Raw genomic sequence first — 57,671 nt, forward strand, 5'->3', positions numbered from 1 at the left:
TAAGGGGTTCACTTCATTTGTGAAGTGCGCCCTTTTTTATGGCAGCGAGCTATGCGCTAGCAGGTCATTCACTTTCGCCACGTTTTTGCCCTAAACCGTATTCGCGCAATTTGTTGGCTATCGCGGTATGCGAGACACCCAGGCGTTTTGCCAGTTTGCGCGTGCTGGGATAAGACAAATAGAGCCGCGTCAGCACCGAACGCTCGAAACGGCTGGTGATCTCATCCAGCGAACCTTCCATCGCTTCTTCGCCCAACGTCACATCTAATGCCTGCTCAGGCAGAATGATGTCCTGAGGACGTAACTCGTAGCCTTCCAGCTGCGTCAGTGCACGATACAGCGCATTCTTTAACTGTCGCACGTTACCCGGCCAGTTATAGCGCGTCAGGAACGGCGCGAGCTGCGGTGACAAACGCGGACGCGGCAGCCCCTGCTCATCGGCAAAGCGCGCCACAAACATCTCCGTCAGCGGCAGGATGTCCAGCGGACGCTCTCGCAACGGCGGCAAATTGAGCGTCAGTACATTAAGGCGGTAAAACAGGTCTTCACGGAACTCACCCCGTTGCACCAGCTCGATCAGGTTCTTCTGCGTGGCACAAATGACGCGCACATCCACATGCACTTCATGTTCTTCACCCACGCGACGGAAAGTGCCATCGTTGAGGAAGCGCAGCAGTTTTGTCTGCATGCGCGGTGACATCTCACCAATCTCATCCAGCAGCACCGAGCCGCCGTTGGCCTGTTCAAAGAAGCCTTTCTTGCCTTCCAGCGCGTTCGGATAAGCGCCCGCCGCGTGACCAAAAAGCTCGCTCTCAGCCACATCATCCGGCAGAGACGCACAATTAAGGGCCAGGAAGGGTTTTTTACCGCGTGCGCTGCGCAGATGGCAGGCGCGTGCCAGCATATCTTTGCCGGTGCCGGTATCGCCGACAATCAGCAGCGGCGCATCATGCATCGCCAGTTTACGTGCCTGATCGATCACCTGACGCATTTTCGGCGTCACTGCCACGATGTGGTCAAATTCCGACTCATCCGTCACGGTGAGATTTTGCAGCTGGCGGCCCATGCGGGCGGTGGATTTCAGCGTGATCATTGCGCCGACGGGCTGATCGCTCTGCCCCTCTTCTTCTGCCAGATAAATCGGTCGGGCTTCCATCAGGAAATCACGTCCCTGAATAACAACGTGATGTGCCTGGGCTTCCACACGCTCATTCTCGATCCAGCGCTGGAAATTGAAACCGGTGATCAGGGTTGCGGCGTTCTGATTACGCAGCTTCTGTTCATCGAGATTAAACAGGTTCTGCGCTGCCGGGTTGGCAAGTTCCACCTTGCATTTAAGGTCGATAGAGAACACCGGTTCCGGCATAGCAATCAGCAATGCACTCAACGCGCGATGTTCACGCTCAGAGGGCATGTAGCTTACGGTGCGCACATCTGTTACGCCCGGTGTACGACGGATTTCCGCCATCAGCGTACTAAAGGGTTCGAATTCAAGGGCAGAAAAGTTGAGATAGATGCGACCGAGTGGCGCAATTTCAATACCGCGCAGGTCGATGTTGCGCGCAACCAGCAGGTCGAGTAGCTCGCGCGCCAGACCGATGCGGTCCTGGCAGAAAACTTCCAAACGCATTGCGATGAGCCTTAGTCAGGTTTTGATTTTAGAGATAATACGCTAACTTGCAGCGCCTCAGAAGAGGCCTGTCATGAAAAGTTGACAGTTTGAGGCAGGTGACGCGGAGAAGTGTAGCGGAACAACCCACAATAATCCCGCCAAATATCACATTTAACAAAGATAATTTCACCTTCCACCTGATTGGCAGCGTGAAAGGTGAACAACAGGACATTATTTAGCAGCCTGCCCTGCTTTACCCCCACTCTTAGACAGGGATTCTTTTAGCTGAACCAATAGTTCCCGACGGAAATCTCCGAGACGCGGCTTATCATCTTCCAGCCATGGCAGCGGGCGGCACAGTTCCATGGCTTTGATACCCAGACGCGCGGTCAGCAAACCGGCGCCAATGCCCTGAGCGGCGCGGGCTGAGAGCCGTGCGGCGATGTCTTGCGACATCCAATCCATCCCCACTTCACGCACCAACTCGGAGGCGCCGGCAAAGGCCATATTCAGCAACACTAAACGAAACAGGTGGATGCGGCTGAAGTACCCCAACTCGATGCCATAAATAGCCGCAATGCGATTGACCAGCCGCAGGTTGCGCCAGGCGATAAATGCCATATCCACCAGCGCCAGTGGACTCACCGCAATCATCAACGTGGATTCCGCAGCGTGGCGGCTGATCTCACGATGCGCCTGACGATCCAGCACCGGTTGCACCAGTTGCGCGTAAAGCATCACGATTTCTCGGTCATTGTGGGTTTCATGCAGCGCCGCATGCCAGCGCTGCAGTGCCGGATGCGCCTGATCGAGCTGCGCCTGTTGAGCCAGCTTTTCGCAAAAAGCACGCCCTTTACCGATACCGTGGCTGTGTAGCAACTCTCGTCCGATATCCCTTTCTTCTGCTCGCTGGCGCAGCCGGTAAAGTCGACGCCATTCGCCGATCAATGCCCCGGCTCCGGCAACCACAATCAGACTTCCTGCTACACCGGTGCCGAGCGAAAACCAATCGTGCGTGATCCAGGCATCATGCATCCACTGAGCGCCCTGCGCGACCACGCTGATGCCAAAAATCCCCAGACCCGCACCTACCAACTTGCGCCATAAACTGCGTTTGGGGCGCAGCGCGGCCTCAACCACTTTTTCACCTTCGCCCTCTGCCAGCGGCTCCGACTCTTGGGTAGCAAGAAAAGCGCCCTCGCTTTCCTCACTGAAAGTGTGTGCCGCCCGCAGCGGTTGCTGCGCCTCCGCTTCGAGCGGTCGTGCAAAATCAATGCGCGGTTTTAAAGGGGTTTCGTCGCTCATCGCAATTTATCTCCAAGTAAAAATTCCAGCGCGGCATCCATGCGAATGTGCGGCAGCGGCCGATCGACATCCAACTGCTGCGGCCGGAACTGTTCAAACTGAAATCCTTGCTGTTGCCAGAACTGATGTCCGGGCAAACGTGGCGGCACTTCACCCGGATAGAAGGTCAGCGCTTCGCCGTCATGAAGACGATGACCGCGCAGCGCGGGCAGCTTTTCGCCACGATGATCCACCAGCCCACTTTCGGTGGCCTGCACCGACGCCAGTCCAAGACAATCCATGCTGATCCCTTCAAACGCCGCGTTTTGCCAGGCATCCTGAACCAACTGTTGTAACAGCGACACCATATTGGCGTGCTGATCGGCCGTGATATGGTCAGCTTTGGTGGCAGCAAACAAGAGTTTGTCGATGACCGGGGAAAACAGACGACGGAATAGCGTGCGCTGCCCGTAATGGAAGCTCTGCATCAATTGGGTCAGCGCCAGGCGCATATCATTGAACGCCTGCGGTCCGCTGTTTAACGGTTGCAGACAATCCACCAGCACAATCTGGCGGTCAAAACGCAGAAAATAATTTTTATAGAAACCTTTCACCACGTGCTGGCAGTAGTAGTTAAAACGTTGTTGCAGCACGGCAAAGTTACTGCCTGCAGGAGCCTGCAATAGCTTGCTGGCGTGAATCTCATCGACCTGTGGCCACGGGAAGAATTGCAGCGCCGGGGCGCCTGCCATATCGCCCGGCAGCACAAAGCGGCCTGGCTGGATAAAGTGCAATCCCTCGGTTTTGCACTGATGCAGATAATCAGTCCAGGCAGCAGCGATCTCCGCCAGACGATTTTCATCCGCGGGGGCAAAGGGATCGAGACCCTGTGACAAGCTGTGCCAGTGTGCCGCCCACTGCTGACGATCGCCCTGCAGCAACCCCATCATCTGTCGCGACCAGCTGAGATAATCCTGCGCCAGCATCGGCAGATCGAGCAACCATTCACCAGGGTAATCGACGATTTCCAGATACAGCGTGGCGGTATCTTTGAAATGGCGCAAAAGCGATTGTTCAGGCCGATAGCGCAGCGCCAGACGCATTTCGCTGACACCACGTGTCGGCGTTGGCCAGACGGGAGGCGTACCGTAGAGTTGCGCCAGACCTTCGTCATAGGTAAAACGCGGCGTGCCCAGTTCCCGCTGAGGCACACGTTTGACGCCGAGCAGGCGCTCTTCACGCACCACGGAAAACAGCGGCAAACGGGCGCCGCTGTGTACATTGAGAAGTTGGTTCACCAGCGAGGTGATAAACGCGGTTTTTCCGCTGCGGCTCAGACCGGTTACGGCAAGGCGTAAGTGGCGGTCAACACCGCGGTTCATCAACGCGGCCAGTTCATTTTGCAGTCTTTTCATCCATCTCCCTGACGAAACGTGCGGACAGGCGTTTGAATGCCTTACTCAGCAACGGTTCCAGGGCGGCCGCCAGAAGCAGGCGCAACGGGCGACGCGCCACCGATTTCACTGCCCAGCCAGCTAACCCGCCGGGACCATAGGTTACTGCACTGATGATGATGAATTTCCCCGCCGACTTCAACGCAGGTGTTGCGCGGCGGCGCAGAGCAGTCATACGCGGATTGTACATCTCCACTCCTTAAGAATATGCGATGAAGCGGACCCGCTGTGGGCCCGGCGGAAATAATCAGATTTGGCGGAAGCGACTGCGCACGCTGAAGGTCTCTGAAGTGACGTAACGCTCGATATCTCGCACGTTGCGCTCATCACTTTTCAACGATGTTTCCAGCTCATCCAGCAAATCACGTGCCGTTGGCGTGTGTTGATCCGGCGCATCCGCGGGCTTTTCATCCAGCACAAAGCCCAGGATGAAGTACGCCAGCACGGTAAACATAAACAGCCCGAAGAACAGTGACAGCACCACAATCACACGCAACAGGCGCACCGGAATATCGAGATACTCGGCCAGACCGGCGCAAACACCGCGAATTTTCCCCTGCTGCGGGATGCGCCACAATTTGCGGCCATTCATCATGGTTGCCTCCAGTTCGGATGTTCTGCATCCAGAATCGCTTCGAGTGCTTCCACGCGTTCACGCATGCGGCGCGCGTCCTGGGTCAACTGTTGCAGACGCTGCATATCGCCTGATGACAATTCCGCGCCACCGTTGCGTTTGTTGCTGTAGTGCAGCCATAACCAGATCGGCGCTACAAAGAGCACGAAGATCGTCAGGGGTATGGCGAGAAAAAGTGCGCTCATTGACTCTCCTTAATCATTAACACCCTGGTCACGGGGCTCAGCGTAGAGCCCCACGCCCATTTACTCGCTGCGGTTCATTTTGGCTTTCAGCGCCGCCAGCTGCTGGCTGATTTCGTCGTCAGCTTTCAGCTCGGCGAACTCCTGGTCAAGACCTTTTGGCTTACCAAAACGCTGGCTTTCCGCTTCCGCTTCCATGTGGTCAATGCGGCGTTCGAACGATTCGAAGCGCGCCATGGCTTCATCCAGCTTGCCGCTGTCCAACTGACGGCGCACATCGCGGGAAGAGGACGCTGCCTGATGACGCAGCATCAATGCCTGCTGGCGTGCGCGGGTTTCGCTGAGTTTTTTCTCCAGCTCACCGATCTCACCTTTCATGCGATCTAATGTTTCTTCAACCTGAATGGCTTCTTGCTTGAGTGCTGCAATCAGATCGGTCAGTTTCTGTTTTTCAATCAGCGCAGAGCGCGCCAAATCTTCTTTTTCTTTGCTGATGGCTAACTCGGCTTTTTCCTGCCATTCAGCCTGCTGAACTTCGGCCTGCTCAATTCGGCGCAGCAACTGTTTCCTTTCTGCCAGCGCGCGCGCTGACGTGGAGCGAACTTCCACCAGCGTGTCTTCCATTTCCTGAATCATCAGGCGTACCAGTTTCTGCGGATCTTCGGCGCGTTCCAGCAGGGAATTGATGTTAGCGTTCACGATGTCGGCGAAACGAGAAAAAATACCCATAATGATGTTCCTCTGATTGTCATGTGGTTGTGCGGTGCACGGTTTCTTAATACAAATGGCGTGCCAACTTTTAATTTATTGATTTTATAGAATTTGCATATTTTACATTCGAGTAAGCAACCATTAATATAGTGAAATTGATTAACCAGTGGCGAAATTCATCATGGCAAATGGCAGTGACAACCTGTTGGGCGAATCAAACAACTTCCTGGAGGTGCTGGAGCAGGTTTCGCGTCTCGCGCCGCTGGAAAAACCGGTATTGGTGATAGGCGAGCGAGGAACCGGCAAAGAGTTGATTGCCAGCCGCTTGCACTATCTCTCCGATCGCTGGCAAGGGCCCTTTGTGTCGCTTAACTGCGCGGCACTGAATGAAAACCTGCTGGATTCTGAACTGTTTGGCCACGAGGCCGGTGCGTTTACCGGCGCGCAAAAACGTCATCTTGGCCGCTTTGAGCGTGCTGACGCCGGCACTTTATTCCTCGATGAGCTGGCGACCGCGCCGATGCTGGTGCAGGAGAAATTGCTACGCGTCATCGAATACGGTCAGTTGGAGCGTGTGGGAGGCAATCAGTCCTTGCAGGTCAATGTGCGTCTGGTGTGTGCCACCAATGAAGATTTACCTGCACTGGCTGCGGCAGGAAAATTCCGCGCGGATCTACTCGATCGTCTCGCCTTTGATGTGGTGCAACTCCCACCGTTACGCGAACGTCGCAGCGATATTCTAGTGATGGCCGAGCATTTTGCTATCCAGATGTGCCGCGAACTCGGCCTGCCGCTGTTTCCCGGCTTCAGCGAGCGCGCTCAGCTCACGCTACTCACCCACAGTTGGCCCGGCAATGTACGTGAATTGAAGAATGTGGTGGAACGCTCGGTGTATCGCCATCACAGCGCAGAGCAGGAACTGGATAATATCATCATCAACCCGTTCGCGCCGCGCAGCGCCGCGCCTGAAAGCCCCCCCGAACCCAACACCAGCGGCTTACCCGCCCTGCCACTCGATCTGCGCCAGTGGCAAAACCAGCAGGAGCGCGATTTGGTCGAAGCCAGCTTGCAACAGGCAAAATACAACCAACGCCGCGCCGCCGAGTTACTGCGGGTCACCTACCATCAGTTACGCGCCATGATGAAAAAGCACGGCATCCAGGCACGGGATGAGGATTAAACAACAAGAACGCGCGCTGCAAACGCTGCGCCGCAGAGTTACTGTGGGTGATTTACCAACAATTACGATCAATGATGATAAGCACGATGTTCAGGTGCGTGATGAGGATTAACCATTGGGTAACGTTAGCCACATAAGCTGAATAAGCTCACCTGGTAGTTTCCTGGAATACAACGAGGTTTCACTGCAAGCAGAAAAATCCCCATATCATCATTAAGTCGGTTAAGAGATGTTTCAAAAACAGCTCAAGTGTGGGTCGGTTTTCCCTATAGCTTTTGTGCTGATGCAAGGCGGCAAGTGCGCTAATCCCCGGGAGCATACATCAGTATGTGGCCGGGGTTAGCGCGCGCAGCTAACGCAGCAGCAGCGCAAAAGATGACGGGAAAAACGACACACAAAAAAAAGCCCGCATTAGATGCGGGCAACTTAATACTGGAAGCAATGTGAGCAATGTCGTGCTCTTCTTCGGTAGAGCCACCGTCGAAGCGCAGAAGAATAATAATCATTCTTATTATCATCTGTAAAGCCCTAATTGAGAATTTTTCTCATTTCCACACTAACATTGTGATTACCTCCTCGCCAGATTGGCGAAAAACAACGCAGAACCATCATGAATTTGGGGAGTGCGTGACGTTTGCGATACACTCACGCTATTGCCTCAGAATCGTTGAGTTCTATGCCAAAATTATTCTCCTCGCTGCTGCTCGGTCTCAGCGTATTGAGTGCGTCTGCGCTGGCCGCGCCAACCAATAACATCCGTAATAGCGGTTTTGTTTATTGCGTCAATGGCACGGTCAATACCTTTAATCCACAAATGGTCAGCAGCGGCCTTGTGGTGGATACGCTGGCGGCACAGCTCTATGACCGCCTGCTGGATGTGGACCCCTACACTTATCGTCTGATTCCTGACCTGGCACAGAGCTGGGAAGTGCGCGATAACGGCGCCACTTACCGTTTTCATCTGCGCAAAGATGTCTCTTTCCAGCACACCAACTGGTTTAAACCCACACGCAAAATGAATGCCGATGACGTGGTGTTCAGCTTTGCGCGTATGTTTGATCGCCAGCATCCGTGGCATAACGTCAACGGTGGCAGCTATCCTTATTTCGATAGTTTGCAGTTCTCTGACTCGGTACAAAGCGTTAAAAAGCTGGACAACGACACGGTAGAAATCCGTCTCAACAGTCCGGACGCCTCTTTCCTCTGGCACATTGCTACGCATTACGCGCCGATACTGTCGCAGGAATACGCCGACACGCTGACGGCGAAAGGCCAGCAGGAGCGCCTGGATCGCGAGCCGGTGGGCACCGGGCCGTTTCAGCTGAGCGAGTACCGTACCGGGCAATATCTGCGCCTGGCGCGTAATCCGCAGTACTGGAAAGGTGTGCCGCGGCTGCAACAGGTGGTGATCGATCTTGGCGTGGGTGGAACAGGACGTCTTTCGAAGTTGCTCACAGGTGAATGTGATGTGCTGGCTTATCCGGCGGCCAGCCAGCTCTCGATTTTGCGTGATGACCCGCGTCTGCGCATGACGCTGCGTCCTGGCATGAACATCGCCTATTTAGCGTTCAATACGCGTAAACCGCCACTGGATCGCCCGGAAGTGCGTCACGCGCTGGCACTGGCCATTAATAACGAACGCCTGATGGAATCGATCTATTACGGCACCGCTGAAACCGCCGCCTCCATTTTACCGCGAGCGTCCTGGGCGTATGATAATGATGCGCGGGTCACCGAATACAATCCGACCAAAGCCCGTGAAGCGCTGAAAGCGCTCGGGCTGGAAGATCTGCACTTGCGACTGGTGGTGCCTACCACCTCACAATCCTGGAACCCCAGCCCACTGAAAACCGCTGAACTGCTGCAAGCCGACTTGGCTCAGGTTGGCGTGCGCGTCACCATCGCCCCGGTGGAGGGCCGTTTCCAGGAAGCGCAGTTGATGGCGATGAATCATGATCTGACGCTGACCGGCTGGGCGACAGACAGTAACGACCCGGATAGCTTCTTCCGGCCGCTGTTGAGCTGTGCAGCCATCCGCTCGCAAACCAACTTTGCGCACTGGTGTTCACCGGCCTTTGATGAATCATTGCAACGGGCGTTGTTGTCGCAGCAACTTTCGGCGCGCATCGACAGCTACGATCAGGCACAGCAAATTCTGGCGCGGGAATTACCGGTATTGCCGCTGGCGTCATCGTTGCGTTTACAGGCATATCGCCATGATATTAAAGGTCTGGTGCTCAGTCCGTTTGGGAATGCCTCGTTTGCCGGGGTTTACCGTGATGAGAGCAGCGAGGAATAAGCATGATCATCTATATACTGCGTCGCCTGCTGTTGCTGCTGATCACCCTGTTTTTATTGTCACTAGTGAGTTTCAGTCTGAGCTACTTTACGCCGAATGCGCCGCTGGAAGGTGCCTCGCTGTTCGATGCCTGGTGGTTCTGGTTTAGAGGCCTGCTGCAATTCGACTTCGGTGTTTCCAGCACCAACGGCCAGCTGATCGATCTGCAACTGCGCGAGGTGTTCCCCGCCACGCTGGAGCTTTGCATACTGGCCTTCATGCTGGCGCTGTTGGTGGGTATTCCGCTGGGAATTTGCGCGGGCGTGATGCGCAAAAAATGGCAGGATAAAGCCATCAGCGCACTGGCTCTGCTGGGCTTCTCGATGCCGGTGTTCTGGCTGGCACTGCTGTTCACCCTGTTCTTCTCCCTGACGCTGGGCTGGCTGCCGGTTTCCGGACGGTTTGATCTGCTCTACCCGGTACAAAACGTGACCGGCTTTGCACTGATTGATGCCTGGCTGAGCCCTTCACCGTGGCGCCATGAGATGTTGATGAGTGCCCTGACGCATATGATTTTGCCGGTGGTGGTACTGGCCGTCGCACCGACCACCGAGGTGATTCGTTTACTGCGCAGCAGCACCAGCGATGTGATGGATAAAAACTATGTGAAAGCGGCGGCCACGCGCGGATTATCTCGCTTCACCGTGATTCGCCGCCATGTGCTGCACAACGCGCTTCCGCCCGTGATCCCGCGTCTGGGTTTACAGTTTTCCACCATGCTGACGCTGGCGATGATTACGGAAGTGGTGTTCAACTGGCCGGGCATTGGCCGCTGGTTGATCAACGCCATTCGTCAGCAGGATTATGCGGCCATCTCTGCCGGTGTGATGGTGGTTGGCGGTCTGGTGATTCTGGTCAGCGTGCTGTCAGATATTCTAGGTGCGGCGCTTAATCCGTTGAAACACAAGGAATGGTATGCCCTTAGATAATATCTATGCAGAGACGAAGTTACCCAGCCCATTTCGTCTGTTCTGGCAGCGTTTTTATCGTGATACCAGCGGCATGATCGGATTGTACGGCTTTGGTACCCTACTATTCCTGTGCCTGTTTGGCGGCTTATTGTCGCCCTATGGCATCGATCAGCAGTTCCTCGGCTATCAGCTGTTGCCCCCTTCATGGTCGCGTTACGGGGATGTCTCCTTCTTCCTCGGTACCGATGATTTAGGCCGCGATGTATTGAGCCGCCTGCTGAGCGGCGTCGCGCCTACTGTCGGTTCGGCCATCATGGTGACGGTTTTAGCCGCGATTTGCGCCCTGATCCTGGGTGTGTTGGCCGGCGTTACCCACGGTTTGCGCTCTGCGGTCATGAACCACGTGCTGGATACCTTGCTCTCCATCCCTTCGCTGCTGCTGGCAATCATTGTGGTGGCCTTTTTAGGCCCACGCCTTGAACACGCCATGCTGGCGGTATTGCTGGCGATCATTCCGCGCCTGGTGCGGGAGATCTATACTGCGGTACATAACGAGATGGAAAAAGAGTATGTGGTGGCGCTGCGTCTGGATGGCGCGCGCAATCTGAATATTCTGTGGAACGCAGTGCTGCCCAATGTCCTGCCGCTGCTGGTCGGGGAATTTACGCGTTCACTCTCCATGGCCATTCTCGACATTGCCGCACTCGGTTTCCTCGATTTAGGGGCACAGCTGCCCTCACCTGAATGGGGAGCGATGCTGGGCGATGCGCTGGAGCTGATTTATGTCGCGCCCTGGACCGTGATGCTGCCCGGCGTCGCGCTGATGGTCAGTGTGTTGATCGTTAACCTGCTGGGCGATGGCATCCGTCGCGCCGTAGAAGCGGGAGCTGAATAATGCCGTTACTGGATATTCGTAATCTCACTATCGAGTTCATGACCTCAGAAGGTCCGGTGAAAGCCGTTGATCGCATTAACCTGACGCTCAGTGAAGGTGAAGTGCGTGGGCTGGTGGGTGAATCCGGCTCTGGCAAAAGCCTGATTGCGAAAGCGATTTGCGGCGTAACCAAAGATAACTGGCGCGTCACCGCCGATCGTATGGTGTTCGATGATATCGATTTGCTGCGTTTGACGCCGCGCGAACGACGCCGCATTGTCGGCCATAACGTGTCGATGATTTTCCAGGAACCGCAATCCTGTCTGGATCCCTCTGAAAGCATCGGCCGCCAGTTGATGCAGGCGATCCCACGCTGGACTTTTAAAGGGCGCTGGTATCAGCGTTTGTGGTTCTGGCGCAAAGCGCGTGCCATCGAGCTGTTGCACCGCGTGGGCATTAAAGACCACAAAGACATCATGCGCAGTTTCCCGTATGAATTGACGGAAGGTGAATGCCAGAAAGTGATGATCGCCATTGCGCTGGCCAATCAGCCGCGTCTGCTGATCGCCGATGAGCCGACCAATGCTATGGAACCGACCACGCAGGCACAAATATTCCGCTTGTTGAGCCGCCTCAACCAAAATAACAACACCACGATTTTGCTGATCAGTCATGACCTGCGCACCATGAGCCAGTGGGCGGATCGCATTAACGTGATGTACTGCGGACAGACCGTTGAAACCGCGCAGAGTGAAGATTTAATGGATACGCCGCATCATCCTTATACCCAGGCGCTGATCCGCGCAATGCCCGACTTTGGCAGTGCACTGCCGCATAAGAGCCGCCTGAACACACTGTCCGGTGCCATTCCTTCGCTTGAACATCTGCCGATTGGCTGTCGACTAGGGCCACGCTGTCCCTATGCGCAGCGTAAGTGTATTGAGACGCCGCGTCTCACCGGTACCAAATCGCATCTGTTTGCCTGTCACTTCCCGTTAAATGTGGAGGGGCAATGAGCATGGAAACCCTGCTGGAAGTGCGCAACCTGAGTAAAACCTATCGCTATCGCACCGGTCTGTTTCGCCGACAGCATGTTGAGGCGGTGAAAGGGGTAAGCTTCACCTTGCGCGAGAAGCAGACCTTAGCGGTTATTGGTGAGAACGGCTCAGGGAAATCCACGCTGGCGAAAATGTTGAGCGGCATGGTGGCCCCGACGGAAGGTGAGATGCTGATTGACGATCATCCGCTGGAGTATGGCGATTACGGTTATCGCAGTCAGCGTATTCGCATGATTTTTCAGGATCCATCGACCTCACTCAACCCGCGTCAGCGCGTCAGTCAGATTCTCGACTTTCCGCTGCGCCTGAATACCGATCTGGATGATGAAGCGCGGGAGAAGCGCATTATTGCCACGCTGCGTCAGGTGGGCTTGCTGCGCGATCACGCCGGTTACTATCCGCATATGCTGGCCCCCGGCCAGAAACAACGTCTGGCACTGGCTCGTGCACTCATCTTGCAACCGAAGGTCATTGTCGCGGATGAAGCGCTCGCCTCACTGGATATGACGATGCGCTCACAGCTGGTGAATCTGATGCTGGAACTGCAGGAGAAGCACGGCATCGCCTATATTTATGTGACGCAACATATCGGCATGATGAAGCACATTAGCGATCAGGTACTGGTGATGCATCAGGGTGAAGTGGTGGAACGCGGCGGCACGGCTGATGTGTTGGCCTCGCCACTGCATGACCTCACTAAACGGCTGATCACCAGCCATTTTGGCGAAGCCTTAACCGCCGAAGCCTGGCGCAAAGTTCGTTGATTGTTCATCACATCGCGAAAACGCGGTGCGATTTACCGCATTTGAGAGAGACGTGCTAGAATCCGCACGTCGATTAACGTCGGTCGCCTACTATTTAATCATTGCGACCGCCAACAACAATGACCATAAGGATTACAGCTATGGGTTTTCTTTCCGGTAAGCGCATTCTGATTACTGGCGTTGCCAGTAAACTCTCCATTGCCTACGGTATTGCACAGGCGATGCACAAACAGGGCGCAGAACTGGCTTTCACCTACCAGAACGACAAATTGAAAAGTCGTGTGGAAGAGTTCGCTAAAGATTTGGGTTCTGACATTGTTCTGCCTTGCGATGTGGCAGAAGACGAGAGCATCACTGCGCTGTTCACCGAACTGGCAAAAACCTGGCCAAAATTTGACGGCTTTGTTCACTCAATTGGTTTCGCACCTGGCGATCAGCTGGATGGTGACTACGTGAACGCCGTGACCCGTGAAGGCTTCAAAATCGCTCACGACATCTCTGCCTACAGCTTCGTTGCGATGGCGAAAGAGTGCCGTGCGATGCTGAACCCGAATTCAGCCCTGTTGACCCTGTCTTATCTGGGTGCAGAGCGCGCGATCCCGAACTACAACGTGATGGGTCTGGCTAAAGCGTCTCTGGAAGCCAACGTGCGTTACATGGCGAACGCGATGGGTCCTGAAGGTACGCGTGTTAACGCCGTATCCGCGGGTCCAATCCGTACCCTGGCAGCTTCAGGCATCAAAGATTTCCGTAAGATGCTGGCTCACTGTGAAGCCGTTACCCCGATTCGCCGTACTGTCACCATCGAAGACGTAGGTAACTCTGCGGCCTTCCTGTGCTCTGATCTGGCGGGTGGTATCACCGGTGAAGTGGTTCACGTTGATGGCGGCTTCAGCATTGCCGCGATGAACGAGCTGGAACTGAAATAAGTTCTGAAGGCGAGCCTGGTGCTCGCCTTTTTTCTTAGCGAAGTCTCGGCTGTCCTGACCGATTTTCGCCCTGTTCACTTTCGCCTGACTGCTCCCGCAAACTCACCTCTCCCTGCTCGCTACCGCTTGAAATTTCAGGCGTATAGATTCATTCGATCTTAATTATTCCCCTTCATTCTTTTGCCACAGCCAGTGCTTCAGCGACGATAAGCTAGCCTTTTGGTGGCGATGCGCTTTTCAGATTTGCCCGTCGCGTACCCAGACCGTTTTTTGCGCAAGGAATGACCATGGAACAACGCCGTTCTCCCGGCCATGACCACTGGTTTTATGAAAGCCAGACTCGCCCGCACACCCAGGCCACCGCGCCATTAGTGCCCGAAGCCGCCTATCTCGAAGATCGATTTTTATTAGGTCTGCAACAGGAAGCCACTGCTCTTCAGCCCCTGTTTACTCGCTTCCAGCCGGCGTTACTGGCCGCGCGCGATCTGAGCCAGATTTTGCTACCGGATACGCTGAGCAACTCGCTCACGCATACCTTAACGCTCTACGATCGTCTCAGTACCGCGTTAACGGTGGCGCAGGTTGCCGGTGTGCAGCGCCTGTGCAATCACTACTCCGCGCGCCTCAATCCGCTGCCGGGCCCGGATTCCTCCCGCGAGAGTAACAACCGCCTGACGCAAATCACCCAGTACGCGCGTCAATTGGCGATGCAACCGGCACTGATCAATGCCACGGGTATCAGCGCCCTGGATGCCGTCGGGCTCACAGAGCCAGATATCGTCACTCTTAATCAACTGGTGGGATTCGTCAGCTATCAGGCGCGAGTCGTCGCGGCACTGCAGGCCATGATGGGCTTGCCGGTACGCTGGATACCCGGCGTATCACCACCCGCGGATGCCGATCCGGCGCTTTTTGACCGAGACACCGCATGGCAGCACGCGCTCAAACCGGTTGAGTTGCGCTATGCCAGTGCCGATCAACTGGCGGCGATAACCTTTTGTCAGGGCATCGAAGGATTAGAGGACGCGATTTGGTTGCTGGTGCATGACGCGCAGGCGCTGTATGGCTGGGCGACTTTGCAACAGCGCATCGGCGAACATCATGACGAGCAATCCACATTGGCGCTGGCAACCAGCGCGCGCATTCTGGGTTGTCAGCGCCCGTTCACGCGCCATGCCGCTAGCCAGCGCGAAGCGTTGCTTGCAGATGTTGATAAAGCGGGAGAAGTGCAGCCGGTGATTGGCGTTAGCGCTCAGCTGGTTCGCATGCCAGAGCGCTTTAGCGCAGCGCACCTGCAGCCATTGCTGAATGCGGGATGGGGAACCGAGCGCATTTTTACGCTCTTGCAGACAGTGGCGTTTGCCAGCTGGCAGGATCGGTTATGGATGGCGCTGGGTGAAACTCGTTAATCCGGCAGATGGCGCCGCGCTTCGTCAAAGAAATGTTGAGCCAGCGGCGATGCTCTGCCCGGCTCAGCAATCACTAACGCGGCCTGGCGTCCCATGGGCGCCATCTCAATCGGCCTCCGCGCCAGATTTTGCAGCATCTCCGGCAGTAAATGTCCGCGCGGCGACACCATCACGCCTAATCCCACCTGCGCGCTCTGTAATAGCTGCATAATCGAGGCACTTTCCACAATCACTCGCGGTAACAAACCGGTTTCGCGTAGTTGGCTATCCACGTAACGACGGAAATAGCGCGTGGGTTCCGCAAGGCACAGCGGTTGCTGCGCCAGTTGCGAAAGTGAAACCGTTTCGTGTTGAAGTAAATCCGGGAAGTGCTGAGGATTAAAAATCGCCTCCACGCCGGGGTCTTTTAACAGCGCGGTCTGAAAGTGTAATTCTCGCAGAGCGGTGAGTTCGAAGAAGCCAATGCCACCGTCCACCGTATGGCTATTCAGTGCTTCCAGCAGTTGGTCGGCACTCATGGCGGAGACGCGATAATCCAGCTGCGGATAACGCGTTTCAACCGCTTTTAATAACGCCGGCAAGGCGACACTGCACTGTGGCATCACGCCCAGGCGCAGCGTGCCGTTAACGCCATGCTTCAGCGATTCGACTTCCAGCTTCAGGCCCGAGTAGACCGACACGATCTCACGCGCCCAGGTCAGCACGCGTTCCCCTTCTGGCGTAAAGCCGTCAAAGTTATTGCTGCGGTTAATTAGCGATAAACCCAGTTCACGCTCAAGGTTTTTTAACCGCATGGATAAGGTCGGCTGGCTGACAAAACTGGCCTCTGCCGCGCGGCCAAAATGGCGCTCACGCTCTAAATTACAGAGATATATCAATTGCTTGATGTCGATTTTGGCATCCACCTTAAAGTCACGATCGCGCTATGGTAGCAAACCCGCACCGCTTTATCCTGTTCACGGCGCAAAAAGCACGAAGGCCACCCTGCGGCAGCCTTCGATTGAAAGTTAATGCCCCACCCGGCGCTTATCTCCGGCACTCTTAATGGCTTAGCTCTTGAAGGGGCAAATCCATCTTCGCAAATTATGGCGAACTGGATTTAACATTGATTGCTCATTTTATTATTAGCCTGGTAACTAAATGTGTTACGCCACGCCTAATGCGCTTTTCACTTCGTTAGCAATTTTCTCCACCTGCGGACCATAAATCACCTGCACATCGTGCTCGCTGACACGGTTGATCCCGTTAGCGCCGGTGGTCAGCAGCGTTTGATCCACCACCTCTTTCATCTCTTTCACGCGCACCCGAAGGCGTGTGAAACAGCAATCGACGTCCTCTATATTGGCCTCGCCGCCCAACCCGCTGATGATCACCTGAGTGCGTTCATCCGCTGTCACCTGCGCGGTTTGCGGCTCCTCATCCGATTCTCGTCCAGGCGTTTCCACTCGCATGCGCGTGATGACAAAACGGAAGCCGTAGTAATAGATCGGTGCATAAATCACACCCAGTGCTACCGTCCACCACCATTGGGTTTTACTGCCGCCGAGAATACCGAACACCACCAGATCGATCGCGCCGCCCTGCACGTTGCCGATCATTAAATGCAGCATCGACATCAGCATAAATGACAGGCCGGTCAACAACGCATGCAGGATATAAAGCACCGGTGACACAAAGATAAAACAAAACTCCAGCGGTTCAGTGATGCCGGTGGTGAAGGAGGTCAACGCACCTGCCATCACTAGCGCTTTGACCCGCTGTTTATGCTCCGGGCGCGCGGTGTGGTAGATCGCCAGCGCAGCCGCAGGTAAGCCGAACATCATCACCGGGATTTTGCCCTGAGCCAGGAATTGGGTGGCGCTACGCACCGTCTCATCAGGTATAGCGCCCGGATTGGTGAGCGAAATGTTGAAGATATTCAGTGCACCGACAATGGTTTGCCCGTCCACCGTCGCCATGCCACCGATGGGGGTGAAACGCACCGTTTCATTGAGGATATGGTGCAAACCCGTGGGGATAAGCAGGCGTTCGCCGGTTCCCAGCAGAAACGCGCCGTACTGGCCGCTTTTCCCAATCATCTTGCCGACCCAGGCAATGCCTTCGCCGATCGTGGGCCAGATCAGCGCCAGCAGCACGCCAATCAGCGGCAAAACGATAACGGTGACGATGGGTACAAAGCGCCGCCCGCCGAAAAAGCTAATCGCCGTCGGCAATTGTTGCGTGTAAAAGCGATTATGCAGTGCCACGGTGACCAGCCCGGCAATCACGCCGCCAAGCACACTCATGTTGTAAGTAAAGATGCCCAGCATTTCGATGTACTCTGCCGAGGTCATCATCGCCGTGGTTTGATCCAGACCTGCTTGCTGCAAGGCCTCTGGGGTAGTGGTAGCCGCCGTCAGCCCTTTGGCCGCCAGCGTAGCACTGATGCCCACATTCATCACGACATAGCCAATGACTGCCGCAAAAGCCGCAGTAGGCTTCTCCGCTTTCGCCAGACCAATGGCGCTGGCAACGGCGAAGAACACGGGCAGATTGGCAAATAAGGCCGCCGCCACTTTGCGGATAAAGCCAATAATCAGTTGTGGTACCTGCAGATGGGCAAAGGCATCGCCGGTGACCGCGGGATTCTGCATCGCGGCAGCCAGGCCGAGAAAGATACCGGCAGCGGCAATAACGGAGATCGGCATCATTAATGCTTTACCGAAGGCATGAATTTGGCTGGCAAGATTCTTCATGGTGCGCGCCCTTTCATCGATGGAAAGAGCAATTATTAGCCAGTTATTGGATTCTCACGTCGCAGCCCGGTCCTGCCAGCGGGTAAAATTTGAACTGCATCACGCTTCTGCCAGCTTGAGCGCGATAAACGCCGCCTATCGCACCATTAAACCAATCAATTAGACAACTTTTGCTGTCAGTCGCACACTTTCCCACAACAGAAGTCATATTCTGATAACAATTCATAAACAATAAGCCTGCAACGACTATGAAATTTAAACGTAAAATTCAGCCTTATCGTGCCGCTGCTGGCGGCTGGGGCTCTTTGGAAGCCACCACCCGTTTCGTCCTTGATAGTAAAGCCGCGTTGAAAAACATGCGCAATTTGATGCGCATGAACAAAGCACGTGGCTTTGACTGCCCAGGTTGTGCGTGGGGTGATGACAATAAAAGTACCTTCAGCTTCTGTGAGAACGGCGCCAAAGCGGTGACCTGGGAAGCGACCCGCCGCGTAGTGGAGCCTGAATTCTTTGCCCAACACAGCGTGAGCACCCTGTATCAACAGAGCGACTATTTCCTGGAGTATCAGGGTCGCCTGACCCATCCGATGCGCTATAACAATGCCACCGATCACTATGAACCGATCAGTTGGGACGATGCGCTAGCGATGATTGCTCGTCATCTCAAGGCGATGGATCATCCCGACCAGATGGAGCTTTATACTTCCGGGCGCGCCAGTAACGAAGCCTCATGGCTCTATCAACTGTTTGGCCGTGTAATGGGCACCAATAACTTCCCTGACTGTTCCAACATGTGCCATGAAGCCAGCGGTACCGGCTTGAAGCGCAGTATCGGCGTCGGGAAAGGCACCATTCGTCTCGATGATTTTGACCACGCCAATGCGATTTTCGTTATCGGTCAAAATCCGGGAACTAACCATCCACGTATGCTGCACAGCCTGCGCCACGCGGCCGATCACGGTGCGAAAATCGTGACATTCAACACGCTGCGCGAGCGCGGGTTGGAACGTTTTGCCGATCCACAAAAACCGCTGGAAATCGTTACCTCTAAAGCAGGTACGATTAGCTCTGCCTATTACCAGCCTAATCTTGGCGGTGACATGGCGGCCATTCGCGGCATGGTGAAAACCCTGCTGGAAGTCCAGCGTGAGCGTCTGGCGGCCGGTGAACCGGGGATCTTCGACCAGGCGTTTATTGATGCCAATACCCATGGCATTGAGGGTTATCTGGCTGCCGTGGATAACACGCGCTGGGAAGATATCGTTCGTCAATCCGGACTGAGCGAAGCGCAGATTCGGGAAGCGGCAGCGATCTACCAAAGTGCTGAGCGCGTCATCATTACCTGGGCGATGGGTGTGACCCAGCATAAGCATTCTGTTGATACCGTACGTGAAATCACCAACCTGCAACTGCTGTTTGGCCAACTGGGTAAAAAAGGCGCCGGCCTGTGTCCGGTGCGCGGCCACAGTAACGTGCAGGGTAACCGCACCATGGGTATCGATGAGAAACCCAATAAGCCATTCCTCGATGCACTGGGCGCGCATTTCGGTTTTGAACCGCCGCGTGAACACGGCCATAACACCGTTGAAGCACTCAGCGCGATGTTGCGTGATGAAGTGAAAGTGCTGATCGCCCTGGGTGGCAATCTTGCTGCTGCTGCACCCGACTCACCGGTGACAGAGGAAGCATTGCAGCATTGCGGTCTGACCGTGCACATCAGCACCAAACTCAATCGCAGCCATTTAGTGCCGGGCCACGAGGGGTTGATTCTGCCAACGCTGGGCCGTACAGAGCGCGATCGTCAGGCCAGCGGTAACCAGTTCATCACCGTTGAGGACTCTTTCAGCATGGTGCATGCCTCAGAAGGTGTGGGCATTCCACTGGCAGACACCCAACGCTCCGAAACGGCGATTGTGGCAGGCATTGCACACGCCACGCTGGGCAGCGACAAAATTGACTGGCTGGGCATGGCCGATGATTACAATGTGATCCGCGATCACATCGGCGCCACCATTCCAGGCTTTGCCGACTTCAATAACAAATGCGATATTCCGGGCGGGTTCTATCTCGGTAGCGCGGCGGCAGAGTTGCGTTTCAATACGCCAAGTCAACGGGCGGAATTCAGCGCGGCGGCCTTGCCAGCTTCACTGTTCCCGCAGTTGGGTAATGATGTTGAAGTGCCGTTCACACTGCAGACCCTGCGTTCACATGACCAGTACAACACCACGATTTACGGCCTTGATGACCGTTATCGCGGTGTCTATGGCCAGCGTGAAGTGGTGTTTATCCACCCGGATGATATGGCGTCACTTGGCTTTAGCGAAGGCCAGTTAGTGGATATCGAAACGCTGTGGAATGATGGCCTGACGCGTCGTGTCAGTGGCTTTAAGCTGGTGCCGTATAACATTCCGCGTGGTAATCTCGCGGCCTATTATCCGGAAACCAACCCACTGGTGCCGCTCTCCAGCTACGGTGATGGCAGCGGGACACCGACCTCGAAATCGGTACCGGTCAAACTGGCGTTAACCGCCGCCGTACCGACCCAACGTATCGCCTGAGTCCTCAGCGTCATCAGAAGGTAAAAAGCCGCGTAATGCGGCTTTTTAGCCTGTTTTGGCCTTGCCGCGCGCCCCTGATTCGCGTAAAACTGTCCACCGCTCTTAGGCCACGAAACTAAATATATTATGTTCCAGGATAACCCGCTGCTCGCGCAGCTGAAAGAGAAGCTTCACGCGCAAACCCCGCGCGCCGAAGGTGTTGTGAAAGGCACGGAAAAAGGCTTTGGCTTCCTTGAAGTCGATGCTCAAAAAAGCTACTTCATTCCCCCTCCGCAGATGAAAAAAGTGATGCATGGTGACCGTATTTCTGCGGTGATCCACACTGATAAAGATCGCGAGAGCGCCGAGCCGGAAACCCTGATTGAGCCGTTCCTGACCCGCTTTGTTGGCCGCGTGCAGAAGAAGGACGATCGTTTGTCGATTGTGCCTGACCATCCGCTGCTGAAAGAGGCGATTCAGTGCCGCGCTGCCCGTGACGTGACCCATGATTTTCAGAATGGCGACTGGGCCGTGGCTGAAATGCGCCGCCATCCACTGAAAGGCGATCGCGGATTCTATGCTGAACTGACCGAATTCATTGTCACAGCCGACGATCATCTTGCGCCGTGGTGGGTCACCCTGTCGCGCCATAATCTGGAGCGCGAAGCCCCGAAAGTGGGCTTCGGCGAAATGCTGGATGAGCACTTGCAGCGCGAAGACCTTACCGCGCTCAACTTCGTCACCATCGACAGCGCCAGCACCGAAGATATGGATGATGCGCTGTATGTTGAAGAGCAGGCTGACGGCAATCTGCAGCTGACCATCGCTATTGCCGATCCGACCGCTTACGTGGCAGAAGGCAGCGAGCTGGATAAACTGGCTTCTAAACGCGCCTTCACTAACTATCTACCTGGCTTCAACATCCCGATGCTGCCGCGCGAACTGTCTGATGACATCTGTTCACTGCGTCCAAACGTACGTCGTCCGGCGTTGGCCTGCCGCGTTTCGCTCACGCCAGATGGCAGTGTAGCGGGTGAAGTGCAGTTCTTCGCGGCCTGGATCGAATCCAAAGCCAAGCTGGTTTACGACGAAGTGTCAGACTGGCTGGAAAACGCCGGGAGCTGGCAGCCTGAGAATGAGGCGATTGCCGGGCAGATTCGCTTGTTGCATCGTGTGTGCCTGGCGCGCAGCGAGTGGCGTCAAACTCATGCGCTGGTGTTTAAAGATCGTCCTGATTACCGTTTTGTGCTGGGTGAAAAAGGCGAAGTGCTGGATATCATTTCTGAGCCACGTCGCATCGCCAACCGCATCGTTGAAGAATCCATGATTCTGGCTAACGTCTGCGCGGCCAAAGTGCTGCAGGAGAAGCTGGGCTTTGGTATCTATAACTTGCATACCGGTTTCGATCTGGCCAATGCGGAGCAAGCCGCTGGCGTGCTTGCCGGTCACGGTATCACCGTTGATCCACAGGCGATCACCACGCTGGAAGGTTTCCGCCAGCTGCGTCGTGAGCTGGATGCCCAGCCAACTCAGTACCTCGACAGCCGTATTCGTCGCTTCCAGAGCTTCGCTGAAGTCGGCACCGAACCGGGTCCGCACTTTGGTCTGGGTCTCGAAGCCTATGCGACCTGGACATCGCCGATTCGTAAATTCGGCGATATGATCAACCATCGTCTGTTGAAAGCCATTGTGCGCGGCGACAGCATTGCGCGTCCAAAAGACGAGTTCACCACCATTATGAGTGAGCGCCGTCGCCTGAACCGCATGGCCGAACGTGACGTGGGTGACTGGCTGTATGCGCGCTTCCTCGCGCCATCTGCCGGGACCGATCGCAAATTCAGCGCCGAGATCATCGATGTGTCTCGTGGTGGTATGCGCGTACGTCTGCTGGAGAACGGCGCCGTTGCCTTTATCCCTGCCCCATTCATCCACGCGGTGCGTGATGAGCTGGTGTGCTCACAAGAGAGCGGCACCGTGCAGATTAAAGGCGAAGTCGCTTATCGTGTGACCGACATTATCGACGTGACCATTGCCGAAGTGCGTATGGAAACCCGTAGCGTTGTGGCGCGCCCTGCTGCCTGAGCATGAATATCAGCGGGATAACAGCCGTTATCCCGCATTTTGCCCTCTACGTTTTATCTGATGTTAAATTTGCCTTCCGCTTCACACTTCTGATTCGATTCCCTGTCGTTAACAATTCATTACATTACTTTTAACTTGTTGTATCCGATCGCCTATTTTCCCGGTCTCTACAAGGAGTTAACTCATGAACAACGTCAAAACCGGATTGATCTGGTTAGCGGTGGCGTTAATTGGTGCGGGTGCGTTTGCCATGCTGGCCCTCAGCCGTGGCGAACACGTCAACGCCGTCTGGCTGGTTATTGCGTCCGTTGCCTGCTACAGCATTGCTTATCGCTTCTACAGCCTGTTTATCGCTAAACGTATTTTCGAACTGGATGACCGTCGCCGCACGCCTGCTGAGCGGCTCAATGATGGTCTCGATTATGTGCCGACCAATAAATGGGTACTCTTCGGCCACCACTTTGCGGCGATTGCCGGTGCGGGTCCATTAGTTGGGCCGATCCTTGCGGCGCAGATGGGCTTCCTGCCCGGCACCATCTGGATTCTGGTCGGCGTGATGATGGCCGGTGCGGTGCAGGATTTCCTGATCCTGTTCATCTCTACCCGTCGTGATGGTCGCTCGCTCGGCGAAATGGCACGTCAGGAGCTGGGGTCGTTTGCGGGCGTGGTCACCATGCTCGGTGCACTCGGCGTGATGATCATCATCCTGTCGGCGCTGGCACTGGTGGTGGTGAAAGCACTAGCCAACAGTCCGTGGGGGCTGTTTACCATCGCCGCAACCATTCCGATCGCGCTGTTTATGGGCGTCTATATGCGCTATCTTCGCCCCGGCAAGATCGCTGAAGTGTCGATTATCGGCTTTGTGCTGATGATGGCGGCGATTATTTACGGTGGTGATGTGGCAGCCGATCCCTATTGGGGACCGCTGTTCACGCTGAAAGGCACTGAACTGACCTGGGTGCTGGTGATCTATGGCTTTGTCGCCTCGTCACTGCCTGTGTGGCTGCTGCTGGCTCCGCGTGACTACCTGTCAACCTTCCTGAAAATCGGTGTCATTATCGGGCTGGCGGTTGGGATTCTGTTCGCCATGCCGGAACTGAAAATGCCGGCGGTGACCAAATTTATCGACGGTAGCGGGCCGGTGTTCTCCGGTGCACTGTTCCCGTTCCTGTTTATCACTATCGCCTGTGGCGCCATCTCGGGCTTCCACGCGCTGGTCTCCAGCGGCACTACGCCAAAACTGGTTGAGCGCGAAAGTCACATCCGCTTTATCGGCTATGGCGCGATGCTGATGGAATCTTTTGTGGCGATCATGGCGCTGATTTGCGCCTCAGTGCTCGATCCGGGCGTCTATTTTGCGATGAATTCACCCGCAGCACTGATCGGCACCACCGTTGAGAGCGCTTCGCAGGTGATTAACGGCTGGGGCTTTGTCGTCACGCCGGAGATGTTGAGCGGCATCGCGCGCGATGTGGGTGAAAGTACCGTACTTTCCCGAGCCGGAGGTGCACCGACCTTTGCCGTGGGGATGGCGCACATCATCACCGAGGTATTTAACAGCCGGGTAATGATGGCGTTCTGGTATCACTTCGCCATCCTGTTTGAAGCGCTGTTTATCCTGACGGCGGTCGATGCCGGTACCCGCGCCTGTCGCTTTATGGTGCAGGATTTGGTCGGCACCGTGGTGCCTTCCATGGCCAACAACCGTTCATGGCTGGGCAATATGGCGGGCACCACGGTGGCCGTTGCCGGATGGGGCTTCTTTGTCTACCAGGGTGTGGTCGATCCGCTGGGCGGCATCAATACCCTTTGGCCGCTGTTTGGCATTGGCAACCAGATGCTGGCCTCGATGGCACTGATTCTCGGCACCGTAGTGCTGTTCAAAATGAAGAAGCAGCGTTACGCGTGGGTGACGATTTTACCGACCGCCTGGCTGTTTGTGACCTCCATGACTGCAGGGTGGCAGAAGATTTTCCACGAGAAGCCCTCCATTGGCTTCCTTGCGCAAGCCAACAAGTTCCGTAAAGGGATTGATGAGGGTGTGATTATCGCCCCGGCGAAAACCGTGGCGGACATGCAAACTATCGTGTTTAGCAATCAAATTAACGCGGCCCTGTGTGGCTTCTTTATGCTGGTGGCCGTCACCATGTTGATTGCAGCGTTCTTTGTTATCCGCCGTGCCCTGGGCAGCCAGGTCCCTACCACCCATGAGTCCGAAGTCTCCCTGCGTAAGGAGGTGCGGAATGTCTGAGTCCATTCATCGCTGGAAAAAACCGATTGGTGCCTGGCACATTCAGCATTGCTTACCGATCGCACCCCAGGCCACCGGGCAAACTCTTAATCACTGGCAACGAATATGGCAGGGATTGAAGCAAAGTTTTCGCTTAATGGTTGGCGTTCACGATTATCAAACTTATCTGAAGCATATGCGCGAGCATCATCCCGGGCAAACGCCGATGGATGAGCGCGCCTTTCATCGCTACTGCCTTGAGGCCCGTTTTCCCAGCCAGGCAGGCAAGCTCGGCAAGTGTCCTTGCTGACATTTTTAAGCCCCGATTTTCGGGGCTTTTTCGTGCCATTCTTTAGTGAAAACAAAAATATATTTGGTTTGCATCTTGTGCTAACGCAGGAGGTTGAATACTGTTGCTAAAATAATGAGATACCGCCTGCTCAGCATTTCCCCGGAGGAAGTTTCCATGACCGATGAACAAGGGCAAACGTTGCTATACACCCTGTTTGGCACAACCAGCCCTCATTGGCGTTTAACTTCAGATAGCGATGCTTTGCATTTTGCCGAAGATGAGAATGCTAATACTAATTTGGCGGTTCCATTAACCCCCGCGCAGGCCAGTTTGCTGCGTGCGATGACGGTGATCACTTCCAGTATCAACCTGACCCTCTCCCTGCGCGGTGCGCCGGTGCCTATGCACTTTGTCGGCCGCAAGGTGAACCAATCAACATGGGCTGGTACCTCTTCCGCCTGGGGTGATACCTCCTCCGTGGCGCGTGATTTAACACTCGGATTGTCTTTTGCTGAACAAGTGGTCTCCGAGGCAAACTCGGTGATTGTGATCCTCGATCAACGTGGGAATATTCAGCGATTCAATCGCTTAAGCGAAGAGTACACCGGTCTGAAAGAGCAGGAAGTGATCGGCCGCAACGTGTTTCAACTGTTTATGACCAAGCAGGAAGCGCAGGCTTCACGCCGCAACATTTCGGGTTTCTTCCGCGATGGCAATTCTTATGAAGTGGAACGCTGGATCAAAACCAAAAAAGGCCAGCGACTGTTTCTGTTTCGTAATAAGTTTGTGCACAGCGGTAGCGGGAAAAATGAAATTTTCCTCATCTGTTCTGGAACCGACATCACAGAAGAGCGACGCGCTCAGGAACGCTTACGTGTTCTCGCCAATACCGATACGGTGACCGGTTTACCCAACCGCAATGCCATCCATCAACAGATTAGTCTGGCACTGGAATTAGCCAATGGCAGTCAAACTGGCGTGGTTTATCTCGATCTGGACAATTTTAAGAAGGTGAACGACGCCTACGGCCATATGTTTGGCGACCAACTGCTGCAAGCGGTCTCCCTCGCCATTCTCAGCTGTCTGGGCAAAGATCAGACGCTAGCCCGTCTTGGTGGTGATGAGTTCGTGGTACTGGCAGAACATACCAGCCAGGCTGCGCTGGAAGCCATGGCATCACGTATTCTTGAGCGCCTGCGTCAACCCTTCCGCGTCGGTTTGATAGAAGTCTACAGCGGCTGCTCGATTGGTATCGCCCTGGCCCCGCTGCACGGCGAGGATCGGGAAAGTCTGATCCGCAACGCCGATACCGCGATGTATCACGCCAAAGAGAATGGGCGCGGTAAATTCTGCGTGTTCGCTAACGAGATGAATCAGCGTGTTTTCGAATATCTCTGGCTTGATACTAACCTGCGTAAAGCACTGGAACTGGAGCATCTGGTGGTGTACTACCAGCCCAAATTAGATCGTGACGGCGAAGTGCGCAGCGCAGAAGCATTGGTGCGCTGGAATTCCGTAGAGCGCGGTCTGGTGCCGCCTGGCGACTTTATCTCGTATGCTGAAGAATCGGGCCTCATCGTGCCGCTTGGCCGCTGGGTGATGCTGAACGTTCTGCAACAAATTATTCAGTGGCGCAGCGAGGGAATTTACCTGCGCGTTGCCGTTAATGTTTCGGCTAAACAATTGATTGACCAAAGTATCTATACCGATTTAAAGCAGGCGCTGAGCGAAGCCGGCCTCACGGATTGTCCCATTGATATCGAGCTCACCGAAAGCTGCCTGATTGAGAACGAAGCCGGTGCACTCACGCTGATGAAGCAGTTCCAGGAACTGGGCGCTCAGGTTCATCTTGATGACTTTGGTACCGGTTATTCCTCGCTTTCCCAGTTGGCTCGCGTGCCCATTGATGCAATCAAACTGGATCAAAGTTTCGTACGTAACATCAACAAACAACCAGTGGCGCAATCTTTGGTCCGTGCCATTGTCGCCGTGGCCAAAACCCTCGATCTGCAAGTGATTGCGGAAGGGATTGAAACCAAAGCCGAAGAGAAGTTTGTGATGACCAACGGTGTCGATGGGCGTCAGGGCTATTATTATGCAAAACCAATGCCCGCAGAACAGCTCGGGCATTGGCTGGCTAAGCATCCTGCCCGCGTTTAACGCTGCTCTCGATTATCCGGCTTTGCGCAGGGATGCGCTATGACGGTTCTGTAGTTGCACCAGTCGTTCCATGTAAGCAATGTCTTTAGGCTCCAGTGTGAAGGCGTAATCCACCCAATCTTCCGTGATATCCATCAGCTCGGCTCGTGAGAGTTGCAGCACGCGCTGGCGCGCTTTCAGCATGGCTCTCACACCATTCAACTTCGGACGCAAGGTATCGATAAAGGTACGCGTGGTGCGGTAGGCATCGCCTGGCTGGAAGACTTTATCCACCAGACCGCGCGTCTCATACCACTCCGCGCTATGCGACTCCCCTTCACAGATCAGCTCTTCGGCCAGCTTCATGCCAGAACGACGTGCCACCAGTGAATAGCCGCCCATGCCAGGGAACAGGTTAAACGCGATCTCCGGGAACCCCATCCGTGCAGAGTTCTGCGCCAGAATGAAGTGATGGGCCAGCGCGGCTTCAAAGCCACCACCCAATGCACTACCTTCAATCATCGCCAGCGTCACCGCTCCGGTATCAAACCCCCGCGCTGCCGAATGGATGCAATCCACGCAGGCACGCGCATAGGCCCGCAGCGCTTCACGACGGTTGTTACGAATGCACTCCACAAAGAAACGCAAATCGCCACCGGCGTTGAACATCTGCGGCACCAGCGAACCCGTCACCCAAAAATCAATCGGCAAACCCGAACGCTGAGCGGCATAGCTCAAATTCATGATTTCCTCGATTAATTCGTGGTTGAAACTGGGCCGTGGCTGCGCACGCAGCATCATCCACATGGTGTGTCGGCCCTCCTCATAATAGGCCGCCAGCTGGGTAGTTTGTCCGACTTCGGTAAACAATCTGCAAGTTGGTTGGTTAATTACTGTCATTGTCTCATCCTCTAGTTATGTGATGCGTTAAACGCAACATCAGCGTAATCCAGAGTGAGGCCAGACCAAATGAGAGATTGATTTATAAAGTAAAATCCAGAGATATCCCCGACCATAGGGCCGGGGAAAGATAAGCAGGCTTACTTGATGGCAGCGCGCTGTCCCACCGCCACATGAGAACGCTTAACGCGTTTCGAATAGACGGCGGTGATAATCGGCACTAATACAGAAGTCACAATAACGCATGTCGCCACCAGTGCAGTCGCTGCAGGAGCGACCGGTTTAAACTGAGGCAGCATCTCTGCAATCAGTACCGGCGTGGCCACTGCCGCGCCTGCGGTGCTGGAGGCTGCGATCCCCGCCGTGCCATCACCACCACCTATCAAGCGATCGGCAATAATCAGTGGAATACCGGTGATGATGATGACTGCTACACCGAGCAATACGCCCAACAACCCGGTTTGTGCGATCACGGCCAAATCGATGGTGTTACCCAAAGCGAAGGCAAAGAACGGAATCAAGGTATGAACGGCTTTGCCGAAGAACTCGCGTAATTCCGGGTCAAGATTGCCAAGCGCGAAACCGACAATAAAGGGCAACACCGCGCCAACAAACACGTGGGGCTCAAACGAAGCAATGCCTGCAGTCCCCAGGATCACCATGGTCATCAGCGGACCCGATTCCAGCGACATCAGCACAAACGCGCCGGCTTCTTCTTTTGAACCGTATTGCTGCATGATGGAGGCATAAAGGCCGCCATTGGTCATGTCCATGGCAGCAACCAATGCCAGCGTGGATAAACCGGCGAACATACCGACTTCTACGCCATTTTCCGGCATCATGCGGGATGCCACGGCAGCCACGACCCAGGCAACGGCGATTTTAGTTAATACCAGGGTGCCGGATTTACGCAGCACGGTTCCGGTTGCGCTGAGTTTGATCGATGCCCCCATACAGAAGAACCATACCGCCAGAATCGGCACAGTGCCCGTCATCAGGCCGTTAGTAAAAGAGCCAAAGTATTTTCCTGCGCCGGGTGAAAATGTGTGGCAAAGCGCGCCCAAAAACAGCGGGATTAACATCATACCGCCTGGAATCTTATCGATTGCACGTTTGATATGCATAGTTGTGTCACCTTTACTGAGCCAGAAGGAGGTGCGTTATCGTTCGCCGGATGGCATGGCAGGCAAGATAACCACTGACAGTCAGGAAAAAAGTGATCGAATCGATATTAATGAAACGGTGTTTTATTTTTATAGGTTGGGCATTTCTTTTTTATGATGTGCATCGCCATACCAGCGCTAAATGGCAAAAAATTAAGGCGCCCTCAGGCGCCTCAATAAAGTTTCAATGTTCAATTCTGCCCGTACCAGGCATTTTTGCCATGCTTACGCAGATAATGCAGATCAAGTAAATTCTGCGAAATCGGAGGCAGTTCGCTGCGCAGTTGTTCCGTGTGAAGTGCCATGTAAGCCACTTCTTCCAGCACCACCGCACTGTGCACAGCTGCAGCTGCATCTTTACCCCAGGCAAAAGGACCGTGCGAGTTGACCAGCGCAGCAGGGATGTCGGCTGGCTTAATGCGGCGTTGAGCAAAGCTTTCAATAATCACCTGCCCGGTGTTCCATTCATACTCTTGCTGTATCTCTTCACGCTTCATCGCACGCGTACAGGGAATGGTGCCGTAGAAATCATCCGCGTGTGTTGTCCCCAGCGCCATAATGTCGCGCCCGGCCTGCGCCCAAATTGTGGCGTGGCGTGAATGGGTATGTACGATGCCACCAATCTCCGGCCAGGCGAGATACAGCGCGCGATGGGTGGCCGTATCGGATGATGGGCGAAGCGCCCCTTCCACCACCTTGCCGCTCGCTAACTCCACAACCACCATATCGTCGCGCTGCATATTCTCGTATTTCACGCCCGAAGGTTTGATCACCAGCAGGCCATGGTCGCGGTCAATGGCGCTGACGTTACCCCAGGTAAAAGTGACCAGGTTATAGCGCGGTAAGTCAAGGTTGGCTTCCAGCACCTGCTGCTTGAGCAATTCCAGCATAATTTTTTCTCCTGCGTACTGTGATAGCTGAATTGTGCTGAACGAGCAGAGAAAACGTTATGGAGCGAATCGCTGTAAAAGCAGCGGAAAGTCGCTGAGACCGGAGAAGTGTGGCGTGAATTCAGAATTTTCTATCTTCATGGCATTTAGCTTTGCTTTAGGTGGCTAAAGTCAGGAGCGGTACGGTTTCTACCGGTTAACTCGCCCATTAAAGCGCTGTATACAGGCATCAAAGTGAGCAATGAATCACACGCAGGGATGACGTACTTCGTTGCGCAACATCTATACTTACAAGGTTGCCTCTGTACATACAATCAAGGAGAAAGAGATGACGACAACAATGAAACGTATGACCGTTGCGGTATTAGCTGCCACCCTGGTTGTTGCCTTGAGTGGTTGTTCGAACTGGTCAAAACGCGACCGCAATACCGCCATTGGCGCGGGTGCGGGTGCAATCGGTGGTTCTGTTCTGACTAACGGAAGTGCACTCGGTACCGTGGGTGGTGCAGCCGTTGGCGGTATTATCGGCCATCAGGTTTCTAAATAACGATAAAGATTCAGGCTACGCAGCGCATCTACAGCATCACGGGCCGCACAGTGTGCGGCCCGTTTTTATTAACCGCCGGCTAATTTAACTTTCATGCCTTTAGCTTCAAGTAGCGCTTTCAAGAGATCGCGTTTATCGCCTTGAATCTCGATGACGCCATCTTTGAGTGACCCACCGCAGCCACACTTCTTCTTCAGTTCTGCCGCCAGTTTAGTAAGCGCATCATCATCCAGATCAATACCCGTAATCAGGCAAACACCTTTGCCTTTGCGGCCGCTGGTCTGGCGTTGAATACGCACTATGCCGTCCCCTTGCGGGCGCGGCGCTTTTTCTTCTTCCTGTGCGATACGGCCAGTTTCAGTGGAGTAAACCAGTCGGTTGTCCTGAGCCATTAGGCCTCCTGTAAACTTTGCAGGATAGTGTGCAGCGTTGCAGCCGGATCATTTGATTGGGTGATCGGACGCCCAATCACCATGTAATCCACGCCAGCCAGTTTTGCCTGCTGCGGCGTCATGATACGGCGTTGATCGCCCGCATCACTGCCTGCCGGACGAATACCTGGTGTCACCAGCGCGAAATCCTGACCCAACACCTGTTTAAAGTGCGCAGCTTCCTGAGCGGAACAGACCACGCCATCCAGGCCACACTCACGCGTCAGGCGAGCGAGACGTTCTGCCTGCTCTGCGGGAGAAAGCGTAATGCCGAGACCCCTGAGATCGTCTTCATCCATGCTGGTCAGTACAGTTACCGCAATCAGAAACGGCGCATCGCTACCAAAAGGCAGCAGCGCTTCACGAGCCGCATTCATCATCCGCGCCCCGCCACTGGCGTGAACGTTGACCATCCACACACCGAGATCGGCAGCAGCGGCTACCGCGTGCGCGGTAGTATTGGGAATATCATGAAACTTCAGATCGAGAAAAACGTCAAAACCACGCGACTGCAGTGTTTTCACCAGCGACGGGCCAAATAGCGTAAACATCTCTTTGCCGACTTTCAGGCGGCACTGGCTCGGGTCAATGCGGTCCACAAACTGCAGTGCGCTGTCGAGATTATGATAGTCGAGTGCCACCAGAATCGGTGAAGTGGTTACAGGCATAACGTTTCCTCAAAGGCAGGCACCCGCAGGCGCAATGGACAAACGGCAAGCATTCTACCCGTGCGTGCCCTTCCCGACAATCTCACAGCGCGGTTAATACCGATGATAGACTGAACGCTGCACAATGCTGCAGTTTCGGTTGATGAATCAGCCCAATAGTATGTTGTAACTATCTAGCAGAATAAATAAAAAAACGGCCGTTACTGGCCGTCGAGTCCGCGAATCGGTTTCACCGAAGACCATGCGCGACAGGATGGGCAATGCCAATAAAGCGCATGTGCGGTAAATCCACACTTCTGGCAGCGATAGCGCGGTTTAGTGCGAATCTGTTCGCCTACCATATCACGCAGCACCATCAGGCTCTCTTTGGCACGACCGTCTTCTGCTTCGTGCAGGTGGAAATCCATCAAGCGATGGAACACGCGCATGGTCGGATGGCGCTGCAACTGGCGGTTGATATACAGCTGCGCCGCTTCCGGGCCCTGCTGCTGTTCAAGGATATCAGAAAGGTAAAGTTCAGCGGCCGCGCCGGTATTCTCTTCGACGCAGCGCTGTAAAAACTGAGCCCAATCTTCAGGCTGATTCAGTCGCTGATAGCAGGTTTCGAGCATCGATAAGGTTTCGCTCACCAGCTCTTTATCTTGATCCAGTACGCGCTGCAGGCGAGCCGTTGCTTTGGCGTATTCCCCCTGCTCCATAAAGATGCGTCCCATCATGATGGAAACGCGTGCACTCTGGTGATCGGCCGATTCGCCTTTCTTCAGCAACGTCATGGCGCGATCCAGATCGTCACTGCTCAATGCCTGTAGCGCAAGCTCACAGTAAAAATGGGCAATTTCACCCTTCTGCTTGTCTTTGCCCAGCTTGACCAATCTTTCCGCCACTTCGATAGCTTTCTGCCAGTCACTGGTTGCCTGATGTATCAGTAGAAGTTGCTGTAATGCACCGATGCGGAAGTCGGTTTCATCAATCAGCTGGCTAAACATGTCTTCAGCGCGGTCGTACAATCCTGCGGCCATGTAATCGCGTCCCAACTGCTGAATCGCCAGCAGGCGTTGTTCATAGCTCAGGGAAGCGCTTTCCATCAAAGATTGGTGGATACGAATGGCGCGGTCAACTTCGCCGCGTGAACGGAACAGATTGCCAAGCGTCAGGTGAGCTTCGACTGTGCCGCTGTCCTCCTTCAGCATATCCAGAAAGAGATCGACAGCTTTGTCCTGTTGATTGGAAAGCAGAAAGTTTACACCGGCAACGTATTCACGTGACAGGCGATTCGCTTCCTGTTGCTTATCCTGATGTGCACTTCGGCGGCCCATGTACCAGCCATATGCCGCAGCAACAGGAAGAAGCAAAAACAGCAATTCAAGCATCGAAACTTAATCCCGACGACCAGCAGTGGAAGAATTTGTCACAGCCGTTGATTGTTCATTCTGCGCCTGAATGCGTTTCAGCTTGCGCTGCGCGTGAGCGAGAGAAACACGTATCCGCAACCAGAAAAGACCGCAAATTGCCCATCCGAGCAGGAATCCGGCACCAAACAGGCTCGCCAGCAATGTGGAGATACGGAATTCACCCTGCGCCAGCAGATAGTTAAAAGTGACGATTTGGTCGTTATGCGCTCCAAGCGTGACGGAGATGATAAAAATGACCAAAACCACGAGAAAAATCAGCAAATATTTCACAATGCGTCCTGTCGTGAGGTTATCCAGTAGAAGTATGCCAAAAAAGTGCCGTCGATGCTGCTTATCAGCACATCACTTAGCGCATTTTCCGTAAGCGCAATCAATCATATGGGGTCGCGCGCGAAAATTACAATGCGTCATCACGCTGTGCGATCTCCTGCTGCTCTTCGCGCGGCACCGTAAGCGGACCACAAAAACGCTGCGCCAGCCATGTGGCTACCGTAACCAGCAGCCAGGAAATCAGAGTGGCCACCACCAAATCGCGCGGCCAATGCATGCCCAGCAGCAAACGGCTGCCCATGACCATCGTGGCCCAGGCAAACAGCACCACCACGGTCACTATGTGCCGCCGTGGCCAGAGTAAGCCAATCACCAACAATGCCCAACTGGCGGCAAACATGGTATGTCCGGAAGGAAAGGCAAAGCCCGTTTCATACGCCCAGTGGTTTTTCAGCCATTGCGGCAGTTGAGTATCGTTAGCCAATAATGCCGACACTAACTGACTGCGCCCCTGACGGTTCTGCTGATAAAACGCCGCTTCATCAATACCGTGGCTCTTCTCCAGCCAAACGACATAAGGACGCGGTTCCTGTACCTGCTCTTTAATGAAAGATTTGGTGTACTGACCGACAAGAATAGCGCCATTCATGAAGATAATCAGTAATATGGCGGGTTTAAGCCGGAAGCGTAAGCACCATAAAACCCAGGTGCTGAGGATAATACTGGTCAATATACCCCAGGGGCTGGTGACGGTTTCTGTCATCCAGAAAAGCACCCGCAAAAACGCGCTACTCTCACCTGGCTGCCATTGCCAGCCAGAGAGCCAGACCGCAACGGGCATGACTAATAACAAAAGCATTCCCAGGGTAGTGCGCTGCGCAATTTTTAACATCCGTTTCCTTTTAGATCCGTGGGTAATCGCGTGGGTGGCATAACTTTAGCTGAAAAAAGAATAACATACCCGTTGCGGCTTAGATAATTGTGCTTTATCACTACAATAACTCTGACTGATTAACGGCCCGGGTACAGGTTGTGGCACAATATTGTCAGTTTTGTCGGGCCAGTCGGGCCCGTGCGTTATCATGATGATAGCGCATCCTCTGAAGGTTCTGGAGAGTCACATGCAGCTTAAACGGGTAGCAGAAGCCAAACTGCCCACGCCATGGGGAGATTTCCTGATGGTTGGTTTTGAAGAACTGGCAACTGGCCAGGATCATGTCGCGCTGGTTTACGGTGATGTTAGCGACCACAATCCAGTGCTGGCGCGCGTTCACTCTGAGTGTCTAACCGGTGATGCGCTGTTCAGCCTGCGCTGCGATTGTGGTTTTCAACTGGAAGCGGCACTCACCGCTATCGCTGAAGAAGGCCGTGGCGTGCTGTTATATCACCGCCAGGAAGGCCGTAATATCGGTCTGTTGAACAAGATCCGCGCCTACGCTTTGCAAGACAAAGGTTACGACACCGTTGAAGCGAATCATCAGTTGGGCTTTGCCGCCGATGAGCGCGATTTCACCCTGTGTGCAGATATGTTCAAACTGTTGGGCGTCAATGAAGTCCGCCTGCTGACGAACAATCCACGCAAAGTCGAGATCTTGAGCGAAGCGGGAATTAATATTGTAGAACGTGTGCCGTTAGTGGTTGGGCGCAACCCCAAAAATGCTCACTACCTTGATACCAAGGCAGAAAAAATGGGCCATCTGCTGCCAAAAGCGTAATGCAGATAGCAAAAAGCCGGGAAATCTCCCGGCTTTTTCTTTAGTTCAGCATATTACGTATCACATAGTGCAATATGCCGTCGTTCTGGTAATAGGTCAGCTCATTGCCGGTATCGATACGACACCGGGTTTCCAGCGTCTCTTTTTTACCATCGACACGCGTCAGGGTGACATTCACAGTACAACCGGGTTTCAACTGTGAAAGGTTTTCGACATCAATAAACTCCTCCCCGGTTAGTCCCAATGTTTTGCGCGTGACGCCAGCGGGGAATTCCAGCGGCAGGATCCCCATGCCGATCAGGTTAGAGCGGTGGATACGCTCGAACGACTCAGAAATGACCACGCGCACACCTTGCAAACGTGGGCCTTTCGCAGCCCAGTCGCGGCTGGAACCTGAGCCATACTCCTTCCCGGCGATCACTGCCAGTGGCACACCTTCTGCCTGATATTTCATGGCCGCATCGTAAATCGCCAGCTGTTCATTGCTGGGGAAGTGTTTGGTGTATCCCCCTTCCACGCCCGGCACCATTTCATTTCGAATACGAATATTTGCAAAGGTCCCGCGCATCATCACTTCGTGGTTACCACGACGCGAACCGTATGAGTTGAAATCGGTACGCTCAACACCATGCGACAGCAAATAGCGTCCAGCAGGACTTTCCGCTTTAATACTGCCCGCCGGTGAGATGTGGTCAGTGGTGACAGAATCACCCAACATTGCCAGAATGCGTGCGCCCTTAATATCCTTGACCGGTTCCGGCGTTTTGCCCATATCGTCAAAGAACGGCGACAGGCGGATGTAAGTCGATCCCTCATCCCAGTCATAGGTTGCGGCTTCACTCACTTTGATTTGCTGCCATTCCGGCGTACCGTCAAAGACCTCCGCATACTCTTTATGGAACATATCGCTGGTCACTTTCTGCACTGCGGCGGCAATCTCTTCAGGTGATGGCCAGATATCCTGCAGATAGACATCGTTGCCTTGTCTATCCTGCCCGATGGGATCGTTCTGCAGGTTGAGCTTCATGTTACCGGCCAACGCATAAGCCACCACCAGCGGCGGCGATGCAAGCCAGTTCGTTTTCACCAGCGGATGGATGCGCCCTTCGAAGTTACGGTTACCCGATAGCACAGCACCCACGGTCAGATCGCCTTCTTTGATGGCACTCTCGATTTCATCTGGCAATGGGCCCGAATTACCAATGCAGGTGGTGCAACCATACCCCACCAGATTGAAGCCTAATTCATCCAGATATGGCGTCAGCTGGGCCACCGCGAGGTAATCCGACACCACTTTTGATCCCGGTGCCAGCGACGCTTTCACCCAAGGTTTGCGCATCAATCCGCGCTCAACCGCATTTTTCGCCAGCAGACCCGCCGCCATTAAGACGCTGGGGTTGGATGTGTTGGTACAAGAGGTGATGGCCGAAATAACCACCGCGCCGTCTTCCAGCTGATAGTTATCGCCGGTCTCGCTGTCACTATAGGTTACGGTCTTGTGGGCTTTCTGCGCATGATTGACTTCGAGTTCGTTGCTGGCATCAAAAGCTGCGGGCACATCGCCTAAGGAGACACGATCCTGCGGACGTTTTGGACCCGCAAGGCTGGATTCAACGTTTGCCATGTCCAGCGCCAGTGAGCTGGTAAACCGTGGTTCGTCGCCCGGATTTCGCCACATCCCTTGTTGCTTAGCATAAGCTTCGACTAACTCGACTTGTTCAGCATCACGCCCGGTCAGGGTCATGTAGCTCAGGGTCACTTCATCAATGGGGAAGAAACCGCAGGTGGCACCATATTCCGGTGCCATATTGGCGATAGTTGCGCGATCGGCCAGCGGCAAATCGGCCAGGCCATCACCATAAAATTCAACGAATTTGCCCACCACACCATGCTTGCGCAGCATTTGCGTCACGGTTAAAACCAGGTCGGTTGCAGTGATGCCAGGACGCAGTTTGCCGGTGAGTTTGAAACCGACAACGTCGGGGATCAACATAGACACGGGCTGCCCTAACATGGCGGCTTCGGCTTCAATACCGCCCACACCCCAGCCTAATACGCCCAGCGCGTTGATCATCGTGGTATGGGAGTCTGTGCCGACTAAGGTATCAGGATAAGCGACCTCTTTGCCTTCTAGCGTTTCATGCCAGACGGATTTACCCAGATATTCCAGGTTAACCTGATGGCAGATACCGGTGCCTGGCGGCACTACGCGGAAGCGGTCAAACGCTTTTTGCCCCCAGCGCAGGAAAACGTAGCGTTCGTGGTTGCGCTCCATCTCCAGACGCACGTTTTCTTCGAAGGCGTCTTCATCCCCAAAATGGTCAACAGTCACCGAGTGGTCAATGACCAAATCGACCGGCGATAAGGGGTTAACTTTGGCCACATCGCCGCCGAGGCGTTTTACCGCTTCACGCATCGCCGCTAAATCGACTACCGCTGGCACGCCAGTAAAATCTTGCATCAACACGCGCGCGGGGCGATAGGCAATTTCCCGGTCAGCATGAGCGTCTTTCTGCCAGCCAACCAGAGCCTGAATATCTTCAGCGGTTACGGAATCCTCATCCTGCCAGCGCAGGAGGTTTTCCAGCAACACCTTCATTGATTTGGGTAAGCGATCGATATTACCCAATTGCTGGGCAGCTTTTGGCAGGCTGTAGTAATGATATTTTTTTGCCCGAACGTCCAGCGTATCCTGACTGTGCTCCCGTAACGTTAACGACATAGCTCCTCCTTTTATGGGCCTCTCTTTTAAACCTCAATAACCACAAGGTTTAGCTTAAAGATAGACCACAATTTCGTTAACGATTTGATAACAACACGAAATGACACATAAAGGCACAAAGAAAAATGCCCCGACGTTTGTCAGGGCATTAATAGAAGTCAGTACAATTTGAGTTATTGGATTAGATCATTGCCCACACGGCCGCGGCCCAAAATGCAAAGGAAAAGGCATAAACGCCGAACCATGAAAAAGTCGTTGTATTCATCGAGTCACTCCCTCCCGGATTCCGGGCAAAAAAAGTCCACCGTCTTCAGCGTTGTACTGATGACACCGTTTTTTGAATGCTGAGTGTTAAAGGACGGGCTTTTAAAATGCCCACCGGATAATCCGGTAAAGAGAGGTATGGGTGTCTATATATAGAACAGAACGCAGACTGCGTTATTTCGACTTCGGATCCATGAACGATTCGATAAAGTTACGCTGGTTTTCACTCAGTTCCCACGACGCAGGAATCGCCACAGGCTGTTCAACGCTCTTTACTTCTTTCGCTTTGCACGCTGACGTGTTCGGCTGACGCGCAGAAACCGGAGACTTACGGCTGAGTGTATTTGCCCACATGGCTTAACCCCACATACGCCAAATCATCAATGCCACCACTACCCAGAACAGTGCTGAAGCAGCGAAGACGGTCAACCAAGCCTTGCGACGCACATTACCAGAGCGCTCAACCTTGGCGGTTTTAGTACGAAAATCTTGTTGTACAGTCAGTCTAGTATTCATAGTTTTTGATAATCACTCTCAATAAAACGATTGTTGATAACGATTAAGATTTAGGACGAATCCTAAACTTGTTAAGTCCGAAAATCCAGTTATTTTTATTGAGTACAACGATTAACGCTATTTATCAAAACCCAAAATATTGATGAGATAAATTTAATTACTGATCAAACTATTCATCAAATAACTACTTTGTAAATTTGGGTTAAAACAAATTTAGTACCATTCTAAATTTGAGTTTAATTTTAAGGACCAGACTAAAAGCCCTTTCTCATCAGTTGATAACTGGAGTATGGGAATATTCCTGGCGGTCCGCAAAGCGGCAGCGTAAATTTTGTGTACTGTTTCTCATTTAAGAAATAACAATGAAAAAACATGTGATCGATGTTTCATTTACAAAAAAATAATGAAATTTTTTGAGATTCTTGTGGCGCTAACGAGGGGGTATTCACAAGATGCCCACTGGACACCTTGTGAAAATAATGAGTTACGGGATTATTTAAAAGGTAACTTGATATCGCGGAACATCGCTTCGATATCTTCATTTGAACGCAATGCGACCGCGGCATCCACGACATCACGGGTTAAATGCGGTGCAAAACGTTGAATAAAATCATACATATAGCTTCGAAGGAACGTGCTACGCCTAAAGCCAATTTTGGTCGTGCTATTGGTAAAAATTTCTGAAGCTTCGATTCGCACCAGGTCCGGATCGGAAACCGGGTCCACCGCCATACTGGCAATCACACCCACGCCCAAGCCCAGACGCACATACGTTTTGATGACATCAGCGTCGGTGGCGGTAAAGACGATACGTGGTGTTAATCCTGCACGATTAAACGCAGTATCCAGCTCTGAGCGGCCAGTGAAGCCAAAGGTATAGGTCACGAGCGGGAAATCGGCCAACTCTTCAATCGTTACATTCGATTTGCCTGCCAGCGGGTGATCTGGCGTGACTACTATCGCGCGGTTCCAGTGATAGCAAGGCAACATAATCAGGTCGTCGTACAAATGCAGCGCTTCAGTCGCAATCGCAAAGTCAGCATTCCCCTTTGACACCGCTTCAGCAATTTGCGTCGGCGAGCCCTGATGCATATGCAGCGAGACGCGCGGGTAACGCTCGATAAACCCTTTGATCACACCGGGCAAGGCATAACGCGCTTGAGTATGTGTGGTCGCCACATACAGCGAGCCTTTATCAGGCCAGGTGTGCTCACCCGCGACAGACTTAATCGCATCTACTTTGGATAATACTTCGCGAGCAATTCGGATGATCTCTTCACCCGCTGGCGTAACCTGAGTGAGATGCTTCCCACTACGCGCAAAAATCTGCACGCCGAGTTCATCTTCCAGCATACGCACTTGCTTACTGATGCCCGGTTGTGAGGTATAGAGACCTTCAGCGGTGGAGGAGACGTTGAGGTTGTGATTAACCACCTCGACGATGTAACGCAACTGCTGCAATTTCATAGTTATATCTTCCCGGTAGCGACAGAGGGGCCATCCCTGCAGGCGTGTTTCCGCCTTAATTAAGGTATAGGGAGGGAAAGCATGTCAGCGAAACGAAAAAAGCTATAACCACTATATCAGTTAACGAAAGAATGTAGAACGATTAGCTATAAGGATGAGGAAAAGGCCAGCAGAAGCTGGCCTTGAGGGGAATTACTTCTTCGCTTCCTGCCACTTACCGTCGATATAGAACATCGACCAGCCAGTCGCTTTGCCCTCCTTCTCGGAGGAAACATACTGCTGCTTAGTTTTACGGCTAAAACGCACTAACGTTTTATTGCCTTCCGGATCCGCCGCTGGCGCTTCCGCCAGGTATTTCAGCTTCTCAGGCAGACGGTCAGCAAAACGTTTCAGCTCTTCCACCAGCGGCGCACGCGTTTCACGCGATTTCGGGAAGGTGTTGGCCGCCAGGAATACCCCTGCCGCACCGTCACGCAATACAAAGTAGGCATCTGACTTTTCACACGCCAGCTCAGGCAACGGCACCGGATCTTCCTTCGGTGGTGCAACTTCACCATTGCGCAGAATCTTGCGAGTGTTTTTACACTCGTCGTTGGTGCAGGCCATGTATTTACCGAAGCGCCCCATTTTCAGGTGCATTTCAGAACCACACTTTTCACACTCTACGATCGGGCCGTCATAACCTTTGATGCGGAATTCGCCCTGTTCGATTTCGTAGCCGTCACATTCCGGGTTGTTACCACAGACGTGCAGCTTACGCTGATTGTCGATCAAGTAGCTGTCCATCGCGGTGCCACACTTCTGGCAGCGACGACGGGCACGTAACGCATTGGTTTCAGCATCATCGCCTTCCAGTACGTTAAGAACTTCGTTTTCCGGAATCAGATTGATGGTCTGTTTGCAGCGTTCTTTGGGTGGCAGCGCATAACCGGAGCAGCCCAGGAACACACCGGTACTGGCGGTACGGATACCCATTTGGCGGCTACAGGTCGGGCAGTCGATCGAGGTCAGCACCATCTGGTTCGGCTGCATGCCGCCCTCTTCTGGCTCTTTCTCGGCCTGACCTAACTGCTGGCTGAAATCGCTGAAGAAGGAATCCAGCACCGCTTTCCACTGCGCTTCGTTATTGGCGACCTGGTCAAGGCTGTCTTCCATGCGCGCGGTGAAGTCATAGTTCATCAGCTCACGGAAATTCTGTTCCAGACGATCGGTGACGATTTCACCCATCTTCTCAGCATAGAAGCGGCGGTTTTCTACCCGCACGTAACCGCGATCCTGAATGGTGGAAATAATTGAGGCATAGGTCGATGGACGGCCGATACCCCGTTTTTCCAACTCACGGACTAAGGAAGCTTCGCTGAAGCGGGCTGGCGGCTTGGTGAAGTGCTGGCTTGGCATCAGCTCCTTCAGGTCAAGCATATCGCCGACATTGACCAGTGGCAGCGTCAAGTCTTCATCGTTTTTACGCAAGGCTGGCATCACTTTTGTCCAGCCATCGAAACGCAACGTGCGGCCTTTCGCTTTCAGTTTAAAGTCTGCTGCACCCACCGTCAGGGTGGTAGAGTCATACTGCGCAGGCACCATCTGGCAGGCTACAAACTGACGCCAGATCAGCTGGTACAGTTTCTGCGCATCAGCTTCCATATCTTTCAGCTGTTCTGCCTGAATATTGACATCCGAAGGACGGATCGCTTCGTGTGCTTCCTGCGAATTCTCTTTACTGGCGTAGGTGATCGGTGATTCTGGCAGATACTTTTTACCAAAACTCTTCTCGACAAAGCCGCGCGCCATCGCCACCGCATCCTGACTCAGGTTGGTGGAGTCTGTACGCATATAGGTGATGTGACCCGCTTCGTAGAGACGTTGCGCCATCATCATGGTTTTCTTCACGCCAAAACCGAGACGTGTACTCGCTGCTTGTTGCAATGTCGAGGTAATAAAAGGCGCAGACGGTTTACTGCTGGTCGGTTTGTCTTCACGATCCAGCACTTCGTAACGCGCGTTTTCCAGCACGGATACCGCAGCATAAGTTTGCTCGCGATTAACCGGACGGAACGCTTTATCGCCCTGATGCGTGACTTGCATCGCCAGCGCGTCGCCTTTCGGCGTAGAGAAATCCGCATCGATTTCCCAATACTCTTCCGGCACGAACGCTTTAATTTCGTGCTCGCGCTCAACCACCAGTCGCACAGCCACAGACTGTACACGACCCGCAGACAAACCACGGGCAATTTTCTTCCACAGCAGCGGGGAAACCATGTAGCCCACCACGCGGTCCATAAAGCGACGCGCCTGCTGTGCATTAACTCGCTCAATATTCAGTTCGCCCGGTTTTTCAAACGCCTGGCGAATCGCATTTTTGGTGATTTCGTTGAACACCACGCGGCTAAACCGCTTGTCATCGCCACCGATCACTTCCCGCAGGTGCCAGGCAATGGCCTCCCCTTCGCGGTCAAGGTCCGTTGCGAGGTAGATGTGGTCAGCATCGGCGGCGAGGCTTTTCAGTTCGGCTACGACTTTTTCTTTACCCGGCAGAATCTGATAGTCCGCTTCCCAGCCATGCCAGGGATCGACACCCATGCGACTGACCAATGCGGCCTTCTCATCCTTCTTAACCTTTTTTCCTGTTTTCGCCTTTTCCCCGTCGGTAGTTTTACGGGCAGTTGAACCGCTGGTCGGCAAATCACGGATATGACCGACGCTGGATTTCACCACGTAGTCATTACCGAGGTATTTATTGATTGTTTTGGCCTTTGCCGGGGACTCAACGATTACGAGTGCTTTACCCATATGTACCTTTACCTAATTGAAACGTCCTGATAAACGGGAGAGGATTCGGTGCCCCAAAACCCAACGGGTTCAATATTGCTGCCAACTTTTCACATTTCAAGGCAGCGGGGATAATCTCAGGTCAGATTGCATCGACTTATGCAACTTTATGATTAGAAGCGGGTTTTCCATCTGACAGCACCACACATCCGGGTGTGATCTCCCTGAAAGCTGAATCGCCCACACTCTACCTGATAAAATCCGTTACGCAACTTAATTAGCATTCTGATTAATTTTGCGCCAGTTTTGCTGACGGACGTTGATTTGATGAACAGCCCAACTCGCTAGTAATATAGAAGGAGAACGATTGCTGTCAAAAAAGAGGTGAACAATGTCAGTAGAAACGGAATCCATTTCACGCCAGGCGTTACTGGAAATAGCCAATCAAATGATTAAGCAGCACGACGATTATTTAGCCGGGATGGAAGCCAATGACGTGATACAGCAGGGCAACGTTTTGGTGTTTCGTGGCCCCTGGTTCCTGGATGATGAAGGCCTGCCGAGCGCGAAAACTACCGCCGTGTTTAACGTGTTTAAATCCCTTGCCGTTGAACTCTCCTCACGCTATCACCTGGCATAAAAAAGCCCGGCATTTGCCGGGCTCGCTTACAACAGCGGCTTATCACCGCGCTGCCATATTTTCAGAATTAACCGCTCGGCCGCCAGACTGGCGCTGTTGGTGAAACGGTCCATCATTTTCTTCTTCCGTGCATAATGCACACCCAACACATTGAATCGGTCCATCTGTTTGATGATTAACGCATCGCTGGTGCCGATTTCATCAATCAGGCCCAAGTCCAGCGCCTGGCGTCCATACCAGTGTTCACCAGTGGCCACTTTTTCCAAATCCAGTGTTGGGCGCATCTGCTGAACGAACTCTTTGAACAGCAGATGAGTTTCGTTGAGATCTTCCTGGAACTTCTCACGGCCTTCGTCGGTGTTTTCCCCAAACAAGGTCAGCGTGCGCTTATATTGACCCGCAGTGTGCAGTTCAACGTCGATATCATTGCGTTTCAGCAGGCGGTTGAAGTTGGGGATCTGCGCGACCACACCAATTGAGCCAATAATGGAGAAAGGCGCCGCAACAATACGGTCCGCAACACAAGCCATCATATAGCCACCGCTCGCCGCCACTTTATCGACGACTGCGGTCAACTGCAGGCCCGCGTCACGCAGGCGCTGCAACTGAGATGCGGCCAGGCCATAACCGTGCACCACGCCACCCGGACTTTCCAGACGCAGCAAGACTTCATCTCCCGGCACTGCCACCGCCAGCACAGCGGAAATTTCCTCACGCAAAGAGCTGACTTCACCCGCATCCATGCTGCCTTTAAACTCCAGCACGTAGAGAGTGGGTTTACTGGCTTCGCTCACCCCGGCTTTGGCATTGCGCTTCTCGATTTTGGCTTTTTGCTTCTCTTCTTTTTTATGCTGCTTCAGCCACACTTTTTGCGCCTGTGGCTTCATCTTCGCCAACTGCAGGTCTTCCTTCATTTCACGATAATCATCGTCGAGATGAGTCAAGCGCAGTTGACCACCGCTGTGGCGTTTACGCATCGCGGCATTGAGCACAATAAGAACAATAGCTGCGAACGCCACCACCACGGTGACGGCCTTGGCCAGAAATAATCCATAACTGGAGAGTAAATCCATTCTGCCGCCTTATTAAACAGTGAATTACAAACAAAGGCTGAGTTTAACCGCTTTAGCGACTTTCGTCGCCTGAAATGCCCGCAGGCGGCACAGATTGCGAGGCGCGATGATTGCACCTGACGCCAAATTGAGGCATAAAGCCAAAAACCCTCTGACCTGCCAAAGGACATCGCTGTGCATTATCAACCGAAAAGCGATCTGCTGGAAAATCGCATTATCCTCGTGACCGGCGCTTCAGACGGCATTGGCCGTGAAGCGGCACTGACTTATGCGCGCTACGGCGCACGTGTCATTTTGCTGGGCCGCAATGCCGAGACGCTGCAACAAACGGAACATGCCATCAATCAACTGAATAAGCAGCCCGCATCACATTTGCTGCTGGACTTGTCGCATGCCACACCAGAAAACTGTGCCGAGGTGGCCAATCAGATTGCCGCTTTGGTGCCAAGGCTCGATGGTGTGCTGCACAATGCCGGGATTCTGGGTGAAATCGTCCCGCTGGCAGAACTTGATCCTCAGGTCTGGCGCCAGGTGATGCAGATCAATCTTGACGCCACCTTCTACTTAACTCAGGCATTGCTGCCGCTACTGCTAAAATCAGACGCCGGTTCACTGGTGTTTACCACGTCCAGCGTGGGTCGCACCGGCCGTGCGGGATGGGGAGCCTATGCGGTGTCGAAGTTCGCCACCGAAGGCATGATGCAGGTGCTGGCCGATGAGTATAAAAATCGCCATCTTCGGGTAAATTGCATCAATCCTGGTGGCACCCGCACTAAAATGCGTGCCAGCGCTTTCCCGGAAGAAAATGCCAGTTTACTGAAAACGCCTGCCGATTTGATGCCGCTTTATCTTTATTTAATGGGCGATGATAGCCGTCGCAAAACCGGCATCAGTTTTGATGCACAGCCGGGACGCAAACCGGGGCCTGCCAGCGCATGAGTGACCGTCATCAGCAGCGACAGCAGCGTTTAAAAGAACAGGTTGATGCGCGCATTGCCGCCGCGACAGAAGCGCGTGGCATTTTGATGGTGTTCACCGGCAATGGCAAAGGCAAAACCACCGCCGCCTTTGGTACGGCTTTACGCGCTTGCGGACACGGTAAAAACGTTGCCGCCGTGCAGTTTATTAAAGGTGAATGGCCAAATGGTGAGCGCAATTTGCTGGAGCAGCATGGCGTGGAATTTCAGGTGATGGCCACCGGCTTTACCTGGGATACCCAGAATCGGGAGACCGATACCGCCGCCTGCCAACAGGTTTGGCAACAGGCAAAACGTATGCTTGCCGATGAGCATGTGGATTTAGTGATCCTCGATGAAATCACCTACATGGTCAGCATGGATTATCTGGATCTGGATGAACTGGTGCGCGTGCTGGGACAGCGTCCGGTTCAGCAAAGTGTGATTATCACCGGTCGCGGCTGCCATCGAACCTTGCTGGAGATGGCGGATACCGTGACCGAGATGCGCCCGGTTAAGCATGCGTTTGATGCAGGCATTCAGGCTCAGCAGGGAATAGATTGGTAAAACAGTGACGCCGCTGCATGCGGCGTCGCGGGCATATCAGGAACCGCGCTTGTTGGTTCCACTGGTCCGCGTGCTGCTGTTGCGGCTGCTACTGCTGCCACCGCGACGTGGGCTGCCGCTCACATTGCTATGACGTTTTACCGCACGACGAATCTGATTGGCTTTAGTACGACGACGATCTTTTTCAACCGCGACTTTCGTCACCGTCTCTTCCGGCATATCCACCAGCGTACGCAGGTAGTTAACCGCCGGTAATTCCATCTCCATCCAGCCACCGCGTGGTAAGCCTTTTGGCAGCTGAATATCGCCATAACGGACGCGCATCAGACGGCTAACCTGCACACCTACGGCTTCCCACAAACGGCGCACTTCACGGTTACGTCCTTCAGTCAGGGTGACGTTGTACCACTGGTTGATGCCTTCGCCGCCAGCAAACTTAATGGTTTTGAACGATGCCGGGCCATCTTCTAACTGCACACCTTTACTGAGCTGACGAATTTTATCGTCATCCACTTCGCCGAATACACGCACCGCATATTCACGCTCAACTTCTCGGCTTGGGTGCATCAGGCGGTTCGCCAGTTCACCATCGGTGGTGAATAACATCAGACCACAGGTGTTAACGTCCAGACGACCCACAGCGATCCAGCGTGAACCGCGCAGACGTGGCAGACGGTCGAATACCGTTGGGCGCCCTTCAGGATCGTTACGGGTACAGAGTTCGCCTTCTGGTTTGTAATACGCCAGCACCCGGCAGACTTCGGTTGCGGATTCAGCAATCGAAACCAGATGGCCGTCAATACGAATTTTCAGGGATTTATCATTTTCAATGCGATCGCCCAGCGTCGCCAGTTTGCCATCGACGCTGACGCGTCCGGCTGAAATCATCGTTTCGATTTCGCGGCGTGAACCGTGACCGGCGCGCGCTAATACTTTTTGTAGTTTCTCACTCATGGAGATTCCTCGTTGTCGCCTTCCCAGGCGTCGTGGTAAGAAGAGGTACGATACGGGGATTACCAGTTCCCATATCAGAATCTGTTACCGCTGAGCATAGCGCATGCCATCTCAGGCGGCTCGCGATTTTACACTAACGCAAGTTTCGTTAACACCTTTTCCTTTGCTGCCGATAATAAAGGCCAAAGGCTGCGTCACTCGTTTAGTGCCCTATGCCTATACATTTACGCTGCTGATAGATACACCAACCGCACTTGTCTTCTTCATGCGCCAAGTGACTGAATTTTTATCATTTGCTGCTGGCACTATAAGCCTGGTTATTACCCCCACTTTAGACCCGTGATACATTAGCGCTTTTCAAGACTGGTCTCCTAGCATTGCGCACCACGCTTAAGGATAAGCCCAAACATAAAATCTAAACCCAAACTGCAAAACAGGATAAACCACTAATTAACCGGGATAAATGAGACTCATTAATCCAGTAAATTTAAATTACCAGTTAATTGGCACTGCAGGTTGGATTAAGTCTGTATTTTCGCATTATTTGATTCAGATTAAATTTGATGAATTGTTCTGATTAGAAAATTGTGTAAAATTTAAGCCTGAAACAGAGTGTGCCGTATTTATAAAAGCGTAACCTTTACTATTTACACTCGTTTCTCTAACAAGCCATTAACGAAATCACTGTGGCATTGTTGATAATATAAACCGGCGCACGCAGGAATTGACGCGCTTATTCATTCACGGAATGAATTTAATTTGCATGTCGAAAGTCTTCACCAGGGATTTTCCTGACATGCTTAAAAGAAGATGACTATCATGAAAACCTCTCTGCTTTGGCCTGCCCTCGCGGCACTGGCACTGAGCGGCTGTTCCGTGGGCCATACTGAGTATAGTCGCGCGGCGCTTGAACACGTGGATATGAGCGTGACAGGCATCCCGACGGTACTGGGTCTGGGTATCCTTGGTACAACCATCCCCTTAACGCCAGAGTACAGCCTGACAGCTGCGCACGTCGCCACCACTGCCGTGCAGCGTGTTAAGGCTTATCATCCTTATTGCGACGTCGCGATTATTTATCATAAGAATAGCCCGGAAACGCTGGCAAAATTCCGCACCAGTAAAGTGGGTGAGCCCATTAAGATGTACGGTTACAGCTTTATTTCTGCTATGCCCGTGGAATCAAGTGGCGTTAATTTAGCGCGCACAGCGATTACCAATAAATGGAATAAAAGACCGTGCATGGCAATGGCATCAAATGCTGGCGTTGTGCAGGGAATGTCGGGGGGCGCGGTATATAATGCTGACCAGACAATTGGCGGAGTGATTGTGGGCTACAGCCATGAAATTTCCAATGTGCGCAGCAAACAAGTCATCCTCAAAGATGTTTCACTGTATATCCCGTACGGTGATTTTAAACATTGGTTAGAAAAAAATATTGGCCAGACGACGTTAACGCCGCCTGACCACGCGTGATTAGAGGAACGGGCGCGTGTCGCCGACCCCTTCACGAACCACAACCGGGACATCGCTGGTGAGATCGATCACCGTCGTCGGCTGCTGCCCTACCGTGCCGCCATCAATGATTAGATCCACCAGCTTACCGATGCTGTGCTGAATCTCTTCCGGATCCGATTCCGTGAAGTCATTACCGGGCAACATCAGCGAAGTAGACATCATCGGCTCATTCAATCTCTCCAGTAACGCCAGCGCCACCGGGTTGGAAGGTACGCGCAAACCAATGGTTTTACGCTTGTCATTCATCAAACGACGCGGCACTTCTTTGGTCGCTTTAAGAATGAAGGTGTAACTGCCCGGCGTATTATTTTTCAGAATACGAAACGCGGTATTGTCCACCTGCGAATACGTCGAGAGCTCAGACAGATCGCGACACATCAAAGTAAAGTTGTGGTTGCCATCTAACTGCCGGATACGGCAGATACGCTCCATGGCGTTCTTCTCTTCCAGTCGGCAGCCCAGCGCATAACCCGAATCAGTGGGATAGACAATCACGCCACCTTTATTGAGATAATCGACCGCCTGATTGACGAGGCGCGGTTGCGGGTTATCTGGATGAATGTGAAAAAATTGACTCATAAAAACCTCATGTCACCTGTCTGCAAGAGTTACGGCGGGCGCTAGCGCAGGAAAGCGCTCCCAGATGGGTTCAACGCCGCCTGGCAACCATAATTTGCGCCCCAGTTCTATCCACGGACAGGGTTGGTGAAAATCTGATCCCTGCGATCCCGCCAGCTTATTGTCGCGCGCATATGTCGCGAGCTGCGTGCGCTCGTTGGGTGCCTGCTGACACTGCGCCACTTCCATTGCATCACCACCGACCTCGGCGAAATGGGCAATCAGTCGTTTAAGCCACTTTGCAGACAATCCATAGCGGCCCGGATGTGCGAGTACCGCAACGCCGCCAGAATGATGAATGGCATCAATAGCTTGTTTAATTGTACACCATTGCGGCGGCACATAGCCGGTTTTCCCACGGGCAAGATAGTTCTTGAACACTTGCGCCATGTTATCGGCTTTACCGATCTCGACCAGATAACGGGCAAAATGACCGCGGGTGATGACACCGCCCTGCGCCAGGCGTTGCGCCCCAACCCACGCGTCAGGAATGCGGGCACGTTCGAGGCGTTCTGCGATCAGCTGAGCCCGTTCAACACGGCATTGATGCTGTTGCTCAAGAAACGAGGTCAGCGCCGGGTGCTGGCAATCCACATTCAAACCTACGATATGAATTTCGTGGTTTTCCCACAATGTAGAGGCTTCTAATCCGGCCAGAATACGAATCGGTAGATTCTGTTCCAGCACGGCGGCTTGCGCTTCTGCCACGCCAGCAATGGTGTCGTGATCGGTAATCGCCAGTACCCCTACTTTCATTTCGACGGCACGTTGCACCAACTCGGTTGGGGTCAGCAAACCGTCAGACGCCTGGGTATGGCTGTGTAAATCGTAAAGGGGAAAACGGGCAATATCCGACAAGGTAACTCCAGCAGCAACTTAACTCGGCTGGCATGATAACGATTTTGCCCCTGACTGAAAAAGGGTATTGACTTTTTTCACCTGAACCAGTTAACTAGTACACAAGTTCACACGTAACGGGTATCTCATTATGGCTAATTTTGGTACGCATGCAAAAGGTTGGTGGCGCGATAATCCTTTAAACGGGCGACGTCGTCGTGCACAACATGCGTAACCACTGTGCAGATACCTGAGCCCGCCACCGAGCGGGCTTTTTTTTGAGCGAAATTCAGAGATGACAATAATGGCTAATGCGAAACCTACATTGAAGTTGATTACCGGTACCGCGCCCTACCGCGAAGATCCGGCCGCAGTGTTCCATCAAATTTGCGGCGCACGTCCGGCAACTCTGCTGCTTGAATCGGCCGATATCGACAGCAAAAAGAATCTGAAAAGCTTACTGATTGTGGATAGCGCCCTGCGCATCAGCGCACTGGGCAACGTGGTGACATTGCAGGCGCTGTCAGAAAACGGCCGCACCATTCTGCCGCTGCTGGATGAAGCACTGCCGCAGGATGTCAGAATTGAAGCGCGTCCTGATGGCCGCGTGCTGCATTTCCCGCTGCCTCAGGGCCTGCACGATGAAGATTCACGTCTGAAAGCATTATCTGTTTTCGACGCATTGCGCCTGATTCCGCAGTTGGTGAACAGCCCGGCGGAAGAGCGTGAAGCGATGTTCCTCGGCGGCCTGTTTGCTTATGACCTGGTGGCCGGATTCGAAGATTTACCTGAACTGCGTAACGAGCAAAGCTGCCCGGATTACTGCTTCTACCTGGCTGAAACCCTGCTGGTGATTGATCACCAGACGCGCAGCGCTCGTCTGCAGGCGAGCTTGTTCAGCCCGTCCACCAGCGAATTCCAGCGCTTGCAGAGTCGTGTTGAGCAACTGCGCGGTCAAATGACGCAGCCTGCCCCGGCCTTGCCAGTTCAGCGCGTTGAGCAAATGGCACTGAGCACCAACCAGAGCGATGAAGAGTATTGCAACGTGGTGCGTGAAATGCAGGAAGCGATTCGCATCGGCGAAATCTTCCAGGTGGTGCCATCGCGCCGCTTCTCGCTGCCGTGCCCTTCTCCGCTGGCCGCTTATGACACGCTGAAGCACAGCAATCCCAGCCCATATATGTTCTTTATGCAGGATCAAGACTTTGCGCTGTTTGGCGCTTCACCAGAAAGCTCACTCAAGTATGACGCCACTTCACGTCAGATTGAGATCTACCCGATTGCCGGTACGCGTCCACGTGGCCGTCATGCCGATGGTTCACTGGATCGCGATCTCGACAGCCGTATCGAACTGGAAATGCGCACCGACCATAAAGAGCTGGCAGAACATCTCATGCTGGTGGATCTGGCGCGTAATGATCTGGCTCGCATTTGCGTTCCCGGTAGCCGCTATGTGGCAGATCTGACCAAAGTCGACCGTTACTCTTTCGTGATGCATCTGGTCTCTCGCGTGGTCGGCACGCTGCGTAACGATCTTGACGTCCTGCACGCTTATCGCGCCTGCATGAACATGGGCACCTTAAGCGGCGCACCAAAAGTGCGTGCCATGCAGTTAATCGCTGAGAAAGAAGGTACGCGTCGTGGCAGCTATGGCGGTGCGGTCGGCTATTTCACCGCACACGGCGATTTGGATACCTGCATCGTGATTCGCTCCGCGTGGGTGGAAGACGGTGTTGCCACCGTGCAAGCCGGTGCCGGTGTGGTACTGGACTCTCAGCCTCAGGCTGAAGCGGATGAAAGCCGCAATAAAGCGCGCGCGGTATTACGTGCCATCGCCACAGCCCATCATTGCAAGGAGATTTTCTGATGGCCGATATCCTGTTGCTCGATAATATCGACTCCTTTACCTATAACCTCGTTGATCAGCTGCGTACCTTTGGCCACAACGTGGTGATTTACCGCAATAACGTCCCTGCTGACGTACTGATTGAACGCCTGCAGCAGATGGAGAATCCGGTGCTGATGCTGTCCCCTGGCCCCGGTGCACCGAAAGATGCCGGCTGCATGCCTGCGCTGCTGCAAGCCCTGCGAGGTCGCCTGCCGATTATTGGCATTTGCCTCGGTCATCAGGCGATTGTTGAGGCTTATGGTGGTCATGTAGGCCAGGCCGGTGAGATTCTGCACGGCAAAGCCTCTTCGATTAATCATGATGGTGAAGCGATGTTTAGCGGCCTGAGCAATCCGCTGCCGGTGGCCCGTTATCACTCGCTGGTGGGCAGCAATACGCCTGCCGAATTGACCGTTAACGCCAGCTACAACGGCATGGTCATGGCCGTTCGCCATGATGCCGACCGTGTGTGTGGCTTCCAGTTCCACCCCGAATCGATTCTCACCACCCAGGGTGCACGTTTGTTAGAGCAAACGCTGGCCTGGGCGCTGGCGAAATAATAGGGAGATTATGATGCAAACTATTCTGGAAAAACTCTATCAGGCACAAACCCTGAGCCAGGCGGAAAGCCACCAGCTTTTTAGCGCCATTATTAAAGGGCAGCTGGAGCCAACCCAATTAGCCGCCGCGCTGATTGCCATGAAAGTCCGTGGCGAACGCCCGGAAGAGATTGCGGGTGCCGCTACGGCACTGCTGGAAGACGCGAAACCATTCCCGCGTCCGAATTATACCTTTGCCGATATCGTTGGCACCGGCGGTGACGGCAGCAACAGCATTAACATCTCCACCGCCAGCGCCTTTGTCGCGGCAACTTGCGGGTTGAAAGTGGCAAAACACGGCAATCGCAGCGTCTCGAGCAAATCCGGCTCTTCCGATCTGCTGGCCGCTTTTGGGATCGATCTGGATATGCCGGCGGAAAAAGCGCGTAAGGCACTGGACGATCTGAACGTCTGCTTCCTGTTCGCCCCGCAATATCACAGCGGATTCCGCCATGCGATGCCGGTGCGTCAACAGTTAAAAACCCGCACCTTATTTAACGTGCTGGGCCCTTTAATTAACCCGGCACGGCCTCCACTCGCGGTCATCGGCGTTTACAGCCCGGAACTGGTGCTGCCGATTGCTCAAACTTTGAAAGTGCTCGGTTATCAGCGTGCGGCGGTGGTGCATGGCGGCGGGATGGATGAAGTGGCGCTGCACAGTCCGACCCAGGTTGCTGAGCTGCGTGACGGTGAAATCACCGGTTATCAGTTAACGCCAGAAGACTTCGGCTTTGGCTTTCATGATAAAGAAGCACTGGCGGGCGGCACGCCGGAAGAAAACCGTGACATTCTGGCGCGTTTACTCCAGGGTAAAGGCCAGCCGGCCCATGAGCAGGCCGTTGCGGTGAACGTCGCAATGTTGCTGAAAGTATTCGGAAATGAAGATTTGCGCGACAACGCTCAGCGCGCCATCACTGCAATTCGCAGTGGTCAGGCTTACGAGCGCGTTGTTGCTCTGGCAGCGAGAGGATGAGATGAGTATCAAGGGCACCGTTTTAGAGAAAATTGTTCAGGATAAAGCCGTCTGGGTTGAAGCGCGCAAGGTACAGCAGCCGCTGGCGACCTTCCAGAACAGCTTGCAGCCTGCAGGACGCCACTTTTACGATGCGCTGCGCGGCACGCGCACGGTGTTCATCCTGGAATGCAAAAAAGCGTCACCGTCGAAGGGTTTGATCCGTGAAGATTTTGATCCTGCGACCATTGCCGGGGTTTATCGTCATCACGCCTCGGCTGTGTCCGTCTTAACTGACGAGAAGTATTTCCAGGGTGATTTTGAATTTCTGCCCATCGTCAGCGCCGCGATTACTCAACCGGTGCTGTGCAAAGACTTCATTATCGATCCCTATCAAATCTACCTGGCGCGCCACTATCAGGCCGATGCCATCTTGCTGATGCTGTCGGTGCTGGATGATGAGCAATATCGTCAGCTCGCCGCCGTGGCGCATAGCCTGAAAATGGGCGTACTGACTGAAGTCAGCAATGAAGAAGAGCTGGAGCGTGCCATTGCGCTGGAAGCGAAAGTCGTGGGCATCAACAACCGCGACTTGCGCGATCTGTCCATCGATTTGAATCGCACCCGCCAACTGGCACCACGTTTAAGCCACGGTGTCACGGTCATCAGCGAATCGGGCATCCATAACTACGCACAAGTGCGTGAGCTGAGCCACTTCGCCAACGGTTTCCTGATTGGTTCCGCGCTGATGGAAGAAGCCGATCTGAATGCTGGCGTGCGTCGTGTATTGCTCGGTGACAACAAAGTCTGCGGCCTGACCCGACCTGAAGATGCGCGTATTGCGCACGAAGCAGGAGCGATTTATGGCGGGGTGATCTTTGCTGAGGGTTCACCGCGTAAAGTCAGCGCCGAACAAGCGCAAAATGTAATAGCGGCTGCACCACTGAAGTATGTCGGCGTATTCCGCAATAACACTGCAAGTGACGTTGTCACGCACGCCACGTCACTTAAACTTTCTGCTGTGCAATTGCATGGCGATGAAGATCAGGCGTTCGTCGCAGAACTGCGCAGCGCCCTGCCAGAAGAGGTGAAAATTTGGAAGGCGCTGAGTATTAGCGGCAGCCTTCCAGCCCGCGATTGGCCGCATGTGGATCGTTACGTGTTCGATAACGGCCAGGGCGGCAGCGGACAGCGATTTGACTGGTCACTGCTGCAGGGTGAAGACCTGAGCAACGTGCTGCTGGCCGGCGGATTAAGCGCCGACAACTGTGTAGAGGCTGCACAACTGGGCTGCGCCGGACTGGACTTTAACTCTGGCGTTGAATCCGCGCCCGGCATCAAAGATGCCAGTAAAGTCGCGGCGGTATTCCGCACGCTGCGCGCCTATTAATTTCGCTCGCCCGCCGATGTGCGGGCCGCATAAGGAAGATGAAAGATGACTACGTTATTGAATCCCTACTTTGGCGAGTTTGGCGGTCAATATGTTCCACAGATTTTAATGCCCGCTCTGCGCCAGTTAGAAAGCGCCTTTGTTGAAGCGCAGCGCGATCCCGAATTTCAGGCTGAATTTACCGATCTGTTGAAAAACTATGCTGGCCGTCCCACCGCATTAACGCTTTGCAGCAATCTGACCAAAGGCACGAAAACCCGCCTGTATCTGAAGCGTGAAGATTTGCTGCACGGTGGTGCACACAAAACCAACCAGGTGTTGGGCCAGGCGCTACTCGCTAAGCGCATGGGCAAAAATGAAATTATCGCTGAGACCGGCGCCGGGCAGCATGGCGTGGCTTCAGCGCTGGCGTGCGCGCTGCTGGGCATGAAGTGTCGCATTTACATGGGCGCAAAAGATGTTGAGCGCCAGTCACCCAACGTGTTCCGTATGCGTTTAATGGGCGCGGAAGTGATTCCGGTGCACAGTGGTTCGGCTACGTTGAAAGATGCCTGTAATGAAGCGCTGCGCGACTGGTCTGGTAGCTATGAAACCGCGCACTACATGCTCGGCACAGCAGCCGGTCCGCATCCCTTCCCGACCATTGTGCGTGAATTCCAGCGCATGATTGGCGAAGAGACCAAAGCGCAGATTCTGGAACGTGAAGGCCGTCTGCCGGATGCGGTGCTGGCCTGTGTGGGTGGCGGTTCAAATGCCATCGGCATGTTCGCTGACTTTATTGATGACACCAGCGTCGGTCTGATCGGCGTTGAGCCCGCGGGTCACGGCATCGAAACCGGCGAACACGGCGCGCCACTTAAGCACGGTTGCGTCGGTATCTACTTCGGCATGAAAGCGCCAATGATGCAGACCGAGGAAGGCCAGATAGAGGAGTCCTATTCCATTTCTGCTGGCCTCGACTTCCCTTCTGTCGGCCCACAGCACGCCCATCTCAACAGCATTGGTCGCGCCGAGTATGTGTCGATTACCGATGATGAAGCGCTGTCAGCCTTCAAAGAGCTGTGTCGTGCAGAAGGCATTATTCCGGCTCTGGAATCCTCTCATGCTCTGGCGCACGCGCTGAAAATGATCCGCGAGAATCCAGAGAAAGAGCAGTTGCTGGTGGTTAACTTGTCCGGTCGCGGCGACAAAGACATCTTCACCGTTCACGATATTTTGAAAGCTAGGGGAGAGATCTGATGGAACGTTATAATCAGCTGTTTCAACGTCTGTCGGCGAAGAAAGAAGGCGCTTTTGTTCCTTTCGTCACCCTTGGCGATCCGACCCCTGAACTGTCACTGAAGATCATCGATACCCTGGTAGCCGGTGGCGCCGATGCGTTAGAGCTGGGCATTCCATTCTCCGATCCACTGGCGGACGGCCCAACAATTCAGGGGGCAACCTTACGTGCCTTTGCGGCGGGTACCACTGTCGCGCAGTGTTTCGAGATCCTTGCCGCCGTGCGCCAGAAGTATCCTGAACTGCCGATTGGGCTGTTGATGTACGCTAATCTGGTGTTCAGCAAAGGTATCGACAACTTCTACGCGCAGTGTGAAGCCGTCGGCGTTGATTCCGTGCTGGTGGCGGATGTACCGGTTGAAGAGTCTGCACCGTTCCGTCAGGCTGCAATGCGTCATAACGTTGCACCAATCTTCATCTGCCCGCCGAATGCGGATGATGATTTGCTGCGGGAGATTGCCTCACACGGCCGCGGTTATACCTATCTGTTGTCGCGCGCGGGCGTGACGGGTGCAGAAAATCGCGCCAGCCAACCGCTGAATCATTTGATTGAGAAGCTGAGCGAATATCACGCTGCACCCCCGTTGCAGGGATTTGGTATCTCAGAAGCAAGCCAGGTGAGAGAAGCCATCGCGGCGGGCGCGGCGGGTGCTATTTCGGGATCAGCCATTGTGAAGATCATCGAACGTAACCAGAACGATCCCGACACGCTGTTAGCTGAACTCAAAGCGTTTGTCAGTGATCTGAAAGCCGGTACGCGCTAAATCTTTAAGACCTTATTCGCGGTTGCGAGTAAGGTCTTCTCTTGATTATTCCAGCCTGAACGTTTGCTCATCTCCCGAACCATCAGGATATCTCAGCTTCATCGTCAGCATGTCGTTTCTGATTTGCCACGTCAGCTTCTCGTCTTCTGGCCCCTCACGCCAGCGTCCACTGCTATCCGGATTATCTGACATCAAGATAATTCTCTCGCCCTGGACCCGGCAGCGCACGGCCCAGCGTGATTGGTCGGACGGCCGGATATAGTGCACCCACGCCACGACCTGCTCATCCACCTTGTCCAGCTGCATAATTTTGAAGTTGCGGCCAAAGCTCAGCGCGGTAGCCGCCTTGCACAGGGTACCAAGGTGTGGATTGATCAACGGTTCTGCCTGTGCGCTGGGCACCGGCAAAATTTGTGAAGCAAATAGCTGGAGGTAGGACAGATAGCTAATCGTCGCTATCGCCAGAATGGCACGCTTTTTCATTATTGTTTTCCCTGCCTGATGCTTCAATTTGCACCTGTCAGCTTATCGTCTTGTTGTTTTATTGT

52 protein-coding genes, 1 pseudogene and 1 other annotated feature (1 of these 54 running past the window's edge) are annotated in these 57,671 nt (G+C 53.8%); of the genes and pseudogenes, 25 read left to right on the plus strand and 28 right to left on the minus strand.

What is annotated here, in order from left to right:
* Nucleotides 1-64 precede the first annotated feature (64 nt).
* The 7 genes from tyrR to pspA all read right to left on the minus strand — a co-directional run bounded on the left by tyrR (nt 65) and on the right by pspA (nt 5,895).
* Nucleotides 65-1,630 (minus strand): transcriptional regulator TyrR, encoded by a 1,566-nt coding sequence (gene tyrR / locus VH86_RS04930; protein ID WP_034821366.1) that lies wholly within the window; start codon nt 1,628-1,630, stop codon nt 65-67.
* Nucleotides 1,631-1,843: 213 nt separating this feature from the next.
* Complete coding sequence (locus VH86_RS04935) at nt 1,844-2,917, minus strand: YcjF family protein (RefSeq protein ID WP_045832130.1); 1,074 nt, start codon at nt 2,915-2,917, stop codon at nt 1,844-1,846.
* Nucleotides 2,914-4,311 carry a YcjX family protein gene (locus VH86_RS04940; protein ID WP_045832131.1) on the minus strand — a complete coding sequence of 466 codons (1,398 nt, stop codon included), beginning with the start codon at nt 4,309-4,311 and terminating at the stop codon, nt 2,914-2,916. Before VH86_RS04940 ends, VH86_RS04935 begins: the two co-directional genes overlap by 4 nt.
* A complete protein-coding gene (gene pspD / locus VH86_RS04945) occupies nt 4,292-4,540 on the minus strand; it encodes a phage shock protein PspD (RefSeq protein ID WP_045814419.1) in 249 nt (82 codons plus the stop codon). Before pspD ends, VH86_RS04940 begins: the two co-directional genes overlap by 20 nt.
* Before the next feature lie 57 nt (nt 4,541-4,597).
* The gene (gene pspC / locus VH86_RS04950) at nt 4,598-4,945 is read right to left on the minus strand and encodes an envelope stress response membrane protein PspC (protein ID WP_045814418.1); all 348 of its coding nucleotides are present in this window, start codon (nt 4,943-4,945) and stop codon (nt 4,598-4,600) included.
* Nucleotides 4,942-5,169 carry an envelope stress response membrane protein PspB gene (gene pspB, locus VH86_RS04955; protein WP_034821383.1) on the minus strand — a complete coding sequence of 76 codons (228 nt, stop codon included), beginning with the start codon at nt 5,167-5,169 and terminating at the stop codon, nt 4,942-4,944. Before pspB ends, pspC begins: the two co-directional genes overlap by 4 nt.
* A gap of 60 nt (nt 5,170-5,229) precedes the next feature.
* Nucleotides 5,230-5,895: a phage shock protein PspA gene (gene pspA / locus VH86_RS04960; RefSeq protein WP_038646734.1), complete on the minus strand. Its 666-nt coding sequence runs from the start codon at nt 5,893-5,895 to the stop codon at nt 5,230-5,232.
* A 163-nt stretch (nt 5,896-6,058) separates the two neighbouring features.
* Here pspA and pspF point away from each other — a divergent pair, with 163 nt between their 5' ends.
* The 8 genes from pspF (at nt 6,059) to VH86_RS05005 (ending at nt 15,340) form a co-directional block, all read left to right on the plus strand.
* On the plus strand, nt 6,059-7,057 hold the full coding sequence (gene pspF, locus VH86_RS04965) for a phage shock protein operon transcriptional activator (protein ID WP_045832184.1): 999 nt from the start codon (nt 6,059-6,061) through the stop codon (nt 7,055-7,057).
* Nucleotides 7,058-7,733: 676 nt separating this feature from the next.
* Nucleotides 7,734-9,356, plus strand: coding sequence for an ABC transporter substrate-binding protein SapA (gene sapA, locus VH86_RS04975; RefSeq protein ID WP_045832133.1), 1,623 nt, complete (start codon nt 7,734-7,736; stop codon nt 9,354-9,356).
* A 2-nt stretch (nt 9,357-9,358) separates the two neighbouring features.
* Nucleotides 9,359-10,324, plus strand: a complete 966-nt coding sequence (sapB, locus tag VH86_RS04980; RefSeq protein ID WP_038646729.1) for a putrescine export ABC transporter permease SapB — start codon at nt 9,359-9,361, stop codon at nt 10,322-10,324.
* A complete protein-coding gene (gene sapC / locus VH86_RS04985) occupies nt 10,311-11,201 on the plus strand; it encodes a putrescine export ABC transporter permease SapC (RefSeq protein ID WP_038646727.1) in 891 nt (296 codons plus the stop codon). Before sapB ends, sapC begins: the two co-directional genes overlap by 14 nt.
* Nucleotides 11,201-12,196, plus strand: a complete 996-nt coding sequence (gene sapD / locus VH86_RS04990) for a putrescine export ABC transporter ATP-binding protein SapD (protein ID WP_038646725.1) — start codon at nt 11,201-11,203, stop codon at nt 12,194-12,196. Before sapC ends, sapD begins: the two co-directional genes overlap by 1 nt.
* Nucleotides 12,197-12,198: 2 nt before the next feature.
* A complete protein-coding gene (sapF, locus tag VH86_RS04995) occupies nt 12,199-13,002 on the plus strand; it encodes a putrescine export ABC transporter ATP-binding protein SapF (protein ID WP_038650074.1) in 804 nt (267 codons plus the stop codon).
* A 140-nt stretch (nt 13,003-13,142) separates the two neighbouring features.
* Nucleotides 13,143-13,931, plus strand: a complete 789-nt coding sequence (gene fabI, locus VH86_RS05000; protein ID WP_007892455.1) for an enoyl-ACP reductase FabI — start codon at nt 13,143-13,145, stop codon at nt 13,929-13,931.
* A gap of 287 nt (nt 13,932-14,218) precedes the next feature.
* A complete protein-coding gene (locus VH86_RS05005) occupies nt 14,219-15,340 on the plus strand; it encodes an oxidoreductase (RefSeq protein WP_045832134.1) in 1,122 nt (373 codons plus the stop codon).
* Here the strand turns inward: VH86_RS05005 and VH86_RS05010 are convergent.
* Nucleotides 15,337-16,233: a LysR family transcriptional regulator gene (locus tag VH86_RS05010; protein ID WP_045832185.1), complete on the minus strand. Its 897-nt coding sequence runs from the start codon at nt 16,231-16,233 to the stop codon at nt 15,337-15,339. The two genes, VH86_RS05005 and VH86_RS05010, sit on opposite strands and share 4 nt — an antisense overlap.
* A gap of 252 nt (nt 16,234-16,485) precedes the next feature.
* Complete coding sequence (locus VH86_RS05015; protein WP_045832135.1) at nt 16,486-18,075, minus strand: PTS transporter subunit EIIC; 1,590 nt, start codon at nt 18,073-18,075, stop codon at nt 16,486-16,488.
* 248 nt (nt 18,076-18,323) lie between these two features.
* Here VH86_RS05015 and VH86_RS05020 point away from each other — a divergent pair, with 248 nt between their 5' ends.
* The 5 genes from VH86_RS05020 to pdeR all read left to right on the plus strand — a co-directional run bounded on the left by VH86_RS05020 (nt 18,324) and on the right by pdeR (nt 27,376).
* Nucleotides 18,324-20,633 carry an FdhF/YdeP family oxidoreductase gene (locus tag VH86_RS05020; protein WP_045832136.1) on the plus strand — a complete coding sequence of 770 codons (2,310 nt, stop codon included), beginning with the start codon at nt 18,324-18,326 and terminating at the stop codon, nt 20,631-20,633.
* Between the two features lie 126 nt (nt 20,634-20,759).
* Complete coding sequence (locus VH86_RS05025; protein ID WP_045832137.1) at nt 20,760-22,694, plus strand: exoribonuclease II; 1,935 nt, start codon at nt 20,760-20,762, stop codon at nt 22,692-22,694.
* Nucleotides 22,695-22,878: 184 nt separating this feature from the next.
* On the plus strand, nt 22,879-24,945 hold the full coding sequence (locus tag VH86_RS05030; RefSeq protein WP_045832138.1) for a carbon starvation CstA family protein: 2,067 nt from the start codon (nt 22,879-22,881) through the stop codon (nt 24,943-24,945).
* Nucleotides 24,938-25,234 (plus strand): YbdD/YjiX family protein, encoded by a 297-nt coding sequence (locus tag VH86_RS05035; protein WP_045832139.1) that lies wholly within the window; start codon nt 24,938-24,940, stop codon nt 25,232-25,234. Before VH86_RS05030 ends, VH86_RS05035 begins: the two co-directional genes overlap by 8 nt.
* 156 nt (nt 25,235-25,390) lie before the next feature.
* On the plus strand, nt 25,391-27,376 hold the full coding sequence (pdeR, locus tag VH86_RS05040) for a cyclic di-GMP phosphodiesterase (RefSeq protein ID WP_045832140.1): 1,986 nt from the start codon (nt 25,391-25,393) through the stop codon (nt 27,374-27,376).
* Nucleotides 27,377-27,388: 12 nt separating this feature from the next.
* On the opposite strand, the gene VH86_RS05045 is transcribed toward pdeR, so the two are convergent.
* The 3 genes from VH86_RS05045 to araD form a co-directional block, all read right to left on the minus strand.
* A complete protein-coding gene (locus tag VH86_RS05045; RefSeq protein WP_034821448.1) occupies nt 27,389-28,255 on the minus strand; it encodes a crotonase/enoyl-CoA hydratase family protein in 867 nt (288 codons plus the stop codon).
* A gap of 140 nt (nt 28,256-28,395) precedes the next feature.
* Entirely contained in the window at nt 28,396-29,379 is a 984-nt protein-coding gene (gene kdgT, locus VH86_RS05050; protein WP_045832141.1) for a 2-keto-3-deoxygluconate transporter, read from the minus strand.
* Nucleotides 29,380-29,609: 230 nt separating this feature from the next.
* Nucleotides 29,610-30,308 carry an L-ribulose-5-phosphate 4-epimerase gene (gene araD, locus VH86_RS05055; protein WP_038646707.1) on the minus strand — a complete coding sequence of 233 codons (699 nt, stop codon included), beginning with the start codon at nt 30,306-30,308 and terminating at the stop codon, nt 29,610-29,612.
* Between the two features lie 328 nt (nt 30,309-30,636).
* Between araD and osmB the strand changes: the two genes are divergently transcribed.
* Entirely contained in the window at nt 30,637-30,855 is a 219-nt protein-coding gene (gene osmB / locus VH86_RS05060; RefSeq protein ID WP_034821457.1) for an osmotically-inducible lipoprotein OsmB, read from the plus strand.
* Between the two features lie 68 nt (nt 30,856-30,923).
* On the opposite strand, the gene yciH is transcribed toward osmB, so the two are convergent.
* The 5 genes from yciH to pgpB form a co-directional block, all read right to left on the minus strand.
* Nucleotides 30,924-31,247, minus strand: a complete 324-nt coding sequence (gene yciH / locus VH86_RS05065; protein ID WP_045832142.1) for a stress response translation initiation inhibitor YciH — start codon at nt 31,245-31,247, stop codon at nt 30,924-30,926.
* Nucleotides 31,247-31,954, minus strand: a complete 708-nt coding sequence (gene pyrF, locus VH86_RS05070) for an orotidine-5'-phosphate decarboxylase (RefSeq protein ID WP_045832143.1) — start codon at nt 31,952-31,954, stop codon at nt 31,247-31,249. The genes yciH and pyrF overlap by 1 nt, the downstream gene beginning before the upstream one ends.
* Before the next feature lie 200 nt (nt 31,955-32,154).
* Nucleotides 32,155-33,324: a lipopolysaccharide assembly protein LapB gene (gene lapB / locus VH86_RS05075; protein WP_038646700.1), complete on the minus strand. Its 1,170-nt coding sequence runs from the start codon at nt 33,322-33,324 to the stop codon at nt 32,155-32,157.
* Nucleotides 33,325-33,330: 6 nt separating this feature from the next.
* Complete coding sequence (locus VH86_RS05080) at nt 33,331-33,636, minus strand: LapA family protein (protein ID WP_045832144.1); 306 nt, start codon at nt 33,634-33,636, stop codon at nt 33,331-33,333.
* A gap of 127 nt (nt 33,637-33,763) precedes the next feature.
* The gene (gene pgpB / locus VH86_RS05085) at nt 33,764-34,528 is read right to left on the minus strand and encodes a phosphatidylglycerophosphatase B (RefSeq protein ID WP_045832145.1); all 765 of its coding nucleotides are present in this window, start codon (nt 34,526-34,528) and stop codon (nt 33,764-33,766) included.
* A gap of 229 nt (nt 34,529-34,757) precedes the next feature.
* Here pgpB and ribA point away from each other — a divergent pair, with 229 nt between their 5' ends.
* Nucleotides 34,758-35,351 carry a GTP cyclohydrolase II gene (gene ribA, locus VH86_RS05090; RefSeq protein ID WP_034821474.1) on the plus strand — a complete coding sequence of 198 codons (594 nt, stop codon included), beginning with the start codon at nt 34,758-34,760 and terminating at the stop codon, nt 35,349-35,351.
* A 40-nt stretch (nt 35,352-35,391) separates the two neighbouring features.
* On the opposite strand, the gene acnA is transcribed toward ribA, so the two are convergent.
* The 5 genes from acnA to topA form a co-directional block, all read right to left on the minus strand.
* Complete coding sequence (gene acnA / locus VH86_RS05095; RefSeq protein ID WP_045832146.1) at nt 35,392-38,073, minus strand: aconitate hydratase AcnA; 2,682 nt, start codon at nt 38,071-38,073, stop codon at nt 35,392-35,394.
* Nucleotides 38,074-38,511: 438 nt separating this feature from the next.
* Complete coding sequence (locus VH86_RS05100) at nt 38,512-38,691, minus strand: hypothetical protein (RefSeq protein WP_034821480.1); 180 nt, start codon at nt 38,689-38,691, stop codon at nt 38,512-38,514.
* A 3-nt stretch (nt 38,692-38,694) separates the two neighbouring features.
* Complete coding sequence (locus VH86_RS24970) at nt 38,695-38,853, minus strand: YmiA family putative membrane protein (RefSeq protein WP_071845610.1); 159 nt, start codon at nt 38,851-38,853, stop codon at nt 38,695-38,697.
* A 492-nt stretch (nt 38,854-39,345) separates the two neighbouring features.
* A complete protein-coding gene (gene cysB, locus VH86_RS05105; RefSeq protein WP_034821485.1) occupies nt 39,346-40,320 on the minus strand; it encodes an HTH-type transcriptional regulator CysB in 975 nt (324 codons plus the stop codon).
* Nucleotides 40,321-40,512: 192 nt separating this feature from the next.
* Nucleotides 40,513-43,110 carry a type I DNA topoisomerase gene (topA, locus tag VH86_RS05110; protein ID WP_045832147.1) on the minus strand — a complete coding sequence of 866 codons (2,598 nt, stop codon included), beginning with the start codon at nt 43,108-43,110 and terminating at the stop codon, nt 40,513-40,515.
* A gap of 370 nt (nt 43,111-43,480) precedes the next feature.
* On the opposite strand from topA, the gene VH86_RS05115 reads away from it, so the two are divergent.
* Nucleotides 43,481-43,729, plus strand: coding sequence for a YciN family protein (locus VH86_RS05115; RefSeq protein WP_045832148.1), 249 nt, complete (start codon nt 43,481-43,483; stop codon nt 43,727-43,729).
* Between the two features lie 26 nt (nt 43,730-43,755).
* Here VH86_RS05115 and sohB read toward each other — a convergent pair whose 3' ends face one another.
* Nucleotides 43,756-44,802: a protease SohB gene (gene sohB, locus VH86_RS05120; RefSeq protein ID WP_045832149.1), complete on the minus strand. Its 1,047-nt coding sequence runs from the start codon at nt 44,800-44,802 to the stop codon at nt 43,756-43,758.
* A gap of 174 nt (nt 44,803-44,976) precedes the next feature.
* Here sohB and VH86_RS05125 point away from each other — a divergent pair, with 174 nt between their 5' ends.
* Both VH86_RS05125 and cobO read left to right on the plus strand, forming a co-directional pair.
* A complete protein-coding gene (locus VH86_RS05125; protein WP_045814398.1) occupies nt 44,977-45,741 on the plus strand; it encodes a YciK family oxidoreductase in 765 nt (254 codons plus the stop codon).
* Nucleotides 45,738-46,325, plus strand: coding sequence for a cob(I)yrinic acid a,c-diamide adenosyltransferase (cobO, locus tag VH86_RS05130; RefSeq protein WP_045832150.1), 588 nt, complete (start codon nt 45,738-45,740; stop codon nt 46,323-46,325). Before VH86_RS05125 ends, cobO begins: the two co-directional genes overlap by 4 nt.
* A 36-nt stretch (nt 46,326-46,361) precedes the next feature.
* Here cobO and rluB read toward each other — a convergent pair whose 3' ends face one another.
* Entirely contained in the window at nt 46,362-47,279 is a 918-nt protein-coding gene (rluB, locus tag VH86_RS05135; RefSeq protein WP_034821500.1) for a 23S rRNA pseudouridine(2605) synthase RluB, read from the minus strand.
* 103 nt (nt 47,280-47,382) lie between these two features.
* Between rluB and VH86_RS25680 the strand changes: the two genes are divergently transcribed.
* Nucleotides 47,383-47,622 (plus strand): hypothetical protein, encoded by a 240-nt coding sequence (locus VH86_RS25680; RefSeq protein ID WP_156150562.1) that lies wholly within the window; start codon nt 47,383-47,385, stop codon nt 47,620-47,622.
* 476 nt (nt 47,623-48,098) lie between these two features.
* Complete coding sequence (locus VH86_RS05140) at nt 48,099-48,755, plus strand: serine protease (protein WP_045832151.1); 657 nt, start codon at nt 48,099-48,101, stop codon at nt 48,753-48,755.
* Here the strand turns inward: VH86_RS05140 and VH86_RS05145 are convergent, their stop codons facing one another.
* Nucleotides 48,756-49,376 (minus strand): L-threonylcarbamoyladenylate synthase, encoded by a 621-nt coding sequence (locus tag VH86_RS05145; protein ID WP_045832152.1) that lies wholly within the window; start codon nt 49,374-49,376, stop codon nt 48,756-48,758. It lies immediately after the preceding gene.
* Between the two features lie 12 nt (nt 49,377-49,388).
* Nucleotides 49,389-50,273 (minus strand): PHP domain-containing protein, encoded by an 885-nt coding sequence (locus VH86_RS05150; protein WP_045832153.1) that lies wholly within the window; start codon nt 50,271-50,273, stop codon nt 49,389-49,391.
* A gap of 154 nt (nt 50,274-50,427) precedes the next feature.
* Nucleotides 50,428-50,532, plus strand: a sequence feature (Trp leader region).
* Between the two features lie 24 nt (nt 50,533-50,556).
* Between VH86_RS05150 and VH86_RS05155 the strand changes: the two genes are divergently transcribed.
* The 5 genes and pseudogenes from VH86_RS05155 (at nt 50,557) to trpA (ending at nt 57,123) form a co-directional block, all read left to right on the plus strand.
* On the plus strand, nt 50,557-52,119 hold the full coding sequence (locus VH86_RS05155) for an anthranilate synthase component 1 (RefSeq protein WP_045814393.1): 1,563 nt from the start codon (nt 50,557-50,559) through the stop codon (nt 52,117-52,119).
* Nucleotides 52,119-53,712, plus strand: a pseudogene (gene trpD, locus VH86_RS26085) (bifunctional anthranilate synthase glutamate amidotransferase component TrpG/anthranilate phosphoribosyltransferase TrpD). Before VH86_RS05155 ends, trpD begins: the two are co-directional and overlap by 1 nt.
* 1 nt (nt 53,713) lies before the next feature.
* Nucleotides 53,714-55,081, plus strand: a complete 1,368-nt coding sequence (gene trpCF / locus VH86_RS05170) for a bifunctional indole-3-glycerol-phosphate synthase TrpC/phosphoribosylanthranilate isomerase TrpF (protein ID WP_045832154.1) — start codon at nt 53,714-53,716, stop codon at nt 55,079-55,081.
* Nucleotides 55,082-55,126: 45 nt separating this feature from the next.
* Complete coding sequence (trpB, locus tag VH86_RS05175) at nt 55,127-56,320, plus strand: tryptophan synthase subunit beta (RefSeq protein ID WP_045832155.1); 1,194 nt, start codon at nt 55,127-55,129, stop codon at nt 56,318-56,320.
* Nucleotides 56,320-57,123: a tryptophan synthase subunit alpha gene (gene trpA / locus VH86_RS05180; RefSeq protein ID WP_045832156.1), complete on the plus strand. Its 804-nt coding sequence runs from the start codon at nt 56,320-56,322 to the stop codon at nt 57,121-57,123. Before trpB ends, trpA begins: the two co-directional genes overlap by 1 nt.
* A 45-nt stretch (nt 57,124-57,168) precedes the next feature.
* Here trpA and VH86_RS05185 read toward each other — a convergent pair whose 3' ends face one another.
* The gene (locus VH86_RS05185; RefSeq protein WP_052696557.1) at nt 57,169-57,606 is read right to left on the minus strand and encodes a hypothetical protein; all 438 of its coding nucleotides are present in this window, start codon (nt 57,604-57,606) and stop codon (nt 57,169-57,171) included.
* Between the two features lie 23 nt (nt 57,607-57,629).
* Nucleotides 57,630-57,671 carry the 3' end of a hypothetical protein gene (locus tag VH86_RS25685; RefSeq protein ID WP_197080195.1) on the minus strand. It continues 240 nt past the right edge of the window, so 42 of the gene's 282 nt are visible here — the last part of the coding sequence; its start codon lies beyond the right edge, outside the window — the gene reads right to left on this strand; its stop codon occupies nt 57,630-57,632.

The sequence above is a fragment of the Pantoea sp. BL1 genome (assembly GCF_000963985.1).
Lineage (GTDB): Bacteria > Pseudomonadota > Gammaproteobacteria > Enterobacterales > Enterobacteriaceae > Pantoea > Pantoea rwandensis_B.

Bases quoted from the DNA above. Each gene is read 5' to 3' on its own strand.
- tyrR (WP_034821366.1), bottom strand. From the start codon at position 1,630: ATGCGTTTGGAAGTTTTCTGCCAGGACCGCATCGGTCTGGCGCGCGAG.
- VH86_RS04935 (WP_045832130.1), bottom strand. From the start codon at position 2,917: ATGAGCGACGAAACCCCTTTAAAACCGCGCATTGATTTTGCACGACCG.
- VH86_RS04940 (WP_045832131.1), bottom strand. From the start codon at position 4,311: ATGAAAAGACTGCAAAATGAACTGGCCGCGTTGATGAACCGCGGTGTT.
- pspD (WP_045814419.1), bottom strand. From the start codon at position 4,540: ATGTACAATCCGCGTATGACTGCTCTGCGCCGCCGCGCAACACCTGCG.
- pspC (WP_045814418.1), bottom strand. From the start codon at position 4,945: ATGATGAATGGCCGCAAATTGTGGCGCATCCCGCAGCAGGGGAAAATT.
- pspB (WP_034821383.1), bottom strand. From the start codon at position 5,169: ATGAGCGCACTTTTTCTCGCCATACCCCTGACGATCTTCGTGCTCTTT.
- pspA (WP_038646734.1), bottom strand. From the start codon at position 5,895: ATGGGTATTTTTTCTCGTTTCGCCGACATCGTGAACGCTAACATCAAT.
- pspF (WP_045832184.1), top strand. From the start codon at position 6,059: ATGGCAAATGGCAGTGACAACCTGTTGGGCGAATCAAACAACTTCCTG.
- sapA (WP_045832133.1), top strand. From the start codon at position 7,734: ATGCCAAAATTATTCTCCTCGCTGCTGCTCGGTCTCAGCGTATTGAGT.
- sapB (WP_038646729.1), top strand. From the start codon at position 9,359: ATGATCATCTATATACTGCGTCGCCTGCTGTTGCTGCTGATCACCCTG.
- sapC (WP_038646727.1), top strand. From the start codon at position 10,311: ATGCCCTTAGATAATATCTATGCAGAGACGAAGTTACCCAGCCCATTT.
- sapD (WP_038646725.1), top strand. From the start codon at position 11,201: ATGCCGTTACTGGATATTCGTAATCTCACTATCGAGTTCATGACCTCA.
- sapF (WP_038650074.1), top strand. From the start codon at position 12,199: ATGGAAACCCTGCTGGAAGTGCGCAACCTGAGTAAAACCTATCGCTAT.
- fabI (WP_007892455.1), top strand. From the start codon at position 13,143: ATGGGTTTTCTTTCCGGTAAGCGCATTCTGATTACTGGCGTTGCCAGT.
- VH86_RS05005 (WP_045832134.1), top strand. From the start codon at position 14,219: ATGGAACAACGCCGTTCTCCCGGCCATGACCACTGGTTTTATGAAAGC.
- VH86_RS05015 (WP_045832135.1), bottom strand. From the start codon at position 18,075: ATGAAGAATCTTGCCAGCCAAATTCATGCCTTCGGTAAAGCATTAATG.
- VH86_RS05020 (WP_045832136.1), top strand. From the start codon at position 18,324: ATGAAATTTAAACGTAAAATTCAGCCTTATCGTGCCGCTGCTGGCGGC.
- VH86_RS05025 (WP_045832137.1), top strand. From the start codon at position 20,760: ATGTTCCAGGATAACCCGCTGCTCGCGCAGCTGAAAGAGAAGCTTCAC.
- VH86_RS05030 (WP_045832138.1), top strand. From the start codon at position 22,879: ATGAACAACGTCAAAACCGGATTGATCTGGTTAGCGGTGGCGTTAATT.
- VH86_RS05035 (WP_045832139.1), top strand. From the start codon at position 24,938: ATGTCTGAGTCCATTCATCGCTGGAAAAAACCGATTGGTGCCTGGCAC.
- pdeR (WP_045832140.1), top strand. From the start codon at position 25,391: ATGACCGATGAACAAGGGCAAACGTTGCTATACACCCTGTTTGGCACA.
- VH86_RS05045 (WP_034821448.1), bottom strand. From the start codon at position 28,255: ATGACAGTAATTAACCAACCAACTTGCAGATTGTTTACCGAAGTCGGA.
- kdgT (WP_045832141.1), bottom strand. From the start codon at position 29,379: ATGCATATCAAACGTGCAATCGATAAGATTCCAGGCGGTATGATGTTA.
- araD (WP_038646707.1), bottom strand. From the start codon at position 30,308: ATGCTGGAATTGCTCAAGCAGCAGGTGCTGGAAGCCAACCTTGACTTA.
- osmB (WP_034821457.1), top strand. From the start codon at position 30,637: ATGACGACAACAATGAAACGTATGACCGTTGCGGTATTAGCTGCCACC.
- yciH (WP_045832142.1), bottom strand. From the start codon at position 31,247: ATGGCTCAGGACAACCGACTGGTTTACTCCACTGAAACTGGCCGTATC.
- pyrF (WP_045832143.1), bottom strand. From the start codon at position 31,954: ATGCCTGTAACCACTTCACCGATTCTGGTGGCACTCGACTATCATAAT.
- lapB (WP_038646700.1), bottom strand. From the start codon at position 33,324: ATGCTTGAATTGCTGTTTTTGCTTCTTCCTGTTGCTGCGGCATATGGC.
- pgpB (WP_045832145.1), bottom strand. From the start codon at position 34,528: ATGTTAAAAATTGCGCAGCGCACTACCCTGGGAATGCTTTTGTTATTA.
- ribA (WP_034821474.1), top strand. From the start codon at position 34,758: ATGCAGCTTAAACGGGTAGCAGAAGCCAAACTGCCCACGCCATGGGGA.
- acnA (WP_045832146.1), bottom strand. From the start codon at position 38,073: ATGTCGTTAACGTTACGGGAGCACAGTCAGGATACGCTGGACGTTCGG.
- VH86_RS05100 (WP_034821480.1), bottom strand. From the start codon at position 38,691: ATGTGGGCAAATACACTCAGCCGTAAGTCTCCGGTTTCTGCGCGTCAG.
- VH86_RS24970 (WP_071845610.1), bottom strand. From the start codon at position 38,853: ATGAATACTAGACTGACTGTACAACAAGATTTTCGTACTAAAACCGCC.
- cysB (WP_034821485.1), bottom strand. From the start codon at position 40,320: ATGAAATTGCAGCAGTTGCGTTACATCGTCGAGGTGGTTAATCACAAC.
- topA (WP_045832147.1), bottom strand. From the start codon at position 43,110: ATGGGTAAAGCACTCGTAATCGTTGAGTCCCCGGCAAAGGCCAAAACA.
- VH86_RS05115 (WP_045832148.1), top strand. From the start codon at position 43,481: ATGTCAGTAGAAACGGAATCCATTTCACGCCAGGCGTTACTGGAAATA.
- sohB (WP_045832149.1), bottom strand. From the start codon at position 44,802: ATGGATTTACTCTCCAGTTATGGATTATTTCTGGCCAAGGCCGTCACC.
- cobO (WP_045832150.1), top strand. From the start codon at position 45,738: ATGAGTGACCGTCATCAGCAGCGACAGCAGCGTTTAAAAGAACAGGTT.
- rluB (WP_034821500.1), bottom strand. From the start codon at position 47,279: ATGAGTGAGAAACTACAAAAAGTATTAGCGCGCGCCGGTCACGGTTCA.
- VH86_RS25680 (WP_156150562.1), top strand. From the start codon at position 47,383: ATGCCATCTCAGGCGGCTCGCGATTTTACACTAACGCAAGTTTCGTTA.
- VH86_RS05140 (WP_045832151.1), top strand. From the start codon at position 48,099: ATGAAAACCTCTCTGCTTTGGCCTGCCCTCGCGGCACTGGCACTGAGC.
- VH86_RS05145 (WP_045832152.1), bottom strand. From the start codon at position 49,376: ATGAGTCAATTTTTTCACATTCATCCAGATAACCCGCAACCGCGCCTC.
- VH86_RS05155 (WP_045814393.1), top strand. From the start codon at position 50,557: ATGGCTAATGCGAAACCTACATTGAAGTTGATTACCGGTACCGCGCCC.
- trpCF (WP_045832154.1), top strand. From the start codon at position 53,714: ATGAGTATCAAGGGCACCGTTTTAGAGAAAATTGTTCAGGATAAAGCC.
- trpB (WP_045832155.1), top strand. From the start codon at position 55,127: ATGACTACGTTATTGAATCCCTACTTTGGCGAGTTTGGCGGTCAATAT.
- trpA (WP_045832156.1), top strand. From the start codon at position 56,320: ATGGAACGTTATAATCAGCTGTTTCAACGTCTGTCGGCGAAGAAAGAA.
- VH86_RS05185 (WP_052696557.1), bottom strand. From the start codon at position 57,606: ATGAAAAAGCGTGCCATTCTGGCGATAGCGACGATTAGCTATCTGTCC.